A 54515-nucleotide genomic window follows, 5' to 3' on the forward strand; every position below is an offset into this window, starting at 1 on the left:
GAGCTCCGCCTTCGGCGTTCGGGACCTCGCCGTGCTGTGAGCCGGCATCCCTGACGGGCGGCGCCCTCTCCGGACGGTCTGAGCGAGACCACTTCCAGGGAGGGCGACTGCATGGCCGACGACTACGGCGTGCCGACCGACACCACCGACGCCACGCCCCGCGCTGGGCATCTGGCGCCGGCGATCAACGCGACCGGCTACGCCCTCAACGACCTGAGTGCCCGCGTCTCGGAGGTGAAGACGACCGCGGACTACGCGAAGAGCACCGCGGACGCAGCGAAGGCGAAGGGTGAATCGCACGATTCCCGCCTGGACTCCCTCGGGGAGCGGGTCGACGGTGTCGCCGACGACGTGCGGGTGTTGCAGCAGACGGTTGCGAACCCGGTGCCTCGCGGTGGCCGCACTGGCCAGGTGCTGAAGAAGCGCAGCAACAACGACTTCGACCTGGTCTGGGCGGCCGACATCCAGGGCCAGGCCGGCCCGGGTGGCGGCGTGCCCGCGGGTGGTGAGGCCGGGTTCGTCCTGACGAAGGACACCGGCCTCGACGGGGACGTGTCCTGGCAGAAGCCGAAGGGTGGGGGCGGAGGCGGCTATCTCGGCACTGTCGTGTCGGCGAACGGCTCGCTGGTGTCGGTGAACTACACGAAGGAGGGTGCGCTCGTCACCACGTACGCGTCGGTTCCCCTCGGCGTCGGCGTCGGCGCCGGGGACAACGTGAGCATCCTCGAACGGACCGACGGCGGCCTGCCGTTCATCGTCGGCGTCGTTGCGCGGGCCAACCCGTACAACCCTCCGGTGTTCGGCCCGATGACGGTCAGCTCCCCGTACCGCCTCGACGGCCTGGCCTACCCGTTCAGCCACTCGTTGCCGGTCACGCGGGACAACGGCGCGAGCCTCGGGATGGGCGTGGAGACGTTCGTGCAGGGGACGAAGTACTTCGACCCGCAGAACAGCGTCAGCGGGCAGCTGCCGACGCCCCCGGCGGGTGTCTCGACCACGCACGGAGTGTCGGCCGGCGGCCGCATCTACCTGTCGCCTGGCGGCAGCGCCGTCACGATCATCACCCGCTGGTCGGAGGCCGCGCAGGCGTGGGAGACCATCACCCTGCCGTCCGGTGACGGCGCGACGCACACGCACCCGTTCCTGTTCGTCGTCGGCGGCGTGGTGAAGCTCGTCCGGCACACGCAGACGAACCCGGTCGGCCTGTGGGTCTACGCCCTGGACCCGGTGACGCTGACCTGGACGCTGGAGTGGAGCGGCAGCACCGACCGCGCGGCCACCCTGGGCACGGGCATCGGGCAGGTGAAGCTGACCGCGAACCACCTCGCGATCTACAACACCTCGGCGACCTCCGGCGTGCCCTACGGGTTCCTACGGGTGAACCTGACGACCGGCGTCATCACCACCGTCCAGAACAACAGCAGCGCGGGCTCGACGGCCGGTGAGGCGTTCGCCGCCGGTGACCTCGGCGGGGACGGGTCGCTGTGGGTGCCCGGCCGGCCCGCCGACCTCTGGTCGCGCACGACCCGGTACTACATCACCCGGTACTACCCGACCGGGGAGACCGCGGTCACGCAGTGGGCGCCGAACAGCGGCGACTACTCGATCAGCTCCGACACCCTCGGTCAGTGGCTCACCGTCCGCGCGCACGCCGGCGATCAGGTGCTCATCGCCGGCACCTGCTACCGCACCCCGAACCCGAGCACCCCGGACACCGTGGGCAGCTACGCGTACCAGGCAGCGATCTGGGCGACCGACGGCCTCACCTCCGCGGTCGTGTGGACCAGCTCGTACGTGTCGAACAGCGGCACCCTCAGCGGCTGGCCTCGGGCGTACCGGCCGGAGCTCGCGCCGGAGGGCGGCAACCGGTTCCTCTGGACGCTCAACTACTCGACCTTCTCGTACCTCTACGACGGCTCCCTCTGAAAGGCCCCGCAGCGATGAGCAGCAATGACGTGACCCTGTGGGTGTCGCAGCCCGATGCCGGCGACGAGGCCGGCTACCGCACCTGGTTCACCATCGGGGAGGAGCCGCCGCGGATCAAGGTGACGTGCCCGCGCGGCGCCGGTGGCGACGTGTGCGCGCACAGCCCCATCGTGGAGCCGGTCGACCTGGCCGTCGTCGCTTCCAACGGCGTGCGGCTGGTCGAGGAGCTGAAGGCCCTCGACGGGTGCGTGAAGCACCCGCGGACCGGCCTGGTGCCGTCGCTGACGGCCCGCCTCGCGCAGCTGGTCGGGCAGCTCGACCCGGCGATGGTCGGGCAGCTGGTCGGCGCCGCGGTCGACGAGCTGACCCCGAAGGTGCAGATCGTGAACGGGCTGCCGACGTTCACCGGCGGACGGTCCTACACCATCCCTGCTCCGCCTGAGACCCCGGCGGGCTGAGTCGTGGCGTTCACCGGGCCGCTGATCGTGCGGCACCAGGACGACCGGCACTGGATCCTCGACGCGCGGCTGCCGTACGACGGCCGGACGCAGGAGTTCATCGTCCCAGCGGGGTTCACCACTGACTTCGCGTCCGTGCCGCGGCCGCTGTTCAGCGTCATCCCGCACACCACGGGGGTGCTCGCCGCGGTCCTCCACGACTGGTTCTGCGTGGGACTGGCGGAAGGCTGGTGCCCCGTGTCGGCGGTCGACGCGGACCGGATCTTCCGGCGCGTGCTCAGGGAGTGCGGCGTGCCGTTCGTGACCCGGTGGCTGATGTTCGTCGGCGTCCGCTGGGGTGCGCTGCTGAATCCGCACCGGCGGGCCGGCTGGTGGCGGGACGCGCCCGTCGTGCTCGGCACGTCCGGGGCGCTGCTTGCCGCGCTCTGGTTCGTGTACGCCCTGGTCACCGGCACCCTCTGAGGTGCCCACGCGGCCCCTGTCGCAGCCCACGCCGGGCGCGACGGGGGTCGCCGGTGTCCGTACCTCACCGACAGTGACGAAATGCGTCCTGGGGCATCTGAGGGCGTTTCCATCTCACGCACAGTGATCGGCGGCTGGTGGCCTCCGCTCGTGCCGTTCGGACGGTCCACCTCATGCCCCCTGTGAACCGCTCCCCACGGTCCCCCCGCCCCGCCTACGGCCGCCCCGCAGCCCGCGCGGCCGGCGCCCGCGAGCCGAACCTGATGCCGAAGGTCAAGCTGATGGCCGCCGCGCTCGAGGACCCTGACGGCCGGTTCGCCCGCCGTGAGCAGATGCCGACGGCGCCCCGCATGGACGTGCCGGCTGGCACCGAGCGCCGCATCCGGTTCGCCGTGCCCGAGTGGGAGCAGGTCGAGACGGAGAACGCCGTCGGCAACTGGCACCACCATCGACGCAGCAGCTTCCGCCGGAACTGGCGGTACGCCGCCCGAGACGCGGCCCTCGCCGCTGTCGAGGACCTCGCGGGCATCCGCGGCTGCCGCGTCGAGGTGACCGTCGCGCTGCCGTGGCGCGGCCGGAGCAAGAGCATCGACCCGGCGAACCTCCGAGCGACGACCAAGCCGATCCTCGACGGCATCAGCGACGCGCAGGCCGTGTGGCCCGACGACAACTGGACGTGGGTGACCGAGCGAGAGCCGCTGCCGTGGCAGGGCGACGATGTCGTCGTGCGCCTGGTCGTCGTCGACCCGGCCGCGCCGGGGGAGTGGAACCCGGCCGAGTAGTCCCGTCCCGTGCACCCGCGGGACGGGACTTGGCGCGTCCCCGGGCGCGCGCACCGTTCCCGTCGGGTGTCCCGTCGCGCCGTGCCCACGAGGCGCGTGGCGGGGCGCCTCTCCATGCCGCCGGACGTTGCCGGAGCTTGTCCCGCGCTCGCCAGCCCAGCGCGTGCTGCTGCGGACAACGTTCCGGACCCCCTCACCCCGCGTCACAGGCGGGAACCAGCTGTCCCGCGCCCGGGGCAACCGACGTACCTCGATCGCGTGCAACTCAGGAGGGACGCGAAGATCGTCTCCGGAACTGTCGCACCGGCGATCAACAGTGATTGCGTGACCACGCGACACGAGCACGCTCCGACCATGCAGCGCATCAGGACCGCGAGCCTCCCCGGAGTCGAACTCGTCGTCTGCAACCTCGAATGCGCGTCCCGGTGGCAGTTCACCCACCTGGCCGACCAGTTCCGCGAGGTCCGCGTCGACACCATCACCGCGCGCCCCCGACACGACTGTGCCGCGTGCGCGATGTGCGGAAAGACCCTCGCCCGCCCGACCAACGGCAGCTGCATCCGGCACGGCGACGACTGCCCGACCGTCGACGTGTTCGCGTCGGACTACTGCCGGCAGGTCGTCCGCCGCGTCGGCCGCGAGACCGGCGCCCAGCTGACCGACGCCGGGTGGGAGTACCTGCTCGCGTACGCCGAGGAGTACGGGAACGACGTGCCGCGCATCGTCGCCGCGCTGGTCCGCGTGGAGAGCGACTGGAACCGCCCCATCGCCGCTGCCTGACCCTCCACATCCGCAGCGGAACCCCCTCCACATCCGCAACGACGAGCGGCCCCGCACCTGTGTTCAGGTGCGGGGCCGTGGGGCGTCTTGCCGGTGCCTCTCCGTCGGAGGCGTCTTGCCGGTCGTGCGTGCTATTCCGACCCCTGGCGGATCAGGGGCGGTCGGGGCTCAGCCGAGGATGGTGAGCGGGATGCCGAGGCCGAGGGCCATGGTCATCTCTTCGCGGTCGCCGTCGATGTCGCGGCAGGTGCCGCACACCTCACGGCTGGCCGCGTGCGTGCCGACGACCTCTAGCAGCACCTCCGTGAGGGCGGGTGCGTACTCGGGGTAGACGGTCCGGGCGAGGTCCTCGGTGGTCTCCCGGAACTTCTTCCGGGCGATCTCTGCGGCGTGCGCCTCGGTCGGGTGGTGGCTCAGCTCGCCGAGGTCGCGGCCTTCGTGGGCCGCCTGGATGAACAGGCGGTAGACCGCGCTGCTGTCCTGGGCGACGTACGTGGTGCCGTCGGTGCCGGTGATGTTCAGGAACCGGAAGCCGTAGCTGTCGGTGCCGAGGAACACGTGGGTGCTGAGGTACATGGGGTTCGCCTCCGGAGGCTGGGGGGAGTTTCTGTAGGGGGTCCGGTGGCGGGGAGCTACCCCGTCACCGTCGTGCGGTGGGGCGGGGTGCAGCTCCGTGGTGCTGCGTTGGGGTTCGTGCGGGGGTGCCAGCTGGTGCTGGCTCTTCTCGGGGTTCCACACGTCGTGGTGAGTGGTGTGGGCCGATTGGGGCTCCGGCAGGAATCGAACCTGCACCTCCGTCGCGGTACTGGGCGACCCCCTCCTTGTCGGGGGCTGCTGTATCGCGGTCGCTCTGCCGTTGAGCGCACGGAGCCTGCCTGACGGGTGACCTTGCCCTTCCGACTCGCTACTGCCGTCGGCCCCGCCATGCTTCGGGGGAGGCGCTTTCGCGTTCGGTTCGAGGTCACCCTTCGCCCGGTGAGAAGCCGGGGTAGTCAGGGCTTGTGGTGCTCGCTTGTACTGGTCACTGTGCGGGCCGGAGGGGGTCCGGCAAGGGGCTGGGCGAACTTTCTTTTCCAGCCCCTTGCCGGCCCTCCCGGTCAGCCCTGGTGCAGGTGGATCCGGCGGGCGGACGCGGCCGGGTCGTACTCCACCCGAATCTCGCCGGCCTCCCGCAGCGTCCGGAGCGCGTACCCGACCTGCGTCGACTTCCGCTTCGCGTTCGGCTGCCTCCCGGTCGCCCGGGCGATGTCGGCGTTCGTCGCATCGGTGAACCCGAGGCCGTCGGCGAGGACGTTCAGCGCACGGCGCACGCTGTCGACCGGGCCCGGGTCAGTCGCGCGGCCCATCACGCGGCCTCAGCGTTCGCGTCGTCGTAGCTCACGTCGGCCAGCGGGTCGAACGGGTCGGCCGCCTTGACCGGCGCCACGGGCTTGCGGGCGTCCTGACCGGCGACCGCAGCGGCCTTCAGCAGCTCGTCCAGCTTGCCGCGGGCGATGGTGGCCTCCTGGTCGTTGCTGAACCCGGCACCGGTCCACAGCTCACCGGCGATGGTCTTCAGCCGCGCGGTCAGGTCGGCCGGCAGCCCGGCGGCCAGACCCAGCGCCGACGCCATCGCCGCCTTGCCCTCCGCGACCGTGACCTCGTCCGCGGACAGCGACGGCAGGACCCGCGCACCGGTGTTCCCGGCGCCGCAGCCCATCGCGTCGAAGATGAGCGCGTCCAAGTTGAACGCCGCCCCCAGCGGACGGGTACGGCCCTCGGGGACCTGCATCTCCGGACGCAGCGACCGGGCCTTCACCAGTACCGGCGTGCGCGGCGCGGTGAACCGGACCCAGACGTTCACGTCGAACCCGAGGGACTTCTCCGCCTCGACCTTCCAGATCTTGTTGGGGGTGGGCTTCCCACCGACGACCTCGGCGACCTCCTTGCCGCGGGCGGTGACGACGACGATGCCCGGGTACGTCATGAGCAGGTCGACGACGGCGCGCCACTTGCCCTTGGCCTTGTTCCACAGGTCCATCGTGATGTCGGCCTCGCCGGCGGACTTGTTCTTCCGACGGTCGGCGATCTGCTGGGCCTCCTCGCACAGCATCGCCCACAGCGCGGTCATCGAGTCGATGCCGATGACGTTCGGTGCGGCCGGGTCGTGAGGGAGGGCGTGCACCTCACGGAGCTGCCCGAGGATGTCGCCGTAGGTGCCGTTGTGCTCGACGACCTCGAAGTCGCCGAGGGTCATGTACTCGTCGGCGGAGCCCTCGCCGAGGTCGAAGTGGAAGAACCGGCCGATGCGCTTGGACGAGCTCAGGGAGAGCTCGGCGTACGTCTTGCCGCTGCCCTCGCAGCCCTCGAGCAGGATGAACGGGTAGGGGACGAGGCCGGTCGGCTTGCGGGTCCGGAGAGCCATGATGGTGGGTCCAATCAAGTGCAGGGGGTTCAGGGAGTCGTTTGGGTCGGGGAGTGCGCGCCCGGGCCTCGAACCCGGCGTGGCTGCCAGCCGCGCGAGAGGGAGGGGTCAGAACGGGGCGGTCCACGCTTCCGGCGTCGACGCGTGCAGCACGTCGTCGCGGCAGGACCAGCACAGGCCGGCGAACCGGGTCGACGTGGTCTCCGCGACCGGCTCACCGCAGGCGCAGCGGGCCGGGGCGTCCCAGACGGTGACGCGCTGCAGCTGGGTCAGGGCGGCCTCGACGCGGGCAGCGTCCGGGCCGGTCAGCCCCCGGAGCGCGGACCGCAGCGAGGACTCGGCGGTGTGCAGGTCGAACGCGACAGCGGCAGCGTCGACGGCGGGACGGGTGCGGCGGGCGACCATCGCGGCGGTCATCTGCTCGGCGGTGACGACGGACATGGCGGGCTCCTTGCGGCTGGGGTTCAACCGCGGGGGAAGCGGCTGTGACCCCTACGGTCCGCGCCGGAGGGGGTCCGGCAAGGAGCTGGACAAAAAATCTCGCCAGGCCCCTGACCAGGGCGTTTGTAGCGGACCCGTGCACGATCCGCGCACCGCGGCACCGTGCCCTCGTACACGCGCGAAGGGGTTCCGCGTGCAGGGGAAGACCCCCGCCCACACAGGCTCCGTGGGCGGGGGTCGCTGCTGCTCTCAGCCGGTCAGAACCGGCGGCAGGTCAGCTCTCGGCGGGGCGAATCAGCGCCGCAAGCCGCGGCCCGAGGTCGGAGTGCCACGACTCCTCAAACCGGTGCCCGGCGCCGCACTCGCAGCTCCGGCGGGCCATGACGTACAGCAGCGCGCACCGACCCTCGACGCTGTCCGCGCCGTGCTCGTCGACGACCGAGACGACCGCAGGCACCACCCGGCGCGCCACCACGCCGCGCTGAACCTCCAGCAGGCGAGGGGCGCCGGCCTCGTCGGCCAGGTCATCGAGGGTGCCCAGCGCGATGGTGGTGATCCGGTCGCGGAGGGACTGGTCGTGATGCGCACTCACGTCGTCGACATCGGCACGCGCCTGGGCACGCTGAAGGCCCCACCCCACGAAGGGGGCAGGGCCACAGCGGTCAGCTGGTCAGGCGGCCACTGCAGACGCGGTGGCGACCAGTTCGGTGACGCTGCCGGTCCACCCGTCGACCATCCGCAGCGCGACCCGCGCGACGTCGCCAGGCAAGTCGTCGTACTGCCACGTGTCGTTCACGGAGAGGCGCAGCGCCGTCTGGTGACAGCCGCGACACACGCCGGTCTCCCAGGAGGCGAGCACAGCGCACTCACCCCAGTGGTCGAAGACATCTGAGTCGCGGTCGCTCAGCCGGTCGACGGCAACCTCGTACCAGTCGGCCGAGGCCCGCAGCAGCTCCGGGGGGACGCTCACCGGTCGCTCCCGTCGGCGTACACGGTCAGCGGTACAGCATCCTCAGCGGCGACCTCGCACACCGCACAGGAGCCGTCGTCGAGGAGCTCGGCGTTGCAGCCGGCGCACGTCCCGGCCTCGTCGAGGGCCAGCAGCAAGTCGATGTGCCCCTCCAGGCCGACGACCCGCTCGTGCTGGATGCGCCCGAACTCGCGCAGCAGGTCGTTCTCCTCTCGCAGCCGCTCCACCTCGGCGACCAGCGCAGCCAGGTCAGCCGGCGCGTGCGCGATCAGGGCCGCGTTCGCCTTCTCCTCCAGCGAGGGGCGGGAGGACAGTGCGCAGAGGGCCAGGTTCGGCCGGTCCACGGCCTCCACCGTGGAGGGGTCGTCGGGGTCCAGCGCCCACGGTCCGGGCGAGGCGTTGTAGAGGCGGAGGTGGATCGGTGCCAGGTCGACAGGGGTGCTCATCAGGGGTTCCATCTGCGGCCGGGGAAGGGGAAACCGGCGTCGCCCCCCTCACCGTCCGGACCCCCACCGGCCAGTGCAGCCATCCCACCCAGCAGGCACGATCGAACGCATGGACCCCGACGACCCCCGGTTCGTCCGGCTCACCGACGACGAACGCCTCACCGAGCTCGCCGCTGCTCAGGACGACGCCGCAGACGCCCGCGAGCGCATCCACCAGCTCGAGGCCGCACTGCGCACCGCCGACGCGGCTCTCGCTCAAGCCCAAGCCGGCGTCGACCGCCTGCAAGCCGAACGCGACGCCGCCCGCGCATCCCTCGCCGTCGCCGAGGAATCCGTGCGCCGGCAGCAGGACCTCCTCGCCGAGGCGCTCAACCAGATCGAGGAAGCCCGCGCGTGGGCCCGCACCTGCTGGGCGGCCGCGCAGCCCCCGTACACCGGCCGCATCACCCCACCCGGCCCCGTCCCCACCTGGCTCGCCCCGGACACGGCCGAAGGCCCCAGGGAGTAGCTCCCCGAGGCCCTCAGCACCGCTCAGCGGCTCAGAACGGGTCGTCATTCGACCACCGACCCGCCTGGACGCCACCGGTCCCGAACCCGCCGGCCTGCAGCCGCTCCTCACGCTGCTGATGCGCCGCCGACCGCTTGGAGCCGCTCGCGACCCGCTTGCCGTCCTCTGTGACCGTCCACGTCGTCGCCGCACCACCACGCTTGCCCTCGACGACCGTCGCCCAGCCCTTCTCGACCAGCTTGTCCAGCTTCCGCCGCGCCTTCTGCACGTTGCTCGCCGACGACGACCCGTGCTCAGCGTTCGCCGCCTGCTGCGCCGTCAGCGACCCAGCAGCGGCCAGCGCGACCAGGTGGTCGAACGCGCCCTGCACCGTGCTCACGCCCGCCTCGTGGTCGTGCACCACCTGCAGCGTGCCCGGGTCGTCGTTCACCAGCTTCAGCATCGACAGCTCGACGACCAGGTCACCGGTCTTCCCGTGCAGGTTCACGATGCTGCCGTGGCCCGCGGTCAGCCACGTCGACCCGAAGATGTCATCGACACCCTTCGGCTTGCCCGCCGTCTCCGCGTTCGACTTCCGCGGGTGGTGCAGGTCGCACACCTGGATGCCGGCCACCAGGCACATCTGGATGGCCTGGTTGTAGTTGCTGCCGTGCTCGTCGTCGCTGAGCTTGGCGACCGCATCCTTCAGCGAGTCGACGATGACCACGCTCGCCCCGAATCGCTTCGCCAGGTCGCGCAGCAGCCCCGGCCGTGTCAGCAGCGGCGCCGGCAGCGGCCCCTTCCACACCTCCAGGCGCTCATCGAGCACCGCCCGCTCGGCCTGGGTCGCCTGCTCGAACTGCCGACGCAGCGCCCGCGCCGCCTGCCGTGGCCGGTCCATCGCCAGGTACAGCACCCGGCCGGTCGTCGGTGCCACCGGGAAGCCGAGTAGGTCGTCCTGCAGCCCGAGCAGTCCCTTGACCAGCTGGTGCGCCAGCGTCGTCTTCCCCAGCCCCTGCGGGCCGTGAATCATCATCGCCTCACCCGCGGCCCACAGCGTCATCTCCGATGTGCCCCAGATGGGCTCGAGCTCGGCGTCGGTGCCGAACACGAACTCCGCACCCGACACGGCCGGAGAGAGGTCCAGCCCCTCGAGGCCAGCCTCCTCCGCGGTCGCGGCACGCTCGGCGGCGACCAGCTCGGCGGCGTCCTTCCGGGCACGGAGGCGCTGCGCCTCGTCGGCGACCATCCGCTCGAAGTCGGCGTCGCCGCGCTCGGCGGCCAGCTGCTGCCGGGCCAGCTCGGCGGCCTTCAGGCGCACGACGGCCTCAGCGACGGCCTGGTCGACATCGAGGGGGTCACGCTGCTGGCGGCGCGGCTCACCGGCCTGCGCGGACCGCGCGTGGTGGATGTACGTCACCTCAGCGTCGGGCGCGGCCTCGTCCCAGCCAGCCCACATGTCATCCGCAGTGCTCACGGCAAGTCTCCAGTTCTGCCGCGTGCTGGGGGACCAGAGGAGCCGGTCCAGGTGGTAGCCAGCGGGCGACGACGGGGACCGTGAGGGCGCGACCGCCCGATGCAAGTAGGTCCCTCGGACGGGTGCCCTGGGCATGGCGAAGGGCCTCCGGCTACCACCCCGGAGGCCCTTCAGCGGCTGGAGACCGCGCGCATCCCTGCCCCTCCCACTGTGCGGGCGGTGCTCGCCGGCGCAATGGGCTGGCCCGGTCGGGGGCCTCGTACGGGGGGAATCACGCCGGCCGGTGAATCACGATCCGAATCACGCAGGGGGTCCGGCCAGCGGGTATCACGGAGCCCACGGAGCAATCACGCAGCCGGCCGGTTCACGCTCAGATCGGAATCACGCCGGCAATCACGCAAATCACGCACCGGGGAAATCACGCGCGGGCCCCCCTCTTACTGGGGGCCCGCGTGATTCCCGTCCAGGCCAGAGGGAGGCCGTGTCCTCCCTCGGCTGCCAGAACACCGGCCGCGGGCGGTCGACCTACCTGCATCCGCACACCCCGGTCGGCACGGTCGATCGCATGACCACCCCTCCCGCGAACCCCCCGACCAGCGGCACCGACGACCTCGACCTCTGGGGCGCCTGGGCGCTCGTATACACGTTCATCGCCGGCATCATCGGCATCACCCCCGACACCCGCGCCGAGCACACCGTCCACGCCGAACTCGCCATCCACGGCCTCCCGCGCACCGAAGCCGACGCGTGGGCCCTCCTCGACCGCCTCTTCGACGCCTCGCACCGCATCGGGTGGCCCGACCACCTCAAGGCCACCCTCCTCGGCGTCGGCCTCGAGGAGATCTACGCCAGCGGCCCCGGCCTCGACGATCCCCGGTACGACGACCAGCTGCGCCCGGTCAACGACGAGCCGTGCGTCTGCCCGACGGACTTCATCTGCCTGGCCGCCGAACACGACGACGACGATCGCCTCGTCTGCGGCAACTGCTGGCCCGAGGACTGCGACTGCCCCGACCTCCCCGACGACGCGGCGTGACCGCGGACGGTCCACCACCTGTGGAGAAGTTGGGGGAGGGACGACCCATGAAGGCGTGTGTGAAGGGCTGCGGGCATGAGCACGACCCGCGGAAGTGCACCGGTCATGTCGACGGCGAGGACGGGTCGCTGCGCCCGTGCCGGAAGGCTCCGATCAAGGGCGCGACGGTTTGCCGCAGCCACGGTGGTGCGGCGCCGCAGGTGAAGGCGAAGGCCGAGGTCGTCCGCCGCGAGGAGGCCGCTGGGCGGGCGCTGACCCGGTGGGCGAAGTACGCCGACCTGACCGGCGAGGTGAACCCGGTCGACGCGCTCCTGGACGAGTTCCGCCGCACGTCGGCCGTGGTCGCGTACCTGGACGGCGCCACGTCGGCCGAGGACGAGGTCTGGGAGGACAAGGCCGGCCGCCTCCAGCTGGATCCGCGGATCGACTGGTGGCAGGCGGAGCGGGACCGGCTGACGAAGCTGGTGCAGACGATGCACAGCATCGGCATCAGCGAGCGGCAGACCCGCGTCCTCGAGGCGCAGGCGTCGCAGCTGGTCACCGTCATCCGCGGTGTCCTCGACGGGCTGAACCTCACCGCGGAGCAGCGCGCCCTGGTGCCGGGGGTGCTGCGGGCGCAGCTGGCCGCGATCGCGTCGGCACCGGCCCCAGGGGAGCCAGCGTGAACCCCGAGCTGTGGTTCCTCATGTCGTCCGAGCTGCTGGAGCAGGCGCTGACCACCGCAGCCCGCAATGGGGAGGACGCCGTCGACGGGCTGATGTTCGAGCTGTGGGCGAACGCCGTCCACATGGTCGACGGCGAGGACGCCCCCGACGGCGCCGAACTCATGTGCTGGACCGCGTACCCCGAGACAGACTGATGTCGTGACCGAGCGCCACGCCCCCGAGGTGTGCGGCCAGTTCCCGCTGTGCCCCCCGGACTGCCCCGCGCCCGGCTGCTGGGACGTACGCCACCACTGGCCCCGCCGACCCGAGCCGCCGCTCCCACCAGCGCGGACTCCTGGCCCACCGGTTGACGTGGATGCCGTGTACGGGCCGCCGGGCGACTGGGACGACAACTTCTGACGCCCGCGGAGGCTCCGTGCATTCGCCGGGGCCGGTCCGGACGGTCAGGACCATGCCCCCACGCACCCGCGCCAAGAGCGCCGACACCCCGCCCGCCATCGTCCCCGTCCTCGCCGCCGACCCGGCGAAGGTCCTCCGCGACAAGGCCGCTGAGGCCACCACCGTCGCCGAAGGCCTCGAGAGCCGCGCCGAGAAGTCCCTCGCGCTGGCCGCCCAGCAGCGCCAGATCGCCGCAGACCTCATCGCCGGCGCCGACATCATCGAGGAGGCCCGCCGTGGCTGAGCACATCGCTGACCGGTTCCGCTTCAGGCCCGCCACCTCCGCGACCGTCCCCGTGTTCGAGGAGGTCCGCGCCCTCTTCACGAACCTCGCGGAGGAGCTCGACGAACTCCTGCCCGCCGGGCGGGAGAAGGCGGTCGCGTTCACCGAGCTGGAGACCGCGCACTTCTGGGCGAACGCAGCGATCGCCCGCGGGAGCGACCAGTGACCGCCATCCCGAGCGACGCGCAGCTCATCGCCACGGCGCAGGCGCTGGTCCCCGGAATCGACGGCGCCCAGGTCATCCACTTCCTCCGCCTGCAGGCCGAGGAGGTGTCGTTCGAGATCGAGGACGTGCGGTACAAGGCCGAGGAGATCGTCGATCGCCTCCGGGAGCTCTATGAGACGAGGGCGCACTTCGAGGACGCGGCCGACCGCTTGGAGGCCGCTCTCTCCGGCGACTGACCTACGTGCATCGAGGGGTGCCGCTCCGGACCGTCACAGGGGAGCGGCACCCCTCGCCGTACCCCCCGCACCCCTCGGAGCCCCCGATGCTGCTGACCATCTGCCTCACCGTCGTCTTCGTGTCCCTCGTCGGCCTGATCGTGCTGCTCGCCGGCCGCAGCATCGACGCCGCAACGACCCTCCCCGACCCGGATGCGGTCGACCGCCTCATGGCCGCCCTCGTCGAAGGAGACGACTGCCGCTGCGAGCTCCCCGTCATCGTCGGCAGCCACAGCCCCGAGCCGTACTGCGACACGTGCGGTGGCGACCTCGACCCGAACTTCGGCAACCGCTACCTCGTGCCCGACGCCGAGCCCGCCGGCCACGCCGGCACCCTGCGCACCTCGAACGGCACCACGTCCGCGTTCTGCGAGTGCGGCGACGAGGGCCCCGAGGGGACGTTCGACGACGCCCGCGCGTGGCTGGCCGGGCATCACCGCATTATCAGCAGCGAGGCCGCCAGCTCGGCGCGCCTGGTGCCCGTCGACGTGCAGACCGGCCTCACCCCCGAGCAGGTTCGGGCGCTCATCCTCGACCAGCTCCGCACCCTCGACCTCCGCGGCGGTCAGCGGTGACACGCTGGTCCGGGCCCCTGGACAATGGCGGCTTGGCCCCCTACACGTTCGCCCAGCTCCCAGGACACGACACCGTCGTACGGCACAGCGTCGGCGCCGTGTTTGCCTCCTGTGAGTGTGGCGCCGAAGGCCCCGACGGCACCCTCGACTCCGCCTGCGACTGGATCGCTGCGCACTGCCTCAGCTTGCTGTGCGACCTCGACGAGGCCGGGCTGCGCGTCGCCGCCCGCCTCGCCCCGGACTTCACCGGCACCCTCGACGAGCTCATCAGCACCGCCCGCGCCATCGCCGCGTAGGAACTGGTCGGGTTCCTTCGCCCTGACAGCACCGCACCCCTACGCCATGAGGGACCAGCCCGCCTGGGGTGGACCACACCCGACCAGCCCCGTCAGCCTGCCACGACGCGACGCGGTGGCCTCCGCAATCCACAGGACCCCGCGACGTAGCCTCCGGATCGTGCCCGACGAGCCCCTCACCGACGACACCAGCGCCGACCCGATCATCGACGCGCAAGCCGTCATCACCGGCCCCACCGTCACAGACCTCCCCGACGGGTACAGCTACGGCGTCACCCGGTACGCCGACCTCATCCTCCGCGACGCCCTCCCCGACGCCTGGGACGCGCTCGTCAAGACCCTCACCGACTTCCACATCGAACTCCAAGAGCTGCAGACCGGAGGCGGAGGCCGCACCCGCCACGTCACCCGCTTCGACGCCACCCTCAACACGCACGGCTGGGCGAAGAAGAACATCCGCATCGCCAAGACCATCGACGGTCAGCAGGTGTACGAAGTCCGCGGCCACGAGATCGACATGTTCACCCTCGGACCCGACGGCACGTACCCCGGCGCCGCCGTCGAGATGGAGTGGAACAACAAGGACCCGTTCTTCGACCGGGACCTCATCAACTACCAGGCGCTGCACCGCGAAGGGGTCCTCGCCGCCGGCGTCATCGTGACCCGCGGCGACCGCCTCCAGGCGCTGCTCAAGGACGCGATCCTCGGCAAGGACGGCAGCCGCATCGTCAGCAAATACGGCGAGTCGACGACCCACTGGCGCAAGCTGCTGCCGCGCGTCGCGCTCGGCGGCGGGGGAGAGTGCCCGCTGCTGCTGATCGGCATCGAACCCGAACGGATCAACGACCTCCGCCGGCTCGAGGAGGTCGCCGAGTTCGTCCGCGACGCCCGCGAGTTCCTCGACCAGAAGCAGTACCAGGCCGTCGGCATGACCCGCGCCGAAGCGCAGCAGCGGCTCCGGAACGTGCAGGAGGCCGCCATTCAAGCCATCCCGCCGCTGCCCCGCGAACGCGATTAGGTCGACGTGTCCGGCCGGGGCCGACGGTTCGCGCCGCCCCGGCCGCGGAACGTCACCCCCGCGTCGGTGAGCAGCCCCCGGACCCGCGTGATCGAGTAGCCGTGCTCCGCAGACAGCTGCCGGATGCTGCGGCCGGCCTCGTACGCCGCCCGCAGCTGCTCAGCTGTCTGCTGCCGCGTCTCCCCGCTCAGCCTCTGGTGCGGCCGCAACGTCGGTGTGGACGACATCGGTCACCTCCGTGGCTTGAGCGTAGGAGCCGACCTCGATGTCTGCCTGCGGATGGGCCACATCCCACGCGTACCCGCGGTGCCGCTGCCCGCGCGGCTGCACGTCGTCGGCGGCCTCGTTGCCCCACACCTGCCAGCCGTCCCGCGGATACCGGGCGAACATCTCCAGGAACGGCCCAGGGGAGCACGCCTCGATGAGGTCGTACTGCTCGTCAGGCTTGCGGGAGTGCTCCCGCTTCCGGGTCTCGATCATGTTCACCTGCGACCGGCCCGGCGGCAGCGTCCGCATGCTGCCGCGCACTCCGAACAGGATGAGCTCGGTGACGTTGCGGAAGTAGAACCCGACCCCGCGGCCGTCGGGGCCGCCGTCCTTGCGGCGCTTGGCCCACACGAGGTTGGAGATGTACCGGAAGCCCCACGCCTCCATCACGCGCAGCCCCTCGGGCAGCAGCGCGTTCGGCACCCACAGGTACAGGTGCGCCGCGTCGGCGACCACGTCGGAGACGGGCAGGTCGCAGATCTGGTCCAGCGTCATCGTGTCGTACCGGTCCAGGCGCCGATGCTCCGGCGCGACCTTCCCGGTCCGGTTGGCGAACCGCCATGGGGGGTCGGCGAGGACGGTCTTGAACCCGCCGTCGACGGTCGGCAGCGGAGGCAGCGGCTCGGGGGCGGCCACGTCGGCGCGTAGCGGCGCGACAAGCCGCGGCCGGCGTGTGGCCGCGCGCGGCTTGGTCTCCGGCTGGCGGAGCACCTCGGGGGCCGGGAGGTCGATGGGCTCGGCGGTCACGGCGGGGGCTCCTTGCACGGTTGGATCGTATGGGTCTGCGGTCACCGTGCCGGTCATCGACGCGGTGTCACTCGCTGCGGCCTGGTCACAGTCAGGGTGTGCCGTGGGTGGGACAGTTCAGGTGGCTGCGGGACGCTGTGGGCCGAGCCCGGACGGTCCGAGCGCATGGAGGCGCTGCCCACCCCGGCCGAGTACGTCGTCGCGCTACACACGGCGACGAAGGCGGGCCGGCGCACGCCGTACGTCGACCGCCTCCTCGAGGCGCTGCACGTCGCACTCATCGTGCACGGCCCGATCGTCATCCTCACCCCACCGGGGCAGACGCCGGTGATCGTGTCCGCTGCCGCGGGTAGCGTCACCACCTGACCGGGCTGCGAATGATGCCCGGCGGGTAGCGCACCTGCCCACCAGCGGCCCCGCCGGCCCGATCAGCTGGCGGGGCCGTTGGCGTTCAGTACCCGAGGACGCGAAGCTCCAGCTTCCGGACCCGCTCCGCGCTCGCCTCCCGGGACAGGGCCAGCACCGCCTCTGCAGCCAGCGTCACCCCGCGTCGCGCGTCCTCGTCCCGTTCCTCGGTCAGGCCCTCGATGGTCCCCATCACCGCCCTGAACGCGTCACTGAGCGCCTCCGACCGGATGATGTCCGCCTCCAGCCGCGCCGCCGTCCGCGCGCGGGCCTCCGCCACGCTGTCCGTGGTCACCGAATCCTGCTCCGCCACGCTCGCCCCGCCCCTCGCCTCGGTCACCCGAACACCGCCCCCATCTGCTCGATGAACTTCTCGTCGTCGGTCGTCAACACCCGCGAGTACGTCTTCATGATCGTCGCCGGGCTGTTCCCGACGACCTCCGCGATCTTCGGCAGCGGCACACCCTGGGCAATCGCCGTCGTCACCATCGAATGCCTGAGCTGGTACATGGTGACGCCGCTCAGTGGACCGTCCGGATGCAGCTTCCGCCGCACCGTCCGGAACACCCGGCCCAGGTGGTCGAGGCTGAACAGGTTCCCCTGCGTGTTCAGGAACAGGCGGGCACCCGGCCGCACGTCGGTCCGGTCGATGAGCTCCCGCAGCGCGCGCACCGTCTCCGGTGGCAGCGGCACGTGCCGTTCCGCACCGACCGCCCGGGCCTTCAGGTGCGCCCGGTCGGCGTGCTTGCCGCCGGTGCCCGTCCACCGCTTGTCCCCAGCGTCGACCGTCGGCCGCCACAGCCGCACCCAGCCCCACGAGCCATCGTCGGGCAGGTGGAGACGCTTGTGCGCGTTCCGGATGCTCAGCGCCTCACTGGGTCGCATCCCGGTCGTCCACAGCAGCGTGAAGAACACGGCGAACCGCCACGCGTACCAGGAGTGCTCACGGACCGCGACGCAGAACGCGCGGCACTCGTCGGCATCCATGACCCGGTCCGGGTCGACGACCGTCGAGTCGACGTCCTCCTCGGTCTCGGTGGCGGTCGTGTCCGCGGCCATCGTCGTCACCGGCCGGACCCGCTTCGCGTCCCGAACCGGGTTCACTGGCAGCAGCCCGAGGCGGACCGCCTCGGTGCCAATCCAGTTGAACGACCCGCGGGTCGCGGTCCGGCGGTCCTTCTCGTACAGCTTCCCGTTCAGCTGCGTCGACGCCGCGACCAGCGCCTCCTCAACGACGGGCAGCGTCAGGTCGGTCGCCGGCCGCACGTGGTCGGGAATCCACGCGACCGCAGCACGGACGGCCTGCGGCTGCGTCGACAGGTCCGCGGTGCGGCCGGCCTCCGGCGGCAGCAGGAACGCGTACAGCGCGCGGCGGGCGTCGGCGAGGGTGATGCCGCGGGGCAGGTCGTCGGTCAGCAGCGCGGCGACGATGCACGCCATCGTCTCCACGCGGCTCTTCCGGTTGCCCGGCGACCAGTCGCCCCACTCGCGGGCGATGACCGCGACGGCCAGCTGCAGCACGTCAGGGACCGCGACCGGCGCCGCGGCGGGCTGCTCGGCGAGGTGCAGGCCCTCGGGGAGGCCGGACACGCGGTGGAACCGGACGGTCGGGTTGCCCGCCGCTCGGACCAGTTCGGCGCGGAACGCCTCGGCGATGGCGTCGGGCTTGCGGCCGGGCGCGGCCGGCTTGCTCCGGGACCGCTGGGCGGTGCCGACGCGCCACTTGACGACGTAGTTGCCGCTGCTGCGCGGCTGCGGACGCGGCCACACGTACACGTGCACGCTCGACACCCACTCGTCGGCGGGCGCCGTCGGGGCGTGGGCGGTCATCTCAGGCCGCCAGCGGCAGCGCGTCCAGCCACGCGGCGACGTCGGCGCGCAGGAACCGCACCGAGCGGTTCGGCAGCCGACGCGGCGCGGGGAACGGGGCGACGGCGCGGGCGCGCCACTTGTCGAGGGTCTTGCGGCTCAGCGGACCGTCCGGGGTGCGCAGCAGCTCGCACACGTCGTCGACGGTCAGCCACTCGCCGACCGTGGTCAGCTGCACGACGTTGCTCGGGCCGGGGTTCGGGGTGGGGTTCTTGCGGGGCATGGCGAGGCACGGTGCGCACGCCGAACATGAGGGCAGTCGCCCCGCGGTGACCCTCCCCACAACGGGTGAGGTGCCCCGAGGCACGGTGAGGCATGGTCCGACGGAGGGCCGCCGCCGAGGTGCTCATCAGCGGTCGCGTCGGGTACATGCCGGGTACGGTAGCGCACCGCTGCGCACATCTGGGATCGTTTTCCCAGGTGAAACGCCTGATTAGGGTATGGGTGCTGACGGCCGAGTACGCCGTCGGCACCGTGGCCGCCTGCGCGTTCGCCGCAGTGCTCTACCGCGTGGTCACCGGCAGCTCGATCGTCACCGGGCTCACCGACCTGGTCGAGTCCGCCCTCGCCACGCTCTCCTGAGTGATGCACCACCGTCCCGACCGCCCGGTCCGCCACCCTCGCCGGGAGGCCGGCATGGTGACCGCCGAGACGGCGGTCGTCCTTCCCGTCCTGCTGCTGGTCCTCGCGGGCGCGGTCGCCGCCGTGACGGTGGTCGGTGCCCAACTGCGGTGTGTGGACGGGGCGCGTGAGGGCGCCCGGGGCGCGGCCCGAGGTCAGTCGGTCGCGGAGGTGACCACCCTGGTGCATCGGGCCGCACCCGAGGGAGCGGTCACCACGGTCATCCCCGACGGGGAGGAGGTGCGGGTGACCGTCTCGGCGGAGATCGCGCCGCTGGGTCCGGTGCCCCTGCGGGTCACCGTCTCGGCGGAGGCGGTGGCGCTGCGGGAGCCGGGCGGCGAGACCGGATGACCGGGGGGAGGGACTCCGAGCGCGGCTCCGCGACCGTCTGGATGCTGGCGCTGTCCGGCGTCCTGGCGGTCATCGGGGCGGCGGCGGTGCTCACCGGCGCCGCCGTGGTCGCTCGTCACCGCGCCACCGTCGCCGCCGATCTCGCCGCGCTGGCCGGGGCGGTCCGCGCCCTGCAGGGGGCGGACGCCTGCGGCACGGCCGGTCGGCTGGCGAGGGCGAACGCCGCGGAGCTGACCCGGTGCGACGTCCGGGACGGGGCCGTGGTCGACGTGGTGGTCAGCCTGCCGGTCCGGTTGGGTCGCCTGGGCGTCTTCTCGGCGACCGCCGGTGCCCGCGCCGGCCCCGCGGACCCGCCGGGGCTAGCGGGTGGCGTCGTCCTGGGCGGAGTCGTCGGGAAGGGGGCGCTCCCGGGCGGCGAGCTCGTCGAGGACCACGTCGAGGACGCGGACCGCCCCGGCCTTGTCGAGGGGGTCGTTGCCGTTGCCGCACTTGGGCGACTGCACGCAGGAGGGGCAGCCGGCTTCGCACTCGCAGCTGGCCACGGTCGCCCGGGTCGCCTGCAGCCACTGCCGCAGCACGGCGAACCCGCGCTCGGCGAAGCCGGCCCCGCCCGGGTGCCCGTCGTAGACGAAGATCGCCGCCGTCCCGGTGTCGGGGTGCAGAGCGGTCGAGAGCCCCCCGAGGTCCCAGCGGTCGCAGGTGGCCAGCAGCGGCAGGAGGCCGATGGCGGCGTGCTCGGCGGCGTGCAGTGCACCGGGCAGCTCCACCTCGTCGACCTCGGCGCGCTCCACCGCCCGCTCGTCGAAGGTCAGCCAGACCCCTCGCGTCCGCAGCTGCCGTGCCGGGAGGTCCAGCGGGAACTCGGCCAGCACCTCGCCGGTGCCCAGCCGCCGGCGTTGGTAGGCCACGACCTGGTTGGTCACGTCCACCACCCCGGTGCGCGCGGTGACGGCGCCCAGCGGCCGGGTGTTCTCGATGGTGACGATGCCCAGGTCGGTCACGTCCCGGGCAACGGTCGTCCACTCGGGGCTCTCGGGGTGGACGACGGCACAGGCGCCGTCGATGTCGAACTCGTCGACGACGAAGGTGTCGCCGCGGTGCACGTACAACGCACCGTCGTGGACCGTGGCGTGCGCGGCATCGGCGTCGACCGTTCCCAGCAGCCGCCCGGTTCCGGCCTCGATGATCGAGACCGGCTCCCCGCCACTGCCCCGGATGTCGACGTCGGGCCGTCCGCGACCGGCCCAGTACCAGCCGGCCGGTCGCCGCCGCAGCCGGCCGGCGGCGACGAGTTCCTCGAGCAGGGCCTCGGCCGCGGGGCCGCCGAAGTCCGGCAGGTCCGCATGTGTCAGCGGCAGCTCGGCCGCTGCGCAGCACAGCTGTGGGCCGAGGACGTAGGGATTGCCCGGATCGGTGACGGTGGCCTCGATCGGCCGCCCGAAGACCGCTCCCGGGTGGTGCGCGAGGTAGTGGTCCAGCGGGTCGTCGCGGGCGACGAAGACGACCAGCGACTCCTTCTGCGCCCGTCCTGCCCGGCCGGCCTGCTGCCAGAGGGAGGCGAGGGTGCCCGGGTACCCGGCCAGGACGACCGCATCCAGCCCGGCGATGTCGATGCCGAGCTCCAGGGCGTTCGTTGTCGCCACGCCCAGGAGAGAACCGGAGGACAGCGCCCGCTCCAGCTCACGGCGCTCCTCCGGGAGGTAGCCGCCGCGGTAGGAGTCGACCCGCCGCGCGAGGTCGTCGCGGCCCCGGTCGTGCAGCAACCGCCGGGCCTGTTCGGCGACCGACTCCGCGCTCCGGCGGGACCGCACGAACGCGAGCGTCCGGGCGCCACGCTCGACCAGATCGGCGAGGAGGCCCGCGGCATCCGCGGCGGCCGAACGGCGCAGTGGAGCGCCGTGCTCCCCGGTGCGCTCGGTCAGCGGCGGCTCCCAGAGGGCGAAGGTGGCTCCCGGCCGTGGCGAGCCGTCGGTGGTGACCGCCGCGACGGGAGCGCCGACCAGCCGGGTGGCGGCGGCGGCCGGGTCGGCGACCGTGGCCGAGGCGAGCACGAACACCGGTTCGGCCCCGTAGCGCCGGCAGATGCGCCGCAGCCGCCGCAGGACGTGCCCGACGTGGGAGCCGAAGACCCCGCGGTAGGCGTGGCACTCGTCGACGACCACGTAGGCCACCCGCCGCAGCGTGCTCGACCACTTCTGGTGGGCGGGCAGGATCCCGCGGTGCAGCATGTCGGGGTTGGTCACGATCCACCGCGAGTGGCGCCGGACCCAGTCCCGCTCCTCGCCCGGGGTGTCCCCGTCGTAGGCGGCCGGCCGAACCGACGGGTCGGCGAGCGCGGCCACGGACGCCAGCTGATCGCGGGCCAGAGCCTTGGTCGGGGCCAGGTAGAGCACGCAGGCGCGGGGGTCTTCCTCCAGCCGGGTCAGCGCGGGGAGCTGGTAGGCCAGCGACTTGCCCGACGCCGTCCCCGTCGCGACGACGACGTGGCGGCCCTCGCGGGCCAGCTGTGCGGCGTCGACCTGGTGCCGCCACGGTGCGGGAACCCCGCGGCCCTCGAGCCGTGAGCGCAGCGCGGGACTCAGCCACTCCGGCCAGGGCAGGGTGCTGCTCTCCCGCACGGGGACGTGGTGCACGTGGGTGACCGGCCGCTCCTCCTCGTCGATTCCGGCCAGCACGGAGGCCAGGAGGTCGGCACCGGGCAGGACGCCGGGGGGGCCGCCCACGGCATCGGCGTCCGTGCCGGGAGGGAGGGCCGGCCGGACCGGATGGAGCGTGGTCACGCGACCTCCTCGCTGGCGCTCGCCGCCGCGTGCCCACGGGCGCTCCGTCTCGGAGTGACCTCGCACGCTCGGTCACGCCCCCACTGTCACACCTCCTCGCCACCGTGTCCGCCCCTGAATGCCATGGATGTGATGCAGACGACAGAACGTCGCTCACGGCTGCACAGACTGTGATCTCGCTTACACTCCTGCCGCGTTCGGTTCGCGGGCTCGCCCGTGTACCGAGCGGGCCTCCGCCGATCCGGGGCGCACCGATGCCTCCCGGAGGCAGCCGACCGCTTGGAGGAACACATGCCCGACAGTTCGCTGTCCGGCGGGGACATGGCGCTGGTCGCCGTGGTCCTCGTCGTCTCCCTCGCCGCCCTCGGCTTCGCCGGCTATCTGGTCAAGGCGGTCCTGGCCGCCGATCAGGGCACGGTGAAGATGCGCGAGATCGCGCAGGCGGTCCAGGAAGGAGCGGCGGCCTACCTGAGACGGCAGTTCAAGACGCTGGCGGTCTTCGCGGTCATCGTGTTCCTGCTCCTGCTGCTGCTCCCCGTGGCCGAAGGCGGCTGGGAGACCCGTACTGGACGGGCGATCTTCTTCCTCGTGGGCGCGCTGTTCTCGGCCTCGGTCGGCTTCATCGGCATGACGCTGGCCACCCGCGGCAACGTGCGGGTCGCCGCGGCGGCCCGTGGCGGCGGCTTCCTGTCGGCCTTCCGCATCGCCTACCGCACCGGCGGCGTCGTCGGCATGATCACCGTCGGCCTCGGGCTCTTCGGCGCCGCGCTGGCCCTCCTGCTCTTCGACGAGACCGCGCCGATCGTCCTGGAGGGCTTCGGCTTCGGCGGCGCCCTGCTCGCGATGTTCATGCGCGTCGGCGGCGGCATCTTCACCAAGGCCGCCGACGTGGGCGCCGACCTCGTGGGCAAGGTCGAGGCCGGCATCCCCGAGGACGACCCCCGCAACGCCGCCACCATCGCCGACAACGTGGGCGACAACGTCGGCGACTGCGCCGGGATGGCGGCCGACCTCTTCGAGTCCTACGCCGTCACCCTCGTCGCCGCCCTCATCCTCGGGCAGGTCTTCTTCGGCTCGGAGGGCATGGTGTTCCCGCTGCTGATCGCCGCGATCGGCGTCATCGCCTCCGTGGTCGGCATCCTCGCCTCCAACCCCGGCAAGGCCGACGCCAGCGGCATGGCTCCGATCAACCGCGGGTTCTTCACCTCCGCCGCCGTATCCCTCGTCCTGGTCGCCGCGGCGTCCTTCGTCTACCTGCCGAGCGTCTCCGACGGGGCGGACCTGTCGGTCAGTCCCCAGGTGCTCGGGTTCGTCTCGGTGCTGATCGGCGTCGTGCTCGCCGCGGCCATCCAGCAGCTCACCGGGTACTTCACCGAGACCAGTCGCAAGCCGGTGAAGGACATCGGACGCAGCTCCCTGACCGGCCCGGCCACGGTCATCCTGTCCGGGATCTCGCTCGGTCTGGAGTCCGCGGTCTACGCGGCCGTCCTCATCGGTGGCGCGGTGTACGGCGCGTTCCTCATCGGCGGTGGTGCGGCCCTCTACGCCGTCGCGCTGGCCGGCTGCGGCCTCCTCACGACGGCCGGCGTCATCGTCTCCATGGACACCTTCGGGCCGGTCAGCGACAACGCGCAGGGCATCGCCGAGATGTCGGGGGACATCGACGAGGAGGGTGCCCGGGTGCTCACCGACCTGGACGCCGTCGGCAACACCACGAAGGCGATCACCAAGGGGATCGCGATCGCGACCGCCGTCCTCGCCGCGACCGCGCTCTTCGGCTCCTACAACGCGCAGATCACCGTGGCCCTCGACGAAGCGGGGGAGACCCTCGGCGACGCCTTCAGCCTGGTGAACCCGAACAACGTGGTGGGCGCGGTGGTCGGTGCCGCGGTCGTCTTCTTCTTCTCGGGCCTGGCGATCAGCGCCGTCTCGCGGGCCGCCGGACGGGTGGTCTTCGAGGTCCGCGAACAGTTCCGCACGAAGCCCGGGATCATGGACTACAGCGAGCGCCCGGACTACGGCGCGGTCGTCGACATCTGCACGAAGGACTCGCTGCGGGAGCTGGCCACCCCCGGGCTGCTCGCCGTCCTCGCACCGGTGGCCGTCGGCTTCGGCCTCGGCATCGGCCCGCTGGCGGCCTATCTGGTGGGCGCGATCGCGGCCGGCACGCTGATGGCGGTGTTCCTCGCCAACTCCGGCGGCGCCTGGGACAACGCGAAGAAGATGGTGGAGGACGGCGCCTACGGCGGGAAGGGCAGCGAGGCCCATGCCGCGACCGTCATCGGGGACACGGTCGGTGACCCGTTCAAGGACACCGCCGGCCCGGCGATCAACCCGCTGATCAAGGTGATGAACCTCGTCGCCCTGCTCATCGCGCCCGCCATCGTGGGCCTGTCGGTCGGTGAGGACGCGAACACCACCGCTCGGGTGCTCATCGCGCTCGGTGCGGTGCTGATCATCGTGATCTCCGTCGTCATCTCCAAGCGCCGGTCGGTCGTCGTCGGTGGTGCCCCGAGCGCCGCGTCCGACGGCAGCCTCAGGGTCAGCGCTCCCTGACCCGTGCGCGGGTCCTCCGGCCGACGTCCGCCGCCCGGAGGACCCGCGCTCGGGATGTGGACGGCGCCGCCCGGTGTGGACGACGGCGCACGCGGCGGGGGCCCGGGTCCCTACCGTCCGTCGCCTCCGACCCACTCCGGGTCGGGCCGACGACGGGAGCCGCCATGTCCACGCCCACCGCTGTCGAGGCCGTCCTCGTCCACCCCGAGGGGGTGACGGCGCTCGCCGCCGAGCTGACCGTCCTCGCCGCTGAGCTGTCCGACGACGCCGACCGGTGCCGGGCCGCTGCCGGCGCCCTGACGAGTGCCCTCGACGGCGACGACGGGTGGACGGCGGGGGCTGCCGCCACCGCCTGGGCTGGGCTCGAGGAGCTCCTCGCCGAGCAGGCCGCTGCCCTCGCCGGAACCCTGACCGGCGCCGTGCAGAGCTACCTGGCCGAGGACGCGCGGATCGCCCGGGGAACGGGCCCCGGTCGGTCGGGGGTGCCCCGGTGACCGCTCCGCTCGATGTGCCCGCACGCCTGAGCGCGGTCGCGGTCTGGGACGTCCCGCTGCTCCGCCGTGCCGTGGGGTCCCTGACCTCGGTGGTCGAGCGGCTCCCGTCCTGGCGGGCGCGGCTGGAGGGGGTCGCGCGGTCCCTGGAGGCGGGCGAGAGCTGGTCGGGACAGGCGGCGCGGGCGGCGGTCGCCGCCGTGCGGGAGGCATCCACCGTGGCCTGGGCCGTCGACGCCGCGCTCACCGCCTCGCTGGCGGAGTTGGACCGGCTCGTCGTCGAGGCCGACCCGGCGCAGGAGCGGGCCCACGAGGCGCTGGCGCTCGCCGCCGCGCTGCCCGGCGGTCCGGACGCGGCGCTGCGGGACGCGGACCGGCTCGCTGCCGCGGTAGGCGCGCTCGTGCCGGGGGCGGGAGTCCTCCACCCGGCCGGTGCTGCGGCCGAAGCGGCGATGGGTCATGCCTCGGCCGCGGCCGTCGCCGCGGAGCAGGCCGGCGCGGCCCTGGCCGCGGTCGGGGTCCGCGACGCGTTCGCTCCGGCCGACTTCGCCGCGCTCGCCGCCCGGGTTCCCCTGGCACATCCGGTCTGTGTCCTGCCGGTGCCGTCCGGACCGCCGGGGGACGTGGCGGCCTGGTGGGCGGCCCTGCCGCTCACGGCCCAGCTGGCCGTCATCGCGTCCACGCCCCAGGCGCTCGGGAGGCTCGACGGGGTACCGGCCTGGGCCCGCGACCGCGCCAACCGGCTGGTACTGGACCGGGCGCTCGCCCACCGGCGGCTGCCGGAGCCGGAGGTGGCCACCGCCCGCGTGGTCGCCGCACGCATCGCGGCGGAGGAGGCCACCGGCGGACAGGTCCAACTGCACCTCCTCGATCTCGCCGGGGACCGCGTCGGTCTCGCTCTGGGCGACCTGGACACCGCCGACGCGGTCGCCCTCGTGGTGCCGGGCATCTTCAACACCCCGGCCGACGACCTCACCGGCTTGGTCGCCGACGCGGAGGACGTCGGGGCGGCCACGCGCGCCGCAGCTCCCGCGACGGCCGTCGCCACGATGGTCTGGCTCGGGTACCGGACACCATCGCACCCGGGGGAGGCCGTCGTCCGGACATCGGCCGGGCGTGGCGGCCCGGCCCTGGCGGCCGCGCTCGACGGGCTGGGCGCCGCCCGCGGTGCGGTGGCCGCTCCGGCGGCCCGGACCACCGTCGTGGCGCACAGCTACGGCACATACGTCGTGGACGAGGCAGCCGACGAGCCGGGACGCCTGGCGGCCGACGCGGTGGTGCTCCTCGGGAGTCCCGGGATGGAGGACGACGCGGCCAGTCTCGAGGCCCCCGCCGTCTTCGACGCCGCGACCCCCGCCGATCCCATCTCCTGGGCCGGCTGGTTCGGCGACGGCCACACGTGGGAGGAGGGCTACGGCTCCACGGCACTGCCGACCGAGGCGTCGATGGGGCACTCCCACTATCTCGATCCCGCCCGTCCCACGCTGGCTGCGATCGGCGAGGTCGTGGCCGGGAGACGGGCGCCGGAATGACCGGTCACGGAGCCGGTCCTCGGTAGGGGGAACACGAGCCGGCCCACACTGTTGATGTCGGTGACGGCACGCCCACGGTGGGTCGCCCTCGGCGCCATGTCCGGTGCGTGGCTTACCGTGGCCCGCCGAGGGGGCGTCTCGCGGCGGCGCCCGCCGGAGTCGGGGAGTCCGCCCACCCACGGGCCGACGAACCCGGCACCGATCCCGGCCGCCCGCGCCGCACCCGGCACCACCACAGCACCACCGACAGGAGCACCGTGCCCACGAAGACCAGCCAGACCGGAAGCGAGAGCATGGACGCGGTCGCCGGCGGGACGAAGGCGCCCACGCGCCGGCGGACCCCTGCGGCCGGGGGCAAGCCGCTGGTCATCGTGGAGTCCCCGACGAAGGCGAACAAGATCGCCGGATATCTCGGCAGCGGTTACGTCGTCGAGGCCAGCGTCGGCCACATCCGCGACCTGCCCCGCAATGCCGCCGACGTCCCCGCCGAGCACAAGGGCGCCTCGTGGGCGCGCCTGGGTGTCGACGTCGACAACTCCTTCGAGCCGCTCTACGTGGTCAGCCCCGACCGCAAGCAGCAGGTCAGCCGGCTCAAGCAGCTGGTCAAGCAGGCCAGCGAGGTCTACCTCGCGACAGATGAGGACCGCGAGGGCGAGGCGATCGCCTGGCACCTGGTCGACACCCTCAAGCCCCGCGTCCCGGTCCACCGGATGGTCTTCCACGAGATCACTCCCGAGGCGATCGCCCGCGCCGTGGCCAACCCCCGCGAGCTCGACACCGCCCTGGTCGACGCCCAGGAGACCCGCCGGATCCTCGACCGTCTCTACGGCTACGAGGTCTCGCCGGTGCTCTGGAAGAAGGTGCTGCCCAAGCTGTCGGCCGGCCGGGTGCAGTCCGTCGCCACCCGGATCGTCGTCGAGCGCGAGCGGGAGCGGATGGCCTTCCACGCCGCCGACTACTGGTCGCTCGAGGGCACCTTCGCCGTCCCGACGCCCGCAGCCGCCACCGACGAGGGCGAGCCCACGACGGTCCGCGCCCGGCTGGTCAGCGTCGACGACAGCCGGGTGGCCACCGGGCGGGACTTCGACCCGGCGACCGGCCGGGTCAGCGGGGACGTCGTCCATCTCGACGAGGCCGGTGCCCGCGGCCTGGCCGCGCGGCTGGAAGGCCGCCAGGTGAGCGTCAGCAGGGTCGACGAGAAGCCCTACCGGCGCCGTCCCTACGCGCCCTTCACCACCTCCACGCTGCAGATGGAGGCCGGCCGGAAGCTCGGCTGGTCCTCGGCGCAGGCCATGCGGGTGGCGCAGCGGCTGTACGAGAACGGCCACATCACCTACATGCGCACCGACTCGACGAACCTGTCCGACGAGGCGATCAACGCCGCCCGTCAGCAGGCCCGTGAGCTGTACGGCGACGCCTACGTGCCCGCCGAGGCCCGTCGCTACAAGAGCAAGGCCAAGGGCGCGCAGGAGGCGCACGAGGCGATCCGTCCCGCCGGTGACAGCTTCCGCACGCCCGGGCAGCTGGCCGCACAGCTCGCCCGTGACGAGTTCCGGCTCTACGAGCTGATCTGGAAGCGCACCGTCGCCTCGCAGATGGCCGACGCCGTCGGGCAGACCGTCAGCATCCGGCTGGCCGGGCGCAGCGCCACCGACGAGAGGGTCGAGTTCACCGCCAGCGGCCGCACGATCACGTTCCCGGGCTTCCTGAAGGCCTACGTCGAGTCGCAGGACGACAGCGCCCCGGCCAACGGCGACGACGAGCCCGGCAGCGACGACGCCGAGCGGCGGCTGCCCCGCCTGGAGCGCGGCCAGCAGCTCGACACCCGTGAACTGGACGCCAAGGGCCACACCACGAGCCCGCCGGCGCGGTACACCGAGCCCAGCCTGGTCGCCCGCCTGGAGGAGCTGGGGATCGGCCGCCCGTCGACCTACGCGTCGATCATGCAGACCATCCAGGACCGCGGGTACGTGTGGAAGAAGGGCAACTCCCTGGTGCCCTCGTTCATCGCGTTCGCCGTGGTGAACCTGCTCGAGCAGCACTTCGGCCAGCTCGTCGACTACGACTTCACCGCCTCCCTGGAGGAGGAACTCGACGAGATCGCCGGCGGCAACCTCCAGCGGGTCGACTGGCTCACCGAGTTCTACTTCGGCGGCGAAGGACGGCACGCAGGGGGGATCGCCGAGTCCGGTGGCCTGAAGTCCGTCGTCGGGCAGCGGCTGGAGGAGATCGACGCCCGAGGCGTGAACTCGATCCCGCTGCGGGCCACCAGCCCGGACGGGAAGCCCGTCGTCGCCCGGGTGGGCCGCTACGGGCCCTACCTGCAGGCCGGCGGTGAGGACGGCGCCCGGGTCAGCATCCCCGAGGACCTGGCGCCCGACGAGCTGACCAGCGAGAAGGTGACCGAGCTGCTGGAGGCGCCCTCCGGCGACCGCGAGCTGGGCACCGACCCGCAGTCCGGGCATCCGATCGTGGTCAAGGCCGGACGCTACGGCCCGTACGTGACGACCGTCGTCCCCGAGGGCAGCAAGGAAGCGCCGCGCACGGCCAGCCTCTTCGCCTCCATGACGCCGGAGACCCTCACCTTCGAGGAGGCCCTGAAGCTGCTGACCCTGCCGCGCACCGTCGGGGTGGCACCGGACGGTGAGGAGATCCAGGCGCTCAACGGGCGCTACGGGCCCTACATCAAGAAGGGCACCGACTCCCGTTCGCTGGACAGCGAGGAGAAGCTGTTCACCGTCACCCTCGACGAGGCGCTGGCGATCTTCGCCCAGCCCAAGCAGCGGGGCCGACGGGCCGCGGCGGCGCCGCTCAAGGAGCTCGGGGTCGACCCGGTCACCCAGGGGCAGGTCACCGTCCGCGAGGGACGCTTCGGCCCCTACGTCACCGACGGCGAGACCAACGCCAGCCTGCGCAAGGGTGACGATGTCGAGTCGATCACGATCGAGCGCGCTGCCGAACTGCTCGCCGACCGCCGCGCGCGTGGTCCGGTGACGAAGAAGAAGGCCACCAAGAAGGCCGCCGCCAAGAAGACCACCGCGAAGAAGGCGGCCACCACCAAGGCGGGGGCCAAGAAGGCGGCGAAGAAGAGCGCGACGCCGGTCGCTGCAGGCTGAAGAAGGACCCCGTCCCCCTCACCCCTCGCAAGCTCGGGGCGAGCCTCCGGACGGGGCCTTGGGCGGGTCGGCGACGTAGAGCCGCCGGTGGCCGGGGAAGTGCGGGTCCCACTCGACGTCGTGCCCGGCCGCCTCGCAGGCAGCGGCCAGCGCGTCCAGGTCCGTGGTGAGCAGCCCCGGATGCGCCTTGCGGGCCGGCCGGAAGTCCGCGTCCACGCCGCAGTGGATCTCCGCGCCGCCCGAGCGGAACCACGCCCCACCCCGCGCCGCCAGGGCCGCCGGCTTCGCCACCTCGGTCATGCCGAGCACGCCGGCGTAGAACGCGCGCAGGGCGTCCTCGCTGCCGGCGGGACAGGCCACCTGGACGTGGTGCAGAGCGGTGAGCACTGGAGGACCTCCGGAGATCAGGACGGACGGGTGCCGACGGCGAAGACCCGCCGGAAGGGCAGGACGGTCGTGCCGTCGGGGCGCGGGGGATAGGCCTCCCGCAGCGCTTCGGCGTACTCGGCGGTGAACCGCCCGGCGTCCTCCTCCGGGAGCAGCGCCAGCACCGGCCGCAGCACCGTGCTGCGCACCCAGGCCAGGACGGGGTCCGTGCCGGTCAGCACGTGCAGGTACGTGGTCTCCCAGGCGTCGGCGGACAGACCCGCCTCGGTGAGGACATCGAGGTACCCCGCGGGCTCCAGGACGGCGTCCGGGCGCGGCGCGGCATCGGCCAGCCGGTCGGCCCACCGGGGTGACCGGCACAGGTCGGCCAGCAGCGCGTGCGTCGGCGCCCGGAAGTTTCCCGGCACCTGGACGGCGATCCACCCGCCGGCCGGCAGCCATCCGGCCCAGCGGTCCAGCAGGCGGTGATGATCGGGCACCCAGTGCAGGACGGCGTTGCTGACCACGACGTCCACCGGCCCCGGGGGAGTCCAGTCGCGGACGTCGGCGAGCGTGAACCGGACACGGTCGGCAGGGGCCTGGGCCGACGCGGCGGCGATCATCTCGGGGGAGGAGTCGACCCCGGTCACCCGCGCGCCGGGCCACCGCCTGGCCAGGGAGGCGGTGAGGCTGCCCTCGCCGCAGCCGAGGTCGACGACCGTCGCAGGCGCATCGGCCCCCACCCGGGCCACCAGCTCGGCGAACGGCCTGGCGCGCTCCCCGGCGAAGCGCAGGTAGCGCGCGGGATCCCACGCGGCCGACGGCGTTCCACCGGAATACCCCATGGTGTCTTCGGCGCTCGGTCCCTGTTCGGTCATCGGCCCGACCCTAGACATGCCTCGGTCACCTCCCGGTGCGACCGTCGTCCCGGTTCGCTCCTCCGGGCGGAAACCTGCCGGAATCGACTGCCCGCCCCGGTACCGTGAGCCTGCCCAGGGGACATCGCGCACCCATCCTCCGACGCCGGGAGCTCCGATTCCGTCCGACCCGACGCCGCCGGCGCCGTCGCCCGACGATGCGGTCGACGCGCGGACGAGCCTGCCGGCCGACGGTCTGCCGCCCGCCGGCACGCCGGTGCCGCCGCGAGCCGCGGTGCCGTTGACCGAGCTCGACCCGGGCGCGCCCGCCGGCCCCGGGAAGGAGCCGGCGGACGAGGGCCACGCCGGTGAGGGCGCGCATCCCGACGTCCTCGGCGCGGTGGGCCTGGTCGCCAAGCTGCGCGCCGTGCTCCGGGTCAAGGACTTCCGCAAGCTCTGGCTGTCGATGTCCCTGTCGAGCTTCGGTGACTGGCTGGGCCTGCTCGCGATCACCGCCACCGCGACCTCGCTGGTCGAGGGGTTCGCCGCCGCCAACTTCGCGCTCGGCGGCGTGCTGCTGTTCCGGCTCCTGCCCGCGATCGTGCTGGGGCCGCTCGCCGGTGCTTTCGCCGACCGGTTCGACCGGCGCAAGACCATGGTGATCACCGACGTCATGCGGTTCGGCCTGTTCGCGTCGATCCCGATCGTCGACAACCTGGTCTGGCTGTTCGTCGCCCAGTTCCTCATCGAGGCCATCAGCCTGTTCTGGATCCCGGCCAAGGACGCCGCCGTCCCGAACATGCTGCGCAAGGACCAGCTCGAGACGGCCAACCAGCTCTCACTGGTCACCACCTATGGGCTCACGCCGGTGCTCGCGGCGCTCGTGTTCGCCGTCCTGACCACGGCCGGGCACCAGATCTCGCGCCTGCTGCCGACGGTCGACGAGGTCGACCTGGCGCTCTACGTGAACGCACTGACCTTCCTCGTTGCCGCGGTGGTCATCTGGAACCTGCCGTCGATCAGCGGCCGCCGCGCGGCCGGGACGTCCGCCCCGCGGGAGAGCTTCTTCGGCTCCCTCAGGCACGGCTTCTCCTTCGCCGGGCACACCCCGCTGGTCCGCGGGCTGGTCGTCGGCATCACCGGCGCGATGGCCGCCGCCGGCGTGATCATCGCGACCGGGCAGGCCTTCGCGAACGCCCTCGGCGGCGGTGAGGCCGCGTACGGGCTGCTCTTCGGCGCGGTCTTCATCGGTCTGGGTCTGGGCATCGCCCTGGGCCCGAGCATCGCGCGTGACCTCGCCCGCGAGCGGATCTTCGGGGTCGCCATCGTCGGAGCCGGCGCCATGGTGCTGCTCATGTCCTGGACGTTCGCGCTCTGGATCGCCCTGCTGCTCGTCGTCCTCATGGGCTTCTTCGCCGGCATCGCCTACCTGGCTGGGTTCACGCTGCTGGGCACCGAGATCGAGGACGAGATCCGCGGCCGGACGTTCGCGATCGTCCAGTCGCTGATCCGGGCCGCGCTGATCCTGTCGTTGGCCGTGGTGCCGTTCGGGGTCGGCCTCATCGGCCGGCACTCCGTGGACCTCGGCCCGGTCACGATCCCCGTCACCGGCGAGCGCATCATGCTGTTCGTCGCGGGTCTGCTGGCGATCGGCGTGGGCGTCCTGGCCTACCGGCAGATGGACGACGGCCGGCCCGTCCCGCTGCTGGCCGACGTCGTCACCGCGCTCCGGCGCGACACCACCGCGCGCCGTCGGCTGGCCGGTGGCGGGGTGCTCATCGCCTTCGAGGGCGGTGAGGGCGCCGGCAAGTCCACCCAGGTGCGGCGGCTGCAGGAGTGGCTGACCAGCGAGGGGCTGGTCGCCCGGGCCACCTTCGAGCCGGGCGCCACGCCCTCGGGTGCCGGTATCCGGTCGATCGTGCTGGACCGTGCGCACACGGGGATCGCGCCGCGCTCGGAGGCGCTGTTGTACGCGGCCGACCGGGCCCAGCACGTCCACGACGTCCTCCGCCCTGCCCTCGACGCCGGCGAGGTGGTGATCACCGACCGGTTCGTCGACAGCTCGCTGGCCTACCAGGGGGCGGGCCGGACGATCCCGCTGGACGACGTCCGCATGCTGTCGCGCTGGGCGACCGGAGGCGTTCAGCCGGATCTCACGATCCTGCTGGACCTGCCGCCGGAGGTCGGGCTGGCCCGCGCGCGCGGGCGGGCGGTCGCCGACCGGCTCGAGTCGGAGTCGCTGGAGTTCCACCAACGGGTCCGCCAGACGTTCCGGGCGCTGGCAGAGGCCGAACCGGACCGCTACCTGGTCCTCGACGCCCGCGAGTCCCCGGAGGCGATCGCCGCGCACATCCGGGTGCGTGTCGCCGAGCTGCTCTCCGGGCTGCCCTTGCAGCAGCTGGCCCAGACCAGCGCCCCGGAGCCGCGGGCCGACGGATCGTCGGTGTCGCACGACGACCTCGCGGCGTCGGTCCCGCACCACCCGCACGCCCAGACCGGCCCGACCCCCCAGCTGCACCCGTGAGCGCAGGCGAAGGCGTCTGGTCGCAGGTCATCGGCCAGGAGGCGGTCGTCGCCGAGCTGCGGGCGGCCGTGGCCGACCCGGCCGCGATGACCCATGCCTGGCTGTTCACCGGGCCGCCGGGCTCGGGCCGGTCGGTGGCCGCCCGGGCGTTCGCTGCGGCCCTGCAGTGCCCGGACGGCGGCGACGGCACCTGTCACGCCTGCCGCACGGTGCTGGCCGGCACGCATGCCGACGTGCAGACCGTCGTTCCCGAGGGGCTGTCGATCGGGGTCGCCGAGGTCCGCCAGATCGTGCGGATCGCCGGCCGGGCGCCGTCCCAGGGGCGTTGGCAGGTGGTCCTCGTGGAGGACGCCGATCGGATGACCGAGCAGGCGTCGAACACCGTGCTCAAGATGCTCGAGGAACCGCCGTCCCGGACGGTGTTCCTCCTGTGCGCCCCGAGCCTGCACCCCGACGACGTGCCGGTGACCATCCGCTCGCGGTGCCGGGTCGTCGGCCTGCGCACCCCGCCGATCGATGCGGTGGCCGAGGTGCTGGTCCGCCGGGACGGCGTGGACCCGGCGCTGGCCGCGTGGTCGGCGGCGGCCGCGGCCGGTCACGTGGGGCGGGCCCGCCGGCTGGCCCGGGACGAGGCCGCCCGGATGGCCCGCAAGGCCGTCCTCGACGTCCCGCTGAAGCTCGTGTCGCTGGCCGCCTGTCTCGACGCCGCCGACGACCTGGTCGGTGCGGCGCAGGAGGAGGCGGACGAGGCGTCGGCCGCCCTCGACGGCGCCGAGACCGAGGCGGTGAAGGCCAGCCTCGGCGTGGGCGCGCGCGGGCCCGGGGTGGCGGCCGCCAGCCGGGGCGCCGGACAGCTCAAGGAGCTGGAGAAGCGCCAGAAGTCACGGGCCACCCGCCTCGGTCGCGACTCCCTCGACCGGGCGCTGGTCGACCTGGCAGGCCTCTACCGCGACGCCCTGGTGCTGGACGCGCTGTCGTCGGACGCGGCCGCCCAACCTCCGCAGCTGCTGCACCCCGACCGCCGCGCCGACGCCGCCGAGCTCGGCCGCCGGATCGGCGCCGAGGGCGCGCTGCGCCGGATCGACGCCGTTCTGGCCTGCCGGCTCGCGCTGGAGCAGAACGTCAAGCCGAGGATCGCGCTGGAGGCGCTGACCGTCGCCCTGCGTCTCCCGGCCTGAAGAAGGACCCTCCTGCCCCCCACCGCTCGCAGGCTCGCGGCGGGACCCTGCGCGGGACGCGGGCGGCGGTGTCGTAGGCTGTTCGGGCAGTCCGCCGCCTTAGCTCAGTCGGTAGAGCATCTCACTCGTAATGAGAAGGTCGTCGGTTCGATTCCGACAGGCGGCTCGCCCCGATCAGCGGCTTCGCCCTCCCGGGCGGGACCGCTGCGTCGTCTCCGGCGTCATGTCGACGCATCCGCCGGCGCAGCTCCCGTGGATCACCGGACCCGTCAGCCCTCGGTCGGTGCATCTTCCTCGGGCTCGAACGTGCTGCCGCCGTCCCCCGAGAGGCCGATCTCCGCGCCGGGGGCGCCATCGAGCTCCGGGGAGCCGTCGTCGGGCTGGTCGTTCTCGTCGTCCGGGACCGGGCTGTCCGGTGTCGTCGTCATGGCGCGCTCCTCGGCGAGTCGCTGCATTGGCGAACGAGGACCTACCCACGACGGCGGGGTCGGCTCACCTGACCTGGCGGTCGCCGGGAGCACCCTCGCGAGCGGCGTCGTCCGTGACCGGTGCGGCCCGGCGGGGTGCTGCCCGGAGGTACTCGGACACGACGCCGAGGACGAGGACGGTCGCGGGGAGGCAGAACGGCGGCACGCTTCAGGGAGGCGTGCCGCCGTCGGTGCGCTCGGCGACCTGGAGGGCCAGGAGGAACCCGGTCAGTGGTGAGGTGCCGCGTTCTTGGCGCGCTCGAGCGAGGCGAGGATCTCCTTCTCGGCTTCCTCTTGGCCGACCCACTCGGCGCCCTCGACCGACTTGCCCGGCTCGAGGTCCTTGTAGGTCTCGAAGAAGTGCTGGATCTCCAACCGGTCGAACTCCGACACGTCGCTGATGTCCGTGAGGTGCGACATGCGCGGGTCGGTCGCCGGAACGGTGAGGACCTTGTCGTCCCCACCGGCCTCGTCGGTCATGCGGAACATGCCGATGGCCCGGCAGGTGATCAGGCACCCGGGGAAGGTCGGCTCCTCGAGCAGGACCAGGGCGTCGAGCGGATCGCCGTCCTGGCCGAGGGTGTTCTCGATGTAGCCGTAGTCCGCCGGATAGCGGGTGGAAGTGAACAGCATCCGGTCCAAGCGGATGCGTCCGGTGGCGTGGTCCAGCTCGTACTTGTTCCGCTGGCCCTTCGGGATTTCTACCGTCACGTCGAACTGCACCCGCATAGTCTGGCCCACGGTGGCCTCGCGCGTTCCGCGGAGGTCACTTTTTTGGGGGGTGGGCGCCATCGCGTCGAGTGGTTCGACGATCGTCACGGCGAAGACCGGACGCTTCCGTCGGCGTGTCGCCATGGGCGTCATCGGCCTCGTCCTCCTGCTCATCGGTGGCATCGTCGGCGTCGGCCTGCTCTTCACCGGTGGCGGTGGGGACGGCGCCACCGAGGCGGTCGCCATCGCCGATGCGGAGCTGCCCGACCTCGACGACGCCTCCCCGGTCCTCGCCTCGCTGGCCACCGACGCGTCGGCCCCGGATCCCGCCGTCCTCAGCAGCCGGCTGACCCCGCTGCTCTCCGCCCCGGGCCTGGGCACGGGCGTCTCGGCCGAGGTCGTCGACGTCGCCAGCGGCGAGGTCCTGCTCGACCTGGACGCCGGCGATCCCGCCATCCCCGCGTCGACGGCGAAGCTGCTGACCGCCGCGGCCGCACTGGTCGCGCTCGACCCGACCGACACCCTGACGACGACGGTCGTCGCCGGCGCCACCCCTGGCGAGGTCGTCCTCGTCGGCGGCGGGGACCCGACCCTCTCCCGTACCTCCCCGTCACAGACCTACCCGGGTGCCGCCACCATGGCCGACCTCGCCGCCCAGGTCGTCGCCGCGCTGCCGGCCGGGACGCCCATCACCCGCGTCGTCGTCGACAACTCGCTTTTCAGCGGCGCCCTCACCGCGCCGGGGTGGGGCGCCGGTGACGCCCCGTCCACCTACGCCGCGCCGGTGACCGCCGCCGCAGTCGACGGCGCGCGCGTCAGCCCCGGCTCCCAAACGCGCAGTGGCCAGCCCGGGATCGATGCCGGATCGGCGCTCGCCGACGCCCTCGGCGCACCCGGAGCCGCGGTGGTCCTCGCGGACGCACCGGCCGGCGCGAGGACCCTCGCCACCGTCGAGTCCGCCCCGATCGGCCGGTTGGTCGAGCAGACCCTGTCGATGTCGGACAACATGCTGGCCGAGGCCCTGGCCCGCCACGTCGCGATCGCCACCGACCGTCCGGCGACCTTCGAGGGCGCGGCGCAGGCGGTGACCCGGACGCTGGCGGACGCGGGCATCGACGTCACCGGCGTGGCGCTGTCCGACGGCAGCGGCCTCTCCCAGGCCGACCGGGTCCCGGCCGGGGTGCTGACCGACGTGGTGAGCGGCGCCGCGGACGGCAGCCTGGAGGGCGCCTCGGCGCTGCTGTCCGGGCTCCCGGTCGCCGGCTACGACGGCACGCTCTTCGACCGCGGCGACGCCGGCGCCGCGCCCGGGACGGTCCGCGCCAAGACCGGCACGCTGCTCGGGGTGCACGCTCTCGCGGGAACCGTCGTCACCGTCGACGAGCGGCTGCTGGCCTTCGCCGTCATCGCGGACGGCTCGAGCGGCGAGGCCGCGGCCGAGAACGCCCTGGACGACGTGGCGGCGGCCCTGGCCGGCTGCGGTTGCGGCTGAGAGAGCACCCTCCTGCCCCCCATCGGTGAGGACCCCGTCCTCCCCACCCTTCGCACGCTCAGGGCGGAACCCGGACGGGGCCACGGCGGGCCCCTGCAGGAGGGCCTACCGTGAGGCGATGAGCAGCGCCTCTTCGATGGTCGACTGGGACCTCGCCGGACGCACGGCCCGCAAGCTGATCAATGCGGGACCCTCGACCACCCGGGAGGAGGCCGCCGGCGTCGTCCGGGAACTGCACGAGGCCGCGGCGGTCGCCGTCGCGCACGTCGAGAAGCTGACCGGGCTGCGTCCCGTCCCCGGCGGGCCGGTGCCGGAGGTCGCCGTCGTGGACCGACCAGGCTGGGTCGACGCCAACGCCGGCGGGATGGCGGCCCTGCTCGACCCGCTGGTGGAGGCGCTCGCCGCGAAGCAGGACAGCCGGCCCGGGGTGATCGCCACGGCCATCGGCTCCCGTGCCACCGGTATCCAGGCAGGGGGCATCCTGGCGTTCCTGTCCTCGCGGGTCCTGGGCCAGTACGAGGTGTTCGGCACCGGCGGACGGCTGCTCCTGGTCGCGCCCAACATCGTCGCGACCGAGCGGAAGCTCGGCGTCGACCCGTCGGACTTCCGGCTGTGGGTGTGCCTGCACGAGGTGACCCACCAACTGCAGTTCACCGCGGTGCCGTGGCTCAAGGGCCACCTCGAGGCCGAGATCGCCCGGTTCGTCGAGGCCACCGACCTCACTGCCGACGCGCTGCGCGAGCGGCTCCAGGACGTCCTTCGCAGCCTCGGCGACGCCGTCCGCGGCGGCGACACGGAATCCGAGGGCCTCCTCGCACTGGTGCGCGACCCCGAGCAGCGGGCCGTCCTCGACCGGGTCACCGCGGTGATGAGCCTGGTGGAGGGGCACGCCGAGTACGTGATGGACGGCGTGGGCCCCGACGTCGTCCCGTCGGTGAAGACGCTGCGCAAGCGGTTCGCCCAGCGGCGCAAGGGCCGCGGGCCGCTGGACCGCGTCCTGCGCCGACTGCTGGGGCTGGAGCAGAAGATGAAGCAGTACGCCGAGGGCCGGGTCTTCGTCGGCGGTGTGGTCGACCTGGTCGGCATGGACGGGTTCAACCGGGTCTGGGAGGGCCCGGCGAACCTGCCGCGGATCGACGAGCTCACCGCGCCGGAACGCTGGGTCGAGCGGGTGCACGGCCGTCCGGCCATCCTCGCCTGACCGTTCGGTGCCCGGTCCCGCCCCGGCGGTCGCGCAGCTGCGCGGCGCCGTCCGCCCCGCCCTGACGGCCTCCGCCCAGCCGGTGCTCGTCGCCTGCAGCGGGGGAGCGGACTCCCTCGCCCTCGCTGCCGCCGTCGCCTTCGAGGCCCCGCGGGCCGGCGTGCCGGCCGGGGCCGTGACCGTCGACCACGGCCTCCAGCCGGGGTCCGCGGAGCGGGCGGCGGCCACCGCCACGCTGCTGCGCGACCTCGGGCTCGGACCCGTCACCGTCGTCGGGGTGGACGTGGGTGCGGCCGGCGGCCCCGAGGGCGCGGCCCGCGCCGCCCGCTACGACGCGTTGACCGCCGTGGCGGTGGAGCAGGGCGCCCGCGTCGCGCTCGGGCACACGCTCGACGACCAGGCCGAGACGGTGCTGCTCGGTCTCGGCCGTGGGTCCGGTCCCCGCTCGGTCGCCGGGATGATCGAGCACCGGGCGGCCGGGGGAGTGACCTGGTGGCGCCCGCTGCTCGGCGTCCGGCGGGAGACCACCCGGGCCGCCTGTGCGGCCCTGGAGCTGCCGGTGTGGGACGACCCGTGGAACGACGATCCCGCCTACACCCGCGTCCGGCTGCGGGCGGAGGTGCTGCCGCTGCTCGAGGAGGTCCTCGGCGGCGGGGTGGCCCCGGCGCTGGCCCGGACCGCCGCGTTGCTGCGCGACGACCTCGACGCGCTCGACACGCTGGCCGCCGGTCACCTCGCCGGCCTGTCGGACGCCGACGGGCTCCCGGCCGATCGGCTCGTCGTCCTGCCCACGGCCCTGCGCCGCCGGGTGCTGCGCGGCTGGCTGCGTGCCGCTGGGGTCCCGGACCTGCAGGCGGTGCACCTGGCGGCCGTCGACGCGCTCCTGGTCCGCTGGCGGGGGCAGGGGCGGGTCGACCTACCCGGCGGAGCAGGCGTCGTCCGGACGTCTGGCAGGCTGGCCCTGCGGGCCCCGGACCACCCGGCCGGCCGTCCCGACGACACACCCCCGGACTTCGAGGAGCCTTCAGTGAGCGAGCGTGCGAGCTCACCAGTGAGCACGGCAGCCCCGCGGATGCGACCGACGAGCGCCAGCGAGGAGAGCGCGTGAGCAACGCCGTCAGCGCTCCCGGGGCGCTCGGTCCCGATCACGGCTACGGCCCGGACATCGACCACGTCCTGCTGAGCGAGGAGCAGATCCGGGACAAGATCGCCGAGCTCGCCGCGCAGGTCACCGCCGACTACGCCGGCAAGGAGGTCCTGCTCGTCGGGGTCCTCAAGGGCGCGGTGCTGTTCATGAGCGACTTCGCCCGAGCGCTGCAGATCCCGACGCAGATGGAGTTCATGGCCGTCTCGTCCTACGGCTCGGCGACCAGCTCCTCCGGCGTGGTGCGCATCCTCAAGGACCTCGACCGGGACATCACCGGCAAGCACGTGCTCGTGCTCGAGGACATCATCGACTCCGGGCTCACCCTGTCCTGGCTGCTGAAGAACCTGGGCGGCCGGTCCCCGGCCTCGCTCGAGGTGTGCGCCCTGCTGCGCAAGCCCGACGCCGTGAAGGTGGAGGTCCCGGTGAAGTACATCGGGTTCGACATCCCCAACGAGTTCGTCATCGGTTACGGCCTGGACTACGCCGAGCGCTACCGGGACCTGCCCTACATCGGGACGCTGAAGCCCGAGGTCTATCAGTAGTTCTTGTCGGCCCTCCGGGCCGACACCGCCGCCAGGAGGCGTTCCCCTGGTGCGCCGAGCCGCTGCTCGGCACGCCTCGGGGAGCCTCCGGCCCCCGCTCGGTGCGCCGATCTCGCGGAGCGGCGAGCCTCGGTGCCGCGACCCCGCCACGTCCCCACTTCTGAGCCGCGGTTCCTGGCCCGTCGTCGGCGACCCTCCGGGCCCCACTCCTCCGGGCCATCCCAGCTCACGTCCGGCTGATGCACAGGTTGTCCGGTGTACCGTCGATCGTGACGACGCTGCTCCCGGCGCCGGGGTCCTCGCCCGGATCGCACGCGGCGTCCCCGGACGATCAGGAGGGTCGACGGGCAGCCGGTAACCCGGCGCCCGGCATCGGTGTATGGAACGTAAGAAGATCTTCCGCTCCGTGTGGTTCTGGGTCGTTCTCGTCGTCCTGGTCGCCCTCACGTTCTCGTCCCTGTTCAGCGGGAACGGCGGCTACCAGGAGGTCCCGACCTCGGTGGCGCTCGCCCAGTTCGAGGACGGCAACGTCGAATCCGTCACGATCAACGACAAGGAACAGACCCTCGACCTCGAGGTCCGGGACGAGGTCGAGGGCAGCGACAAGATCAGCGCGTCCTACCCCCTCGGTGCGGCCGACGACGTCTACGACCTGGTCACCGGCCAGGGCGAGGCGGACGCCGTCCAGTTCGACACCAACGTCACCCAGCAGAGCCTCCTGGTCAGCCTGCTGGTCAGCTTCCTGCCGTTCCTGATCCTCCTGCTGCTGCTGTTCTGGCTCTTCAACTCCATGCAGGGCGGCGGCCGCGGCGTCATGGCCTTCGGCAAGTCCAAGGCCAAGCAGGTCACCAAGGACACCCCGAAGACGACGTTCGCCGACGTCGCCGGTGCCGACGAGGCCATCGAGGAACTGCACGAGATCAAGGACTTCCTGCAGAACCCGGTCAAGTTCCAGGCCGTCGGCGCCAAGATTCCCAAGGGCGTGCTGCTGTTCGGCCCGCCCGGGACCGGCAAGACGCTGCTGGCCCGCGCGGTGGCCGGGGAGGCCGGGGTGCCGTTCTTCTCGATCTCCGGCTCCGACTTCGTCGAGATGTTCGTCGGCGTCGGCGCCAGCCGGGTCCGCGACCTGTTCGAGCAGGCCAAGACCAACGCCCCGGCGATCATCTTCGTCGACGAGATCGACGCCGTCGGCCGGCACCGCGGCGCCGGCATGGGCGGCGGCCACGACGAGCGCGAGCAGACGCTGAACCAGATGCTCGTCGAGATGGACGGCTTCGACGTCAAGGGCGGGGTCATCATGATCGCCGCCACCAACCGGCCGGACATCCTCGACCCCGCGCTGCTTCGCCCCGGTCGGTTCGACCGGCAGATCGCCGTCGACCGCCCCGACCTGCTCGGCCGCAAGGCGATCCTCTCGGTCCACGCCAAGGGCAAGCCGCTCGCGCCCGATGTCGACCTGGAGACCGTGGCCCGCCGGACCCCCGGCTTCACCGGTGCAGACCTCGCCAACGTGCTGAACGAGGCAGCGCTGCTCACCGCCCGCACCAACGGGTCGCTGGTCACCGACGAGACCCTCGAGGAGGCGATCGACCGCGTCATCGCCGGCCCTGAGCGCAAGACGCGGGCGATGAGCGAGAAGGAGAAGAAGGTGACCGCCTACCACGAGGGCGGGCACGCTCTCGTGGCGCACGCGCTGCCCAATCTCGACCCGGTGCACAAGGTCACGATCCTGCCGCGCGGCCGCTCGCTCGGGCACACGCTCGTGCTGCCGACCGAGGACAAGTACACCCAGACCCGCTCGGAGATGATCGACACCCTCGCCTACGCCCTCGGCGGCCGCGCGGCCGAGGAGCTGGTCTTCCACGAGCCGACCACCGGCGCCGGAAACGACATCGAGAAGGCCACGTCGATGGCGCGATCGATGGTGACCCAGTACGGGATGAGCGCCAAGCTCGGCGCGGTCAAGTACGGCAGCACGGACGCCGAGCCGTTCTTGGGCCGCGACATGGGCTCGCGCCCCGACTACTCCGAGGCCGTGGCCGCCGACATCGACGCGGAGATCCGTGCGCTGATCGAGGCCGCGCACGACGAGGCCTGGGAGATCCTGGTCGAGTACCGGCACGTCCTCGACCAGCTGGTCCTCGAGCTGATGGAGAAGGAGACCCTCTCCAAGGAGGACATGGCCCGCATCTGCGCGCCGGTCACCAAGCGTCCCTCGCTCGCCCCCTACAACGGGTTCGGCAAGCGGACACCGTCGGACCAGCCGCCGGTGCTCACGCCGGCCGAGCTCGCCGCGCAGAACGGCGGTGCGGCGAACGGGCACGCCGCTCCGGTGGGCGACGTGGGGGCGCCCGCTCAGCGATGAGTGAGATCCCGGCCGAGCCGGAGGACCAGCTTCTGGCGCCGCTTGGCGGAGTCGACGAGGCGCGGGCGGCCGCTGCGGTGCGCGAGCTGCTCCTGGCGGTCGGGGAGGACCCCGACCGGCCGGGGCTGCAGGGCACTCCCGAACGGGTCGCGCGGGCCTACGCGGAGACCTTCGCCGGGCTCTGGCAGGACCCCTACGAGATCCTCGCGACGACCTTCGACGAGGACCACGACGAGCTCGTCCTGGTCAAGGACATCCCGATGTACTCCACCTGCGAGCACCACCTGGTGCCCTTCCACGGCCAGGCGCACATCGGGTACATCCCGGGCGCCGACGGGCGGGTGACCGGGCTGTCCAAGCTCGCCCGACTGGTCGAGGTCTACGCCCGTCGCCCTCAGGTGCAGGAGCGGATGACCCGTCAGATCGCCGAGTCGCTCTACGAGGTGCTCAAGCCGCAGGGCGTCATCGTCGTCATCGAGGCCGAGCACCTCTGCATGGCCATGCGGGGCATCCGCAAGCCCGGCTCCACGACCGTGACGTCGGCCGTGCGCGGGATCTTCCGCGACAACCCGGCGACCCGGAGCGAGGCGATGAGCCTCGTGCTGGGCAGGTGACCCCGCTCCCGCGCCCGGGCCGCTGCGTGGTCATGGGCGTCCTGAACGTCACCCCGGACTCCTTCTCCGACGGCGGCTGCTTCGCCGACACCGCCTCGGCCGTCGCGCACGGCCTGGCGATGCACGCCGCGGGCGCGGACTACGTCGACGTCGGGGGCGAGTCCACGCGTCCCGGCGCCGACCGGGTCGACGCCGAGGAGGAATGCCGTCGGGTCCTCCCGGTCATCCGCGAGCTGACCGCCGCAGGCGTGCGCACCAGCGTGGACACGACCCGGGCCGAGGTGGCCGAGGCGTCCATCGCCGCCGGCGCGACGCTGATCAACGACGTCAGCGGAGGGCTCGCCGATGACGGCATGGCCAAGCTGGTCGCCACGACCGGCATCCCGTGGGTGCTCATGCACTGGCGCGGCCACAGCCGGGAGATGTACGCGGCCGCGCGGTACGGCGACGTGGTCACCGAGGTCTGTGCCGAGCTCATGGCCCGCGTGGAGGACGTCGTCGCCGCCGGCGTCGCCCCGGAGCAGCTCGTGCTCGACCCGGGTCTCGGGTTCGCGAAGAACGCCGACCACAACTGGGCCCTCCTGGCGGGGCTCGACCGGCTGGTCGGCCTCGGTCTGCCGGTGCTGGTCGGCGCCTCGCGCAAGTCGTTCCTGGGCCGCCTGCTGTCGGGCACCGACGGGGCACCGCGCCCGGCGGAGGGCCGCGACGCCGCGACGCTGGCCACCACCGTGCTCGCCGCGGAGGCCGGGGCGTGGGGCGTGCGCGTGCACGACGCGGCCGCCTCGGTCGACGCCGTCCGCACCGTCGAGGCCGTCCGTAGTGCACGGGGAGCCGGCCGTGGCTGACCGATCGCCCACCCGCCCGACCCCGGACCGCATCGTGCTCAGGGGACTCCGGGCGCAGGGACACCACGGCGTCTATGCCTTCGAGCGCGAGCGGGGGCAGGTGTTCGGCTGCGACGCCGTCCTGGAGCTCGACACCTCGGCGGCGGCCGCCGGCGACGACCTCCGCAAGACGGTGAACTACGCCGACCTGGCCCGCGAGCTCTACGCCGTCCTGGCCGGTGAGCCGGTGAACCTGCTCGAGGCCCTGGCCCAGCGCCTCGCCGACGTCTGCCTGGCCCACGCGATGGTCGACGCCGTCGAGATCACCGTGCACAAGCCCCAGGCCGAACTCGGGGTCCCTTTCGACGACGTCACCGTCAGCATCCGTCGGGAGCGCGCATGACGCGCGCGGTCCTCTCGCTCGGCGCCAACGTCGGGGACCGGGCCGGCGCGCTGCGCGCCGCGATCACCGCGCTCAAGGACGACGGCCTGGTCGCCCGCTCCACCCTGTACGAGACGCCGCCCTGGGGGCCGGTCGAGCAGCCGCCCTACCTCAACGCCGTCGTCGTGGTCCGGGGGCCGCGGGACGCGCGGGGCTGGCTGGCACGGGCCGCGGAGCTGGAGCAGGCCGCCGGCCGTACCCGCGAGGTCCGGTTCGGGCCGCGCACCCTCGACGTGGACGTCATCGTCGTCACCGGGGACGACGGCGCGCCGGTGATCTCCCACGATCCGCAGCTCACGCTGCCCCACCCGCGAGCGCACGAGCGGGCCTTCGTGCTGGTGCCGTGGCTGACCCTGGATCCCGGCGCGGTCCTTCCCGGGCACGGACGGGTGGCCGATCTCGTCGCCGCACTCCCGCCCGAGGACGTCGCCGCGGTCGTCCGCTGGGACCACCTGCATTGAGTCCCGTCCGTCGTCGCGACCTGGGGATCCTCGCGGTCGGCTTCGCACTGGCCGCGTGGCTGCTCGTCCGCGCCCTGTACGGCGAGCTGCCGCCCCTCGACTGGTGGCTGCCGGCGCCGCTGGCGGTCCTCGCCGTCGCCGAGGCGTTGGGCGCCCGGACGCTGAAGGCCCGGCTGGACGGGCTGCGCGAGGCCCGCACCCGCCCGGGGGCGGCGGCCGCCACCTCCCGCGACGTCCCCGTCCGACCGGTGGAGCCGATGCTGGTCGCCCGCCTCGCCGTCCTGGCCCAGGCCAGCGCCTACGTCGGTGCCGTCTTCGCCGGCGTGTGGACCGGCGTGCTCGCCCACGTGGGGCCGGCCGTCGGCCGCCTCCAGGCCGCCGGCGGTGACACGGTGGCCGCGCTGATCGGCATCGTGAGCTCTGCGGGCCTCGTGGTCGCGGCGCTGTGGCTGGAGTCCGCGTGCCGGGTGCCGCCGAGCTCGACCGACGACGATCCGCACCTGGGCGTCTCGGCCTGACGAGGGTCGTGGACCCGGCGCGGCGCCGAGGACGTGGGCGGCGGCTCGGTGGTACCGGGGCACGGCTTCGGGCCGCGGTGTCGTCCGGAGGACGACAGATCACACGGCGCCGGCGGTCTCCGGCACCCTGCCCTCCACCGAGCGGCGCAGGGCGGAGTGCAACGACTCCGGGGTGAGGACGCCGAGGAAGCGGTCGTCGTCGAGGACGGCGACCCAGCCGGCCTCCAGCTGCAGCATCGTGGCGAAGGCGGTCTTGAGCGAGGCGTTCTTCGGGACCCAGGCCTCCATGCGCCGGGCCGCAGTGCCGACGGCGCCCGGCCCGGTGGCGCGGTCGGCCGACAGCCACCCGTGCAGACGGCCGGCGTCGTCCAGGACGACCGCCCAGCGGGCACCGGTCCGCTCCAACGCGGCCCGGGCGTCGGCCAGGCGGTCGGCCACCTGCACCACCGGGGGCTGCTCGAGGTCGGCCGCGTCGATGCCGGTGACGGCCAGCCGCTTGAGCCCGCGGTCGGCACCCACGAAGTCGGCCACGAAGTCGTTCGCCGGACGGCCGAGCAGCTCCGCCGGGGTGGCGTACTGCTCCACGTGGCCGCCCTGGCTCATCACGGCGATCCGGTCGCCGATGCGCACGGCCTCCTCGATGTCGTGGGTGACGAACACGATGGTCTTGCGAACGGTCTCCTGCAGCCGCAGGAACTCCGTCTGCAGGCGCTCGCGCACGACCGGGTCGACGGCGGAGAACGGCTCGTCGACCAGGAGCACGGCGGGGTCGGCCGCCAGTGCCCTGGCGACGCCGGCCCGCTGGCGTTGCCCGCCGGAGAGCTGGGCGGGGTAGCGGTCGCCGTGCGCCGCCGGGTCGAGCCCCACGGTGACCAGGAGCTCGTCCACCCGGTCCCGGATCCGCTGCCGGTCCCAGCCGAGCAGGCGGGGGACGGTGCCGACGTTCGCGCGCACCGTCTGGTGCGGGAAGAGCCCGATGCTCTGGATCACGTATCCGATCCGCCGGCGCAGCTGCTCGGGCTCGACCCGTGTCACGTCCTCTCCGTCGATGAGGACGCGGCCGGTGGTCGGCTCGATGAGCCGATTTATCATCTTCATCGTCGTCGTCTTGCCGCACCCGGAGGGCCCGACCAGCACCGTGAGCTCGCCGGCGGCGAACGTGAGGTCCAGCTCGGCGACGCCCACCGTGCCGTCGGCGAAGACCTTGCTGACCCCCTCCAGCCGGATCTCGGCGGCGCGGGAGGCCCCGGCGGGCGAGCTCGCCCGCCGGGGAGCCTGAGCAGTAGCGTCCACGGGGTGGCCTTCCTGGAGAGCGCCCGGTGAGCGCGGGACCGGGCCGGGCGCTCGCGCTGGACGAGGCGCCGAACCCCTGGTTCGACGGTTCCTACGTGGCCGACAACTGGGACACCATTGTGGGCTACCTCGGTGAGCACGTCCGGCTCACGGTCGGTGCCGTCGCGATCGGCGCGGCGATCGCGCTGCCGCTGGCGCTCCTCGGCCGCCGCAGCCGGTTGCTCAGCGGGGCGCTGCTGGGCCTGTCGACGATGGTCTACACCATCCCGTCGCTGGCGATGTTCGCCTTCGTCTTCCCGTTCACCGGGCTCTCGGCGACCACGGTGCTGATCGGCCTGACCGCGTACTCGCTGGTCATCCTCGTCCGCAACTTCCTCGTCGGGCTGCAGAGCGTGCCCGACGACGTCCGGGAGGCGGCCCGCGGCATGGGGTACGGCGCGGCTCGGCAGTTCTGCCAGATCGACCTGCCGCTCGCGCTACCCACGTTCATGGCCGGTCTCCGGATCGCCACCGTCTCCACCGTCGCGCTCACCACGGTGGGTGTGCTGGTGGGCCACGGCGGGCTCGGGCAGCTGATCTACGGGGGCTTCAACGCCAACTTCTACCGGGCCGAGATCGTCACGGGCTCGGTCGCGTGCGTGCTGCTCGCCCTCGTGGCCGACGTGCTGCTCGCCGGCGTCCAGCGGCTGCTCACCCCCTGGGCTCGGGCGGTGCGGTCGTGACCGGGTTCGCCGACGCGCTGGTCTACCTCAACGACCCGCTGAACTGGACGCGGCGGGACGGCATCCTCGACCTGCTCGGTGAGCACCTGGCCATCTCCGCCGTCGCCGTGCTCGCGGCCCTCGTCCTCGCCGTCCCGCTCGGCGTCGCCCTGGCGAGCTCGGGGCGGGGGAGCGGCGCGGTCGTGGTCCTGTCCAACGTGAGCCGCGCCGTCCCGACCCTGGCACTGCTCACCCTGTTCGCGGTCACCCCGATCGGGTTCGGCAACCGGGCCACGACGATCGCGCTCGCGGTCTTCGCCTTCCCGCCGATCCTGACCAACACCTACGTCGGGTTCCGCGGCGTCGACCCCGACGTCCGGGAGGCGGCCGTCGGCATGGGGATGAGCCGGTGGCAGGTGGTGCGGCGGGTGGAGTTCCCGCTGGCGCTGCCGCTGGTGATGACCGGGCTCCGGACGGCGGCCGTGCAGGTGGTGGCGACGACGGGGCTGGCGGCGCTGGTGGGCGGTGGCGGTCTCGGCCGGATCGTGAACCTCGGCTTCGGCCAGCAGGACTACGGCCAGATCATCGCCGGGGCGATCCTCATCGCGGCGCTCGCGCTGCTCAGCGAGCTGGCCCTGGTCATCCTGTCCTCGGCGGCCTCTCCCGGCCCGGGACGGTCACCCCTGGCGCGGTTCCGGCAGCGCACCGCGGTGGGCCGTCCCGAGCCGACGGCGGCCGGCGTGCCCCTCTGATCCGTCGCCGACCTGCCCGCCCGGCGCGCGGGGCACCGATTGCATCGCGCGCAACGGGGCGGTTCGATGGGCCCGCGGGAGGTCTCCCGCCAGACACGCGTGGCTGCGACAGGGCGGTCACGGGACACAGAAGGCGGGCAGCATGCGCACGCGTATCCGGGTCGTTGCTCCTCTCGCGCTGGCGGTGGCCCTCACCGCCGGCTGCGGGGAGTCCGGGTCCTCCGGCAGCGGGAGCGGCAGCGGCGGGGGAGGGAACGCCTCCGGCGAGGCCTGCGCCCCGGTCGAGGGCGACCAGCTCGTCGTCCTCGAGGACGACCAGAACCTGCAGAACGCCGACAACGTCATCCCGGCCGTCACCACGGCCACGGCGCAGGCCAACCCCGCCCTGCTCCCGGCGCTCGACGCGGTCTCCGAGGCGATGACCACCGAGGAACTGATCGAGCTCAACGCCGCGGTGGACCTCCAGCGCGAGAGCGTCGAGGACGTCGCCGCCGCCTGGGTGGAGGAGAGTGGCGTGACGGAGGGCCTCGAGGAGGGAAGCGGCACCATCGCCGTGGGTGGGGCCAACTTCACCGAGTCCACGATCCTCGCCAACATCTACGCCGAAGTGCTGCGCGCCGCCGGCTTCGACGCCTCCGCCCGCGAGGTGGGCAACCGCGACCTCTACCTCTCGGCGCTCGTCGAGGGCACCGAGATCCAGGTCGTGCCCGAGTACCTGGCCACCGTCACCGAGGCGCTCAACACCCGCGTCAACGGGGCCAACCCCGAGCCGGTCGCCAGTGGCGACGTGCAGGAGACCCTCGCCGCGCTGGAACCGCTGGCCGCGGAGGTCGGCCTGACCTTCGGGGAGCCGTCCGAGGCGGCCGACCAGAACGCGTTCGCGGTGACCCAGGCGTTCGCCGACGAGCTCGGCGTCCGCACGCTCTCCGAGCTCGCCGAGGCGTGCGGCGACGGCTCACTCGTCCTCGGTGGACCGACCGAGTGCCCGACCCGGCCCTTCTGCCAGCCCGGTCTCGAGGAGACCTACGGGCTGCAGTTCGACAGCTTCCGCGAGCTCGACGCCGGCGGGCCGCTGACCAAGGCCGCACTCCAGCAGGGCGAGATCTCCCTCGGGCTGGTCTTCAGCTCCGACGCGGCCCTCGCCGAGCAGTAGGCCCCGTCCGGAGGCTCATCCCGAGCCTGCGAGGGGTGAGGGGGACGGGGTCCTTTCCCAGCCGCCGGGGGGCAGCAGCTCCCCGGCGGCGACCGGTGCCGCGGTCCGGTTGCCCTCCGGCGCCAGCGGACACGACCAGCGCGGGTCGTAGGTGCAGGAGGGGTGGTAGGCGAAGTTCAGGTCGACGACCAAGCGCTCGTCGTCCCCGCCGAGGTCGGCGCCCTTGACGGTGTCGAGGAGATAGCGGCCGCCGCCGTAGGTGGACGTCCCGGCGCTGCCGTCGCGGAGCGGCAGGAAGAGCCCGCCGCCGTAGCTCCCCAGCCACCACAGATCCAGCCGGCCGATCCCCTCGAGCTCGACGGCGCCGATCCGGTCGAACGGCACGACGCCGTCGGTGGCGGTCGGCACCTCGAGCCGCTGGGACTCCGCCGGGAGTGCCACCACCTCGAACCGGAGCGCCGGGTCGTAGGCGGCGTAGGGCAGCCCCCGGAAGTCCGCCCGGGCGGACCGGTCCAGGGGGGAGTCCGGATGGCCGGCGAACAGCTCGTCGCGGCCGTCCCGCCAGGTCCGCCAGCCGGTCTCCGGGTCGGCCGCGGCCCGCACGGCCGCATACAGCGCGGCCACCTGGCGGCGCCAGCCGAGCAGGCTCAGGGTCACGTCCCCCACTCTCGCAGCCGGCGCCGGCGACAGCTCGGTCACAACGCCGTTTCCCTGCGTAGCGCGGCTCGGTCCGCCGTTACGCTGGGGCCATGCCACTGCGCGAGGACGAGGTCGCTCCTCGTAGCGTCGTGCTGGATCAGCGGACCCTGGTCCAGGTCGGCGGCTTCGCGCTCGCCATCGCCGCGACCCTCGCGGTGTTCCTGACCGACGATCCGCAGTTCCTGCGCCTGGCCGTCGTCGGTGTCGCCTGGGCCTTCGTCCTCGCCACCTTCGCCGCCGGCCGCCGGTCCACCGACCGCGTGGCCGCCCGGGCGCGCGAGGCCGAGCTCCGGCAGGCCTACGAGTTCGAGCTGGAGCGGGAGGTCGCCGCCCGCCGCGAGTACGAGCTGGAGCTCGAGACCGAGCTGCGCCGCGAGGCCGAGGAGGCCATGCGCGCCGAGCTCGACGCGCTGCGGGCGGACCTCGCCGGCGCGAGCGGGCTGCGCGACGAGCTCGCGCGGCTCGCCGACCTGCGTTCCGACATCGGGACGCTCTCCTCCCTGCGGGACGAGGTGGCGCAGGTCGCCGCGCTCCGCGACGACGTCGCCGCGCTCACCTCGCTGCGCCAGGAGCTCGGGCAGCTCGCGGAGTTGCGTGCCGACATGGGCAGGCTGCGGGCCGAGCTCACCGAGCAGCTGTCCAGCGAGATGCTCGTCGAGCGCATCGTCATGCGCACGCAGGCCAGCCGGCTGACGTCCGAAGCGAACGACGCTCCCGGCCGGACGCTGGACGCCGCCCGGCGCTGGGCCGACGACGTTCCTCCGCGGGAACTGACCGGCGGGTGGCCGGCCGTGCGGCTCGACGAGCCGCGTGAGACCCGGCAGTTCGACCAGGTGCGAGTGGAGCGTGCCGCCGCGCGACCGCCGGTGCCGCCGGCCTCGCCGGTGGCGTCGCCCCGACCCCCGTTCCAGCCCTCGCCCGAGCCGTCGTGGCGGCCGAGCTGGGAGTCCGGGTCCGCCCCGTTGCGCCGGGAGACGCCCGCGACCGCCGCACGGGAGAGCCTCTCGACGCCGCCGGCGGACACGCCCGCGACCGCCTCGTGGGAGTCGGCGACGGCGGACGTCGACACCGCCGGGCAGCAGGCCCACGGTGCGGCCGAGCCGGTGCCGCGGACTGCGGCATTCGTCCTCGCACCGCCGTCGGACCGCTCGCGCGGCGGCGCGCCGCCGGCGAACAGCCCGGTCGCAGCACCACCGGTCGTGCCGACCCCGGCACCGGAACCTCCGCCCTCGCCGCTGGAGTGGCTGGCCGCGCGTTCGCTGATCGACGCCGAGCCGACATCGTTCCGTCCGGAGGTCCCGCCGCGCCGTCGGCGCGGCGACGAGGCGTCGGCGGATCCGGCCGCGGCCCCCACCACCCAGCGCCCCGCCGTGTCGCCGCACCCGCCCATCCGCATCGGCGACCGCGGGAGTCATCGGGTCGCCGTCCGGGAGGACGACCAGGCCGAGCGGTCCGGCCCGCCCGCGCGGGAGAAGCGGTTGGCCGACATCCTGGCGGAGAACGGCGTCAGCCCGGCGACCGGCGGCCGCCGGAGGCGGCGCTACCGGGACGACGACGAGGCCGACGACGTCCTCGCCCGGGTGCTCGGGAACGACTGAAAAGGACCTCCTTGCCCCCCACCGCTCGCAGGCTCGCGGCGGGCCCCTGCAAGGAGGCCATCAGCGGCCGCGCGAGAGCCGTCCACCGTCGAGCACCAGCGTCTGACCGGTGACCCAGGCGGCGCCGTCGCCCAGCAGGTAGGCGGCTGCCTCGCCGACGTCCTCGGGCGTCCCCAGCCGGCCGACCGGGTACTCCGCGGCCACCTCGGCCTCCCGGCCCTCGTAGAGCGCCTCGGCGAACCGGGTCTTCACCACGGCGGGGGCCACGGCGTTCACCCGGACCGTGGGCCCGAGCTCGACGGCCAGTTGGGTGGTCAGGTTGATCATCGCGGCCTTGCTGACGCCGTAGGCGCCGATGTTCTCCGAGGACCGCAGCCCGGCGACCGAGGCGACGAACAGGATCGAGCCGCCGTGCTCGGCCATCCAGGCCTGCCACGCCTCCTGGACGAGTCCGAGCGAGGACACCACGTTGGTGTCGAGGATCTTGCGGAAGGCGTCCAGGTCCAGGTCGACCATCGGCCCGTAGACCGGGTTCACGCCGACGTTGCCGACCAGCATGTCGAGGCTGCCGAAGGCGTCGACCGCGGTGCGTACCGCTTCGGCCCGGTGGGCGGCGTCCCCGGCGTGGCCGGCGACCGCGACGGCGACGTCCGGGCCGCCGAGCTGTGCCACCGCCTCGGCCAGCGCGTCGGGCTTGCGGGCGGTGACCACCACGCGTGCCCCCCGGTCGACCAGGCTCTGCGCGATCGCCAGGCCGATACCCCGGCTGCCACCGGTGACCAGTGCGGTCCGTCCGTCCATCGTGCCCACGCTGTTCTCCCTCGGTCGGTTCTCCGGTCGCTCACGCTAGGGCTGCGGCGATGCCACCCGTACGGGTACCCCGTGGTCACAGGTGAGCCAGGACACATCGCCCAGGCATTGCGGGCCGCGCGAAGCGGTCACACACTCGCCTTCGGCGATCAACGCGCGCGACACATCCGGTTGCAGCGGGACGACGCCACCGGCAGGACCGCACCACCGCAGGACCCCGGCGACCCATGACGGCGTGGGCCGCCACCGACGTCCGGTACCCGCGAGGGACTGGAACGAGAGGTGCACAGATGCCTGCTCACCGCAGGACCTTCCGTGTTGCCGGGTTGGACCCGGCGGCCACCGCTCCCGCTCGCCTGCGCGTGGGCGTCATCGGCGCGGGACGTGTCGGCGCGGTCCTGGGCGCCGCGCTCGCCGCCGCCGGCCACGACGTGGTCGCCGCCGCGGGCCTGTCCGCGGCATCCGCCGAGCGCGCGGCACGCCTGCTGCCCGGTGTCCCGCTCGTTCCCGCCGACGAGGTGGTCGCCGCCTCCGATCTGGTCGTGCTGGCCGTTCCCGACGACACGCTTCCCGGTCTCGTCGCCGGTCTGGCCGAGACCGGCGCCTGGCGAGCCGGCCAATTGACCTTTCACACGTCCGGCGCACACGGCCTGGACGTCCTCGCCCCCGCCGAGCGGGCGGGTGTCCTCCCGCTGGCGCTGCACCCGGCGATGACCTTCTCCGGCGCTCCCGAGGACGCCGACCGGCTGACGGGTGCACCCTTCGGCGTGACCAGCCGCGAGGGTCACCGGGCCGTCGCCGAGACGCTCGTCCTGGAGATGGGCGGCGAGCCGTTCTTCGTGGCCGAGGACGACCGGCGGCTCTACCACGCCGCCCTGGTCACCGGCGCCAACCACCTGGTCACCCTCGTCGCCGAGGCCGCCGATCTGCTGCGGACCGCGGGGATCGGCGATCCGGACCGCGTCCTGGCTCCCCTGCTGACCGCGGCCCTGGACAACGGCCTGCGCCGCGGGGACCGCGGCCTCACGGGCCCGGTGAGCCGGGGAGACGCCGGCACGGTCCGCGACCACCTGGAGACCCTCACCGAACGAGCACCCGCGTCGGTCGCGGCCTACGTCGCCATGGCGCAGCGGACCACCGAGCGGGCGCTGGCCTCCGGTCGGCTCAAGCGGCACGAGGGTGCGCCGCTGCTGGACCTCCTCGCCGGCCACGTCCCGGGTTCCCTCGCGAGCGAGCGAGCGGAGGGCTGACCGTGGTCCTTCTGCCGGCGGGCTCACGATGACCGGGACGCCGAGCCCGGCCGTGTCTGCGTCCCGCCCCGCCGCCCCGGCGATCGTCGAGACCGTCGTCGACCTGCGGCGCGTGCGCGACGGGCTCCCCGGGCCGGTCGCGCTGGTCCCGACCATGGGCGCGCTGCACGAGGGGCACCGCACGCTGGTCCGCGCGGCTCGGGAACGGGCGGCCACCGTCGTCGTCTCGGTCTTCGTGAACCCGACCCAGTTCGGGCCCGGCGAGGACTTCGACCGATATCCGCGCACCTGGGACGCCGACCTCGCGGCGCTGGCGGACGAGGGCGCGGATGTGGTGTTCCACCCACCCGTGGACGAGGTCTACCCGCCGGGTGCGGCGGGGGTGACCGTCGACCCGGGTCCCCTCGGCTCGGTGCTGGAGGGCGCGATC

The 54515-nt window shown here is 73.2% G+C and carries 62 protein-coding genes, 2 tRNA genes and 1 pseudogene (2 of these 65 running past the window's edge); 43 read left to right on the plus strand and 22 right to left on the minus strand.

All coding sequences use genetic code 11. From position 1 onward, the window contains the following. From CHB94_RS06260 to CHB94_RS06285, 6 genes are all read left to right on the plus strand, one after another. Positions 1–40: the final stretch of a hypothetical protein gene (locus CHB94_RS06260; RefSeq protein ID WP_089335721.1), read on the plus strand. 1388 nt of this gene lie to the left of the window's left edge; only the last 40 of its 1428 coding nucleotides appear in the window; its start codon lies off the left edge, out of view; it ends in the stop codon at positions 38–40. 71 nt (positions 41–111) lie between these two features. After that, entirely contained in the window at positions 112–1926 is a 1815-nt protein-coding gene (locus CHB94_RS06265) for a hypothetical protein (RefSeq protein WP_089335722.1), read from the plus strand. Positions 1927–1940: 14 nt separating this feature from the next. After that, the gene (locus CHB94_RS06270; protein WP_089335723.1) at positions 1941–2384 is read left to right on the plus strand and encodes a hypothetical protein; all 444 of its coding nucleotides are present in this window, start codon (positions 1941–1943) and stop codon (positions 2382–2384) included. 3 nt (positions 2385–2387) lie between these two features. Further along, complete coding sequence (locus CHB94_RS06275) at positions 2388–2846, plus strand: DUF1353 domain-containing protein (RefSeq protein WP_089335724.1); 459 nt, start codon at positions 2388–2390, stop codon at positions 2844–2846. 173 nt (positions 2847–3019) lie between these two features. Next, positions 3020–3628, plus strand: a complete 609-nt coding sequence (locus CHB94_RS06280; protein WP_141137433.1) for a hypothetical protein — start codon at positions 3020–3022, stop codon at positions 3626–3628. 354 nt (positions 3629–3982) lie between these two features. Then, entirely contained in the window at positions 3983–4408 is a 426-nt protein-coding gene (locus tag CHB94_RS06285; protein WP_089335726.1) for a hypothetical protein, read from the plus strand. A gap of 168 nt (positions 4409–4576) precedes the next feature. On the opposite strand, the gene CHB94_RS06290 is transcribed toward CHB94_RS06285, so the two are convergent. The 8 genes from CHB94_RS06290 to CHB94_RS06320 all read right to left on the minus strand — a co-directional run bounded on the left by CHB94_RS06290 (position 4577) and on the right by CHB94_RS06320 (position 8669). Further along, complete coding sequence (locus tag CHB94_RS06290) at positions 4577–4984, minus strand: hypothetical protein (RefSeq protein ID WP_089335727.1); 408 nt, start codon at positions 4982–4984, stop codon at positions 4577–4579. Between the two features lie 189 nt (positions 4985–5173). Further along, positions 5174–5280 (minus strand) — tRNA-OTHER (locus CHB94_RS25025). Positions 5281–5505: 225 nt separating this feature from the next. Further along, entirely contained in the window at positions 5506–5754 is a 249-nt protein-coding gene (locus tag CHB94_RS06295) for a hypothetical protein (RefSeq protein ID WP_089335728.1), read from the minus strand. Further along, complete coding sequence (locus CHB94_RS06300; protein WP_089335729.1) at positions 5754–6812, minus strand: AAA family ATPase; 1059 nt, start codon at positions 6810–6812, stop codon at positions 5754–5756. The genes CHB94_RS06295 and CHB94_RS06300 overlap by 1 nt, the downstream gene beginning before the upstream one ends. 108 nt (positions 6813–6920) lie before the next feature. Then, on the minus strand, positions 6921–7253 hold the full coding sequence (locus CHB94_RS06305; RefSeq protein WP_089335730.1) for a hypothetical protein: 333 nt from the start codon (positions 7251–7253) through the stop codon (positions 6921–6923). A gap of 274 nt (positions 7254–7527) precedes the next feature. Continuing rightward, entirely contained in the window at positions 7528–7845 is a 318-nt protein-coding gene (locus CHB94_RS06310; RefSeq protein ID WP_141137434.1) for a hypothetical protein, read from the minus strand. Positions 7846–7923: 78 nt separating this feature from the next. Beyond that, positions 7924–8223, minus strand: a complete 300-nt coding sequence (locus CHB94_RS06315) for a hypothetical protein (protein ID WP_089335732.1) — start codon at positions 8221–8223, stop codon at positions 7924–7926. After that, positions 8220–8669, minus strand: a complete 450-nt coding sequence (locus CHB94_RS06320; protein ID WP_089335733.1) for a hypothetical protein — start codon at positions 8667–8669, stop codon at positions 8220–8222. The genes CHB94_RS06315 and CHB94_RS06320 overlap by 4 nt, the downstream gene beginning before the upstream one ends. 109 nt (positions 8670–8778) lie before the next feature. Between CHB94_RS06320 and CHB94_RS06325 the strand changes: the two genes are divergently transcribed. Beyond that, positions 8779–9177, plus strand: a complete 399-nt coding sequence (locus CHB94_RS06325) for a hypothetical protein (RefSeq protein WP_089335734.1) — start codon at positions 8779–8781, stop codon at positions 9175–9177. 31 nt (positions 9178–9208) lie between these two features. On the opposite strand, the gene CHB94_RS06330 is transcribed toward CHB94_RS06325, so the two are convergent. Continuing rightward, positions 9209–10633 (minus strand): AAA family ATPase, encoded by a 1425-nt coding sequence (locus tag CHB94_RS06330; protein WP_176445438.1) that lies wholly within the window; start codon positions 10631–10633, stop codon positions 9209–9211. 565 nt (positions 10634–11198) lie between these two features. Between CHB94_RS06330 and CHB94_RS06335 the strand changes: the two genes are divergently transcribed. From CHB94_RS06335 to CHB94_RS06370, 9 genes are all read left to right on the plus strand, one after another. After that, positions 11199–11669 (plus strand): hypothetical protein, encoded by a 471-nt coding sequence (locus tag CHB94_RS06335; RefSeq protein ID WP_141137435.1) that lies wholly within the window; start codon positions 11199–11201, stop codon positions 11667–11669. Positions 11670–11716: 47 nt separating this feature from the next. Next, positions 11717–12334, plus strand: a complete 618-nt coding sequence (locus CHB94_RS06340) for a hypothetical protein (protein WP_141137436.1) — start codon at positions 11717–11719, stop codon at positions 12332–12334. Next, a complete protein-coding gene (locus CHB94_RS06345) occupies positions 12331–12528 on the plus strand; it encodes a hypothetical protein (protein WP_089335738.1) in 198 nt (65 codons plus the stop codon). Before CHB94_RS06340 ends, CHB94_RS06345 begins: the two co-directional genes overlap by 4 nt. Positions 12529–12785: 257 nt before the next feature. Further along, positions 12786–13016 (plus strand): hypothetical protein, encoded by a 231-nt coding sequence (locus tag CHB94_RS06350; protein ID WP_089335739.1) that lies wholly within the window; start codon positions 12786–12788, stop codon positions 13014–13016. Further along, positions 13009–13221, plus strand: a complete 213-nt coding sequence (locus tag CHB94_RS06355) for an Acb2/Tad1 domain-containing protein (protein ID WP_089335740.1) — start codon at positions 13009–13011, stop codon at positions 13219–13221. Before CHB94_RS06350 ends, CHB94_RS06355 begins: the two co-directional genes overlap by 8 nt. Beyond that, positions 13218–13457, plus strand: coding sequence for a hypothetical protein (locus CHB94_RS06360; RefSeq protein ID WP_089335741.1), 240 nt, complete (start codon positions 13218–13220; stop codon positions 13455–13457). The genes CHB94_RS06355 and CHB94_RS06360 overlap by 4 nt, the downstream gene beginning before the upstream one ends. Before the next feature lie 86 nt (positions 13458–13543). Then, a complete protein-coding gene (locus tag CHB94_RS06365) occupies positions 13544–14071 on the plus strand; it encodes a ParB N-terminal domain-containing protein (RefSeq protein WP_089335742.1) in 528 nt (175 codons plus the stop codon). Between the two features lie 98 nt (positions 14072–14169). Continuing rightward, positions 14170–14367, plus strand: a complete 198-nt coding sequence (locus CHB94_RS25030) for a hypothetical protein (RefSeq protein WP_176445439.1) — start codon at positions 14170–14172, stop codon at positions 14365–14367. A 160-nt stretch (positions 14368–14527) separates the two neighbouring features. After that, positions 14528–15385, plus strand: coding sequence for a BglII/BstYI family type II restriction endonuclease (locus CHB94_RS06370; protein ID WP_176445440.1), 858 nt, complete (start codon positions 14528–14530; stop codon positions 15383–15385). Here the strand turns inward: CHB94_RS06370 and CHB94_RS26680 are convergent. Both CHB94_RS26680 and CHB94_RS06380 read right to left on the minus strand, forming a co-directional pair. After that, a complete protein-coding gene (locus tag CHB94_RS26680; RefSeq protein WP_089335744.1) occupies positions 15382–15612 on the minus strand; it encodes a helix-turn-helix domain-containing protein in 231 nt (76 codons plus the stop codon). The two genes, CHB94_RS06370 and CHB94_RS26680, sit on opposite strands and share 4 nt — an antisense overlap. Further along, positions 15545–16399 carry an MT-A70 family methyltransferase gene (locus CHB94_RS06380; RefSeq protein WP_217899194.1) on the minus strand — a complete coding sequence of 285 codons (855 nt, stop codon included), beginning with the start codon at positions 16397–16399 and terminating at the stop codon, positions 15545–15547. The genes CHB94_RS26680 and CHB94_RS06380 overlap by 68 nt, the downstream gene beginning before the upstream one ends. A 165-nt stretch (positions 16400–16564) precedes the next feature. On the opposite strand from CHB94_RS06380, the gene CHB94_RS06385 reads away from it, so the two are divergent. Beyond that, on the plus strand, positions 16565–16765 hold the full coding sequence (locus CHB94_RS06385) for a hypothetical protein (protein ID WP_089335745.1): 201 nt from the start codon (positions 16565–16567) through the stop codon (positions 16763–16765). 85 nt (positions 16766–16850) lie between these two features. On the opposite strand, the gene CHB94_RS06390 is transcribed toward CHB94_RS06385, so the two are convergent. From CHB94_RS06390 to CHB94_RS06400, 3 genes are read right to left on the minus strand one after another with little or no spacing between them, the layout of a single operon-like run. Next, positions 16851–17099 carry a hypothetical protein gene (locus CHB94_RS06390; RefSeq protein WP_141137437.1) on the minus strand — a complete coding sequence of 83 codons (249 nt, stop codon included), beginning with the start codon at positions 17097–17099 and terminating at the stop codon, positions 16851–16853. 41 nt (positions 17100–17140) lie between these two features. Further along, positions 17141–18634, minus strand: a complete 1494-nt coding sequence (locus CHB94_RS06395; protein ID WP_089335747.1) for a tyrosine-type recombinase/integrase — start codon at positions 18632–18634, stop codon at positions 17141–17143. Between the two features lies 1 nt (position 18635). Beyond that, positions 18636–18896 (minus strand): helix-turn-helix transcriptional regulator, encoded by a 261-nt coding sequence (locus tag CHB94_RS06400; RefSeq protein ID WP_089335748.1) that lies wholly within the window; start codon positions 18894–18896, stop codon positions 18636–18638. Between the two features lie 197 nt (positions 18897–19093). Between CHB94_RS06400 and CHB94_RS06405 the strand changes: the two genes are divergently transcribed. The 3 genes and pseudogenes from CHB94_RS06405 to CHB94_RS26685 form a co-directional block, all read left to right on the plus strand. After that, positions 19094–19255, plus strand: a complete 162-nt coding sequence (locus CHB94_RS06405; RefSeq protein WP_254920438.1) for a DUF4244 domain-containing protein — start codon at positions 19094–19096, stop codon at positions 19253–19255. Between the two features lie 54 nt (positions 19256–19309). Next, the gene (locus CHB94_RS06410) at positions 19310–19645 is read left to right on the plus strand and encodes a TadE family type IV pilus minor pilin (RefSeq protein WP_089335821.1); all 336 of its coding nucleotides are present in this window, start codon (positions 19310–19312) and stop codon (positions 19643–19645) included. Next, positions 19642–19929 (plus strand): annotated as a pseudogene (locus tag CHB94_RS26685) (Rv3654c family TadE-like protein); the annotation flags it as partial. The gene CHB94_RS06410 and the pseudogene CHB94_RS26685, both read left to right, overlap by 4 nt. Before the next feature lie 75 nt (positions 19930–20004). Here the strand turns inward: CHB94_RS26685 and CHB94_RS06420 are convergent. Then, positions 20005–22425, minus strand: a complete 2421-nt coding sequence (locus tag CHB94_RS06420) for a DEAD/DEAH box helicase (RefSeq protein WP_089335749.1) — start codon at positions 22423–22425, stop codon at positions 20005–20007. Between the two features lie 291 nt (positions 22426–22716). Between CHB94_RS06420 and CHB94_RS06425 the strand changes: the two genes are divergently transcribed. From CHB94_RS06425 to topA, 4 genes are all read left to right on the plus strand, one after another. Continuing rightward, a complete protein-coding gene (locus tag CHB94_RS06425) occupies positions 22717–24981 on the plus strand; it encodes a sodium-translocating pyrophosphatase (RefSeq protein ID WP_089335750.1) in 2265 nt (754 codons plus the stop codon). 164 nt (positions 24982–25145) lie between these two features. After that, positions 25146–25475, plus strand: coding sequence for a hypothetical protein (locus tag CHB94_RS06430; RefSeq protein ID WP_089335751.1), 330 nt, complete (start codon positions 25146–25148; stop codon positions 25473–25475). Next, complete coding sequence (locus CHB94_RS06435) at positions 25472–27004, plus strand: alpha/beta hydrolase (protein ID WP_089335752.1); 1533 nt, start codon at positions 25472–25474, stop codon at positions 27002–27004. Before CHB94_RS06430 ends, CHB94_RS06435 begins: the two co-directional genes overlap by 4 nt. A gap of 257 nt (positions 27005–27261) precedes the next feature. After that, positions 27262–30120, plus strand: coding sequence for a type I DNA topoisomerase (topA, locus tag CHB94_RS06445; protein ID WP_254920439.1), 2859 nt, complete (start codon positions 27262–27264; stop codon positions 30118–30120). Positions 30121–30138: 18 nt separating this feature from the next. On the opposite strand, the gene CHB94_RS06450 is transcribed toward topA, so the two are convergent. Next, complete coding sequence (locus CHB94_RS06450; RefSeq protein WP_089335755.1) at positions 30139–30507, minus strand: VOC family protein; 369 nt, start codon at positions 30505–30507, stop codon at positions 30139–30141. Between the two features lie 17 nt (positions 30508–30524). Then, positions 30525–31364 (minus strand): trans-aconitate 2-methyltransferase, encoded by an 840-nt coding sequence (locus tag CHB94_RS06455; RefSeq protein WP_254920440.1) that lies wholly within the window; start codon positions 31362–31364, stop codon positions 30525–30527. Between the two features lie 274 nt (positions 31365–31638). On the opposite strand from CHB94_RS06455, the gene tmk reads away from it, so the two are divergent. From tmk to CHB94_RS06470, 3 genes are all read left to right on the plus strand, one after another. Continuing rightward, positions 31639–33867: a dTMP kinase gene (gene tmk, locus CHB94_RS06460; protein WP_254920441.1), complete on the plus strand. Its 2229-nt coding sequence runs from the start codon at positions 31639–31641 to the stop codon at positions 33865–33867. Beyond that, positions 33864–35045, plus strand: coding sequence for a DNA polymerase III subunit delta' (locus CHB94_RS06465; protein ID WP_089335756.1), 1182 nt, complete (start codon positions 33864–33866; stop codon positions 35043–35045). The genes tmk and CHB94_RS06465 overlap by 4 nt, the downstream gene beginning before the upstream one ends. Before the next feature lie 93 nt (positions 35046–35138). Continuing rightward, positions 35139–35211: transfer RNA gene (locus tag CHB94_RS06470), tRNA-Thr, on the plus strand. Between the two features lie 103 nt (positions 35212–35314). On the opposite strand, the gene CHB94_RS25035 is transcribed toward CHB94_RS06470, so the two are convergent. Both CHB94_RS25035 and CHB94_RS06480 read right to left on the minus strand, forming a co-directional pair. Then, positions 35315–35473 (minus strand): hypothetical protein, encoded by a 159-nt coding sequence (locus CHB94_RS25035; protein WP_176445441.1) that lies wholly within the window; start codon positions 35471–35473, stop codon positions 35315–35317. A gap of 267 nt (positions 35474–35740) precedes the next feature. After that, on the minus strand, positions 35741–36331 hold the full coding sequence (locus tag CHB94_RS06480) for an inorganic diphosphatase (protein WP_438264926.1): 591 nt from the start codon (positions 36329–36331) through the stop codon (positions 35741–35743). Between the two features lie 34 nt (positions 36332–36365). On the opposite strand from CHB94_RS06480, the gene dacB reads away from it, so the two are divergent. From dacB to CHB94_RS06530, 10 genes are all read left to right on the plus strand, one after another. Next, complete coding sequence (gene dacB / locus CHB94_RS06485; protein WP_254920442.1) at positions 36366–37715, plus strand: D-alanyl-D-alanine carboxypeptidase/D-alanyl-D-alanine endopeptidase; 1350 nt, start codon at positions 36366–36368, stop codon at positions 37713–37715. Positions 37716–37833: 118 nt separating this feature from the next. After that, positions 37834–38916, plus strand: coding sequence for a zinc-dependent metalloprotease (locus CHB94_RS06490; RefSeq protein ID WP_089335759.1), 1083 nt, complete (start codon positions 37834–37836; stop codon positions 38914–38916). 7 nt (positions 38917–38923) lie between these two features. Then, the gene (tilS, locus tag CHB94_RS06495; RefSeq protein ID WP_089335760.1) at positions 38924–40024 is read left to right on the plus strand and encodes a tRNA lysidine(34) synthetase TilS; all 1101 of its coding nucleotides are present in this window, start codon (positions 38924–38926) and stop codon (positions 40022–40024) included. After that, on the plus strand, positions 40021–40605 hold the full coding sequence (gene hpt, locus CHB94_RS06500) for a hypoxanthine phosphoribosyltransferase (protein ID WP_089335761.1): 585 nt from the start codon (positions 40021–40023) through the stop codon (positions 40603–40605). Before tilS ends, hpt begins: the two co-directional genes overlap by 4 nt. Before the next feature lie 379 nt (positions 40606–40984). Next, positions 40985–42970: an ATP-dependent zinc metalloprotease FtsH gene (gene ftsH / locus CHB94_RS06505; protein ID WP_089335762.1), complete on the plus strand. Its 1986-nt coding sequence runs from the start codon at positions 40985–40987 to the stop codon at positions 42968–42970. Further along, complete coding sequence (gene folE / locus CHB94_RS06510; RefSeq protein WP_089335763.1) at positions 42967–43584, plus strand: GTP cyclohydrolase I FolE; 618 nt, start codon at positions 42967–42969, stop codon at positions 43582–43584. The genes ftsH and folE overlap by 4 nt, the downstream gene beginning before the upstream one ends. After that, a complete protein-coding gene (folP, locus tag CHB94_RS25610) occupies positions 43581–44429 on the plus strand; it encodes a dihydropteroate synthase (protein WP_254920443.1) in 849 nt (282 codons plus the stop codon). Before folE ends, folP begins: the two co-directional genes overlap by 4 nt. Then, positions 44422–44811, plus strand: coding sequence for a dihydroneopterin aldolase (gene folB, locus CHB94_RS25615; protein WP_089335826.1), 390 nt, complete (start codon positions 44422–44424; stop codon positions 44809–44811). Before folP ends, folB begins: the two co-directional genes overlap by 8 nt. Then, complete coding sequence (folK, locus tag CHB94_RS06525) at positions 44808–45311, plus strand: 2-amino-4-hydroxy-6-hydroxymethyldihydropteridine diphosphokinase (RefSeq protein ID WP_089335764.1); 504 nt, start codon at positions 44808–44810, stop codon at positions 45309–45311. The genes folB and folK overlap by 4 nt, the downstream gene beginning before the upstream one ends. Beyond that, on the plus strand, positions 45308–45829 hold the full coding sequence (locus CHB94_RS06530) for a DUF3180 domain-containing protein (protein ID WP_176445442.1): 522 nt from the start codon (positions 45308–45310) through the stop codon (positions 45827–45829). The genes folK and CHB94_RS06530 overlap by 4 nt, the downstream gene beginning before the upstream one ends. A gap of 99 nt (positions 45830–45928) precedes the next feature. On the opposite strand, the gene CHB94_RS06535 is transcribed toward CHB94_RS06530, so the two are convergent. Beyond that, on the minus strand, positions 45929–47122 hold the full coding sequence (locus tag CHB94_RS06535; RefSeq protein WP_089335765.1) for an ABC transporter ATP-binding protein: 1194 nt from the start codon (positions 47120–47122) through the stop codon (positions 45929–45931). Positions 47123–47148: 26 nt separating this feature from the next. Here CHB94_RS06535 and CHB94_RS06540 point away from each other — a divergent pair, with 26 nt between their 5' ends. The 3 genes from CHB94_RS06540 (at position 47149) to CHB94_RS06550 (ending at position 49728) form a co-directional block, all read left to right on the plus strand. Then, complete coding sequence (locus CHB94_RS06540) at positions 47149–47844, plus strand: ABC transporter permease (RefSeq protein WP_089335766.1); 696 nt, start codon at positions 47149–47151, stop codon at positions 47842–47844. Next, the gene (locus CHB94_RS06545; protein WP_089335767.1) at positions 47841–48575 is read left to right on the plus strand and encodes an ABC transporter permease; all 735 of its coding nucleotides are present in this window, start codon (positions 47841–47843) and stop codon (positions 48573–48575) included. Before CHB94_RS06540 ends, CHB94_RS06545 begins: the two co-directional genes overlap by 4 nt. Positions 48576–48717: 142 nt before the next feature. Continuing rightward, positions 48718–49728 (plus strand): glycine betaine ABC transporter substrate-binding protein, encoded by a 1011-nt coding sequence (locus CHB94_RS06550; protein ID WP_089335768.1) that lies wholly within the window; start codon positions 48718–48720, stop codon positions 49726–49728. A 15-nt stretch (positions 49729–49743) separates the two neighbouring features. Here CHB94_RS06550 and CHB94_RS06555 read toward each other — a convergent pair whose 3' ends face one another. Further along, complete coding sequence (locus CHB94_RS06555; protein ID WP_089335828.1) at positions 49744–50385, minus strand: DUF1684 domain-containing protein; 642 nt, start codon at positions 50383–50385, stop codon at positions 49744–49746. A gap of 92 nt (positions 50386–50477) precedes the next feature. Here CHB94_RS06555 and CHB94_RS06560 point away from each other — a divergent pair, with 92 nt between their 5' ends. Next, entirely contained in the window at positions 50478–52025 is a 1548-nt protein-coding gene (locus tag CHB94_RS06560; protein ID WP_141137438.1) for a DUF6779 domain-containing protein, read from the plus strand. 60 nt (positions 52026–52085) lie between these two features. Here CHB94_RS06560 and CHB94_RS06565 read toward each other — a convergent pair whose 3' ends face one another. Then, the gene (locus CHB94_RS06565) at positions 52086–52826 is read right to left on the minus strand and encodes an SDR family oxidoreductase (RefSeq protein ID WP_089335829.1); all 741 of its coding nucleotides are present in this window, start codon (positions 52824–52826) and stop codon (positions 52086–52088) included. A 299-nt stretch (positions 52827–53125) separates the two neighbouring features. Here CHB94_RS06565 and CHB94_RS06570 point away from each other — a divergent pair, with 299 nt between their 5' ends. Together CHB94_RS06570 and panC are read left to right on the plus strand one after the other, a co-directional pair. Next, positions 53126–54085 (plus strand): Rossmann-like and DUF2520 domain-containing protein, encoded by a 960-nt coding sequence (locus CHB94_RS06570; RefSeq protein WP_089335770.1) that lies wholly within the window; start codon positions 53126–53128, stop codon positions 54083–54085. A gap of 52 nt (positions 54086–54137) precedes the next feature. Then, positions 54138–54515, plus strand: partial view of a pantoate--beta-alanine ligase gene (gene panC / locus CHB94_RS06575; RefSeq protein ID WP_254920444.1) — the start only. 483 nt of this gene lie beyond the right edge of the window; only the first 378 of its 861 coding nucleotides appear in the window; its start codon is at positions 54138–54140; the stop codon falls past the right edge of the window.

It is taken from the genome of Blastococcus mobilis, from assembly GCF_900188025.1.
GTDB lineage: Bacteria > Actinomycetota > Actinomycetes > Mycobacteriales > Geodermatophilaceae > Blastococcus_B > Blastococcus_B mobilis.

Excerpts from the sequence above, each read along its gene's own strand:
- CHB94_RS06335 (WP_141137435.1), top strand. The coding sequence starts at position 11,199 with ATGACCACCCCTCCCGCGAACCCCCCGACCAGCGGCACCGACGACCTC.
- CHB94_RS06570 (WP_089335770.1), top strand. The coding sequence starts at position 53,126 with ATGCCTGCTCACCGCAGGACCTTCCGTGTTGCCGGGTTGGACCCGGCG.
- CHB94_RS26680 (WP_089335744.1), bottom strand. The coding sequence starts at position 15,612 with ATGTCGTCCACACCGACGTTGCGGCCGCACCAGAGGCTGAGCGGGGAG.
- CHB94_RS06320 (WP_089335733.1), bottom strand. The coding sequence starts at position 8,669 with ATGAGCACCCCTGTCGACCTGGCACCGATCCACCTCCGCCTCTACAAC.
- CHB94_RS06395 (WP_089335747.1), bottom strand. The coding sequence starts at position 18,634 with ATGACCGCCCACGCCCCGACGGCGCCCGCCGACGAGTGGGTGTCGAGC.
- CHB94_RS06410 (WP_089335821.1), top strand. The coding sequence starts at position 19,310 with ATGGTGACCGCCGAGACGGCGGTCGTCCTTCCCGTCCTGCTGCTGGTC.
- CHB94_RS06400 (WP_089335748.1), bottom strand. The coding sequence starts at position 18,896 with ATGCCCCGCAAGAACCCCACCCCGAACCCCGGCCCGAGCAACGTCGTG.
- CHB94_RS06455 (WP_254920440.1), bottom strand. The coding sequence starts at position 31,364 with ATGACCGAACAGGGACCGAGCGCCGAAGACACCATGGGGTATTCCGGT.
- CHB94_RS06340 (WP_141137436.1), top strand. The coding sequence starts at position 11,717 with ATGAAGGCGTGTGTGAAGGGCTGCGGGCATGAGCACGACCCGCGGAAG.
- CHB94_RS06550 (WP_089335768.1), top strand. The coding sequence starts at position 48,718 with ATGCGCACGCGTATCCGGGTCGTTGCTCCTCTCGCGCTGGCGGTGGCC.
- CHB94_RS06305 (WP_089335730.1), bottom strand. The coding sequence starts at position 7,253 with ATGTCCGTCGTCACCGCCGAGCAGATGACCGCCGCGATGGTCGCCCGC.
- ftsH (WP_089335762.1), top strand. The coding sequence starts at position 40,985 with ATGGAACGTAAGAAGATCTTCCGCTCCGTGTGGTTCTGGGTCGTTCTC.
- CHB94_RS06280 (WP_141137433.1), top strand. The coding sequence starts at position 3,020 with ATGCCCCCTGTGAACCGCTCCCCACGGTCCCCCCGCCCCGCCTACGGC.
- CHB94_RS06560 (WP_141137438.1), top strand. The coding sequence starts at position 50,478 with ATGCCACTGCGCGAGGACGAGGTCGCTCCTCGTAGCGTCGTGCTGGAT.
- CHB94_RS06350 (WP_089335739.1), top strand. The coding sequence starts at position 12,786 with ATGCCCCCACGCACCCGCGCCAAGAGCGCCGACACCCCGCCCGCCATC.
- CHB94_RS06385 (WP_089335745.1), top strand. The coding sequence starts at position 16,565 with ATGGAGGCGCTGCCCACCCCGGCCGAGTACGTCGTCGCGCTACACACG.
- CHB94_RS06425 (WP_089335750.1), top strand. The coding sequence starts at position 22,717 with ATGCCCGACAGTTCGCTGTCCGGCGGGGACATGGCGCTGGTCGCCGTG.
- CHB94_RS06565 (WP_089335829.1), bottom strand. The coding sequence starts at position 52,826 with ATGGACGGACGGACCGCACTGGTCACCGGTGGCAGCCGGGGTATCGGC.
- CHB94_RS06265 (WP_089335722.1), top strand. The coding sequence starts at position 112 with ATGGCCGACGACTACGGCGTGCCGACCGACACCACCGACGCCACGCCC.
- folE (WP_089335763.1), top strand. The coding sequence starts at position 42,967 with ATGAGTGAGATCCCGGCCGAGCCGGAGGACCAGCTTCTGGCGCCGCTT.
- CHB94_RS06300 (WP_089335729.1), bottom strand. The coding sequence starts at position 6,812 with ATGGCTCTCCGGACCCGCAAGCCGACCGGCCTCGTCCCCTACCCGTTC.
- CHB94_RS06290 (WP_089335727.1), bottom strand. The coding sequence starts at position 4,984 with ATGTACCTCAGCACCCACGTGTTCCTCGGCACCGACAGCTACGGCTTC.
- dacB (WP_254920442.1), top strand. The coding sequence starts at position 36,366 with ATGGGCGTCATCGGCCTCGTCCTCCTGCTCATCGGTGGCATCGTCGGC.
- CHB94_RS06285 (WP_089335726.1), top strand. The coding sequence starts at position 3,983 with ATGCAGCGCATCAGGACCGCGAGCCTCCCCGGAGTCGAACTCGTCGTC.
- CHB94_RS06490 (WP_089335759.1), top strand. The coding sequence starts at position 37,834 with ATGAGCAGCGCCTCTTCGATGGTCGACTGGGACCTCGCCGGACGCACG.
- CHB94_RS25035 (WP_176445441.1), bottom strand. The coding sequence starts at position 35,473 with ATGACGACGACACCGGACAGCCCGGTCCCGGACGACGAGAACGACCAG.
- CHB94_RS06430 (WP_089335751.1), top strand. The coding sequence starts at position 25,146 with ATGTCCACGCCCACCGCTGTCGAGGCCGTCCTCGTCCACCCCGAGGGG.
- folK (WP_089335764.1), top strand. The coding sequence starts at position 44,808 with ATGACGCGCGCGGTCCTCTCGCTCGGCGCCAACGTCGGGGACCGGGCC.
- CHB94_RS06365 (WP_089335742.1), top strand. The coding sequence starts at position 13,544 with ATGCTGCTGACCATCTGCCTCACCGTCGTCTTCGTGTCCCTCGTCGGC.
- CHB94_RS06295 (WP_089335728.1), bottom strand. The coding sequence starts at position 5,754 with ATGGGCCGCGCGACTGACCCGGGCCCGGTCGACAGCGTGCGCCGTGCG.
- CHB94_RS06325 (WP_089335734.1), top strand. The coding sequence starts at position 8,779 with ATGGACCCCGACGACCCCCGGTTCGTCCGGCTCACCGACGACGAACGC.
- CHB94_RS06270 (WP_089335723.1), top strand. The coding sequence starts at position 1,941 with ATGAGCAGCAATGACGTGACCCTGTGGGTGTCGCAGCCCGATGCCGGC.